The organism is Litchfieldia salsa, assembly GCF_900104555.1.
GTDB lineage: Bacteria > Bacillota > Bacilli > Bacillales > Bacillaceae_L > Litchfieldia > Litchfieldia salsa.
In genome coordinates this window covers 101,637-159,307 of record NZ_FNJU01000010.1, presented here as the reverse complement: position 1 = coordinate 159,307, position 57,671 = coordinate 101,637, and the positions used below count along the sequence as shown (strand labels likewise).

At 36.8% G+C, this 57,671-nt stretch carries 42 protein-coding genes and 1 riboswitch (2 of these 43 cut by a window edge); of the genes, 34 read left to right on the top strand and 8 right to left on the bottom strand.

Annotated elements, in window-relative coordinates:
• On the bottom strand, positions 1-7 hold the 5' portion of the coding sequence (locus BLQ56_RS17400) for an HD-GYP domain-containing protein (protein WP_175490370.1). It extends 1,031 nt beyond the left edge of the window; 7 of the gene's 1,038 nt are visible here — the first part of the coding sequence; the start codon lies at positions 5-7; its stop codon lies beyond the left edge, outside the window.
• Positions 8-508: 501 nt separating this feature from the next.
• Between BLQ56_RS17400 and hpf the strand changes: the two genes are divergently transcribed.
• The 6 genes from hpf to cccB all read left to right on the top strand — a co-directional run bounded on the left by hpf (position 509) and on the right by cccB (position 8,178).
• Positions 509-1,066, top strand: coding sequence for a ribosome hibernation-promoting factor, HPF/YfiA family (gene hpf, locus BLQ56_RS17395; RefSeq protein ID WP_090857285.1), 558 nt, complete (start codon positions 509-511; stop codon positions 1,064-1,066).
• A 253-nt stretch (positions 1,067-1,319) separates the two neighbouring features.
• Positions 1,320-3,830, top strand: a complete 2,511-nt coding sequence (secA, locus tag BLQ56_RS17390; protein WP_090857282.1) for a preprotein translocase subunit SecA — start codon at positions 1,320-1,322, stop codon at positions 3,828-3,830.
• An 86-nt stretch (positions 3,831-3,916) separates the two neighbouring features.
• A protein-coding gene (gene prfB / locus BLQ56_RS17385; protein ID WP_238457307.1) for a peptide chain release factor 2 occupies positions 3,917-5,015 on the top strand; the annotation gives its coding sequence in 2 pieces (ribosomal slippage) (positions 3,917-3,979 and positions 3,981-5,015; 1,098 coding nt in all).
• A gap of 147 nt (positions 5,016-5,162) precedes the next feature.
• Complete coding sequence (locus BLQ56_RS17380; RefSeq protein ID WP_090857279.1) at positions 5,163-6,653, top strand: methyl-accepting chemotaxis protein; 1,491 nt, start codon at positions 5,163-5,165, stop codon at positions 6,651-6,653.
• Positions 6,654-6,938: 285 nt separating this feature from the next.
• On the top strand, positions 6,939-7,805 hold the full coding sequence (locus tag BLQ56_RS17375) for a YitT family protein (RefSeq protein ID WP_090857276.1): 867 nt from the start codon (positions 6,939-6,941) through the stop codon (positions 7,803-7,805).
• Between the two features lie 55 nt (positions 7,806-7,860).
• Entirely contained in the window at positions 7,861-8,178 is a 318-nt protein-coding gene (cccB, locus tag BLQ56_RS17370; RefSeq protein ID WP_090857273.1) for a cytochrome c551, read from the top strand.
• 23 nt (positions 8,179-8,201) lie between these two features.
• Here cccB and BLQ56_RS17365 read toward each other — a convergent pair whose 3' ends face one another.
• Positions 8,202-8,588 (bottom strand): hypothetical protein, encoded by a 387-nt coding sequence (locus BLQ56_RS17365; RefSeq protein ID WP_090857270.1) that lies wholly within the window; start codon positions 8,586-8,588, stop codon positions 8,202-8,204.
• A 287-nt stretch (positions 8,589-8,875) separates the two neighbouring features.
• On the opposite strand from BLQ56_RS17365, the gene ftsE reads away from it, so the two are divergent.
• The 3 genes from ftsE to BLQ56_RS17350 all read left to right on the top strand — a co-directional run bounded on the left by ftsE (position 8,876) and on the right by BLQ56_RS17350 (position 12,139).
• The gene (ftsE, locus tag BLQ56_RS17360; RefSeq protein WP_090857268.1) at positions 8,876-9,562 is read left to right on the top strand and encodes a cell division ATP-binding protein FtsE; all 687 of its coding nucleotides are present in this window, start codon (positions 8,876-8,878) and stop codon (positions 9,560-9,562) included.
• Positions 9,552-10,445 (top strand): permease-like cell division protein FtsX, encoded by an 894-nt coding sequence (ftsX, locus tag BLQ56_RS17355; RefSeq protein ID WP_090857266.1) that lies wholly within the window; start codon positions 9,552-9,554, stop codon positions 10,443-10,445. The genes ftsE and ftsX overlap by 11 nt, the downstream gene beginning before the upstream one ends.
• 362 nt (positions 10,446-10,807) lie before the next feature.
• A complete protein-coding gene (locus BLQ56_RS17350) occupies positions 10,808-12,139 on the top strand; it encodes a murein hydrolase activator EnvC family protein (protein WP_204381090.1) in 1,332 nt (443 codons plus the stop codon).
• A 43-nt stretch (positions 12,140-12,182) separates the two neighbouring features.
• Here BLQ56_RS17350 and BLQ56_RS17345 read toward each other — a convergent pair whose 3' ends face one another.
• On the bottom strand, positions 12,183-16,913 hold the full coding sequence (locus BLQ56_RS17345) for a LysM peptidoglycan-binding domain-containing protein (protein ID WP_090857260.1): 4,731 nt from the start codon (positions 16,911-16,913) through the stop codon (positions 12,183-12,185).
• Between the two features lie 183 nt (positions 16,914-17,096).
• Between BLQ56_RS17345 and BLQ56_RS17340 the strand changes: the two genes are divergently transcribed.
• From BLQ56_RS17340 to BLQ56_RS17325, 4 genes are all read left to right on the top strand, one after another.
• On the top strand, positions 17,097-17,723 hold the full coding sequence (locus tag BLQ56_RS17340) for a CAP domain-containing protein (RefSeq protein WP_090857257.1): 627 nt from the start codon (positions 17,097-17,099) through the stop codon (positions 17,721-17,723).
• Between the two features lie 299 nt (positions 17,724-18,022).
• Positions 18,023-18,204, top strand: a riboswitch (cobalamin riboswitch).
• A gap of 140 nt (positions 18,205-18,344) precedes the next feature.
• Entirely contained in the window at positions 18,345-20,597 is a 2,253-nt protein-coding gene (locus tag BLQ56_RS17335) for a ribonucleoside-diphosphate reductase subunit alpha (protein ID WP_090857360.1), read from the top strand.
• A gap of 20 nt (positions 20,598-20,617) precedes the next feature.
• Positions 20,618-21,667, top strand: a complete 1,050-nt coding sequence (locus tag BLQ56_RS17330; protein WP_090857254.1) for a ribonucleotide-diphosphate reductase subunit beta — start codon at positions 20,618-20,620, stop codon at positions 21,665-21,667.
• Positions 21,668-21,960: 293 nt separating this feature from the next.
• Positions 21,961-23,139 (top strand): sn-glycerol-1-phosphate dehydrogenase, encoded by a 1,179-nt coding sequence (locus BLQ56_RS17325; RefSeq protein WP_090857252.1) that lies wholly within the window; start codon positions 21,961-21,963, stop codon positions 23,137-23,139.
• Between the two features lie 203 nt (positions 23,140-23,342).
• Here the strand turns inward: BLQ56_RS17325 and BLQ56_RS17320 are convergent, their stop codons facing one another.
• The 3 genes from BLQ56_RS17320 to BLQ56_RS23650 all read right to left on the bottom strand — a co-directional run bounded on the left by BLQ56_RS17320 (position 23,343) and on the right by BLQ56_RS23650 (position 27,275).
• Complete coding sequence (locus BLQ56_RS17320; RefSeq protein ID WP_090857249.1) at positions 23,343-25,316, bottom strand: methyl-accepting chemotaxis protein; 1,974 nt, start codon at positions 25,314-25,316, stop codon at positions 23,343-23,345.
• A 352-nt stretch (positions 25,317-25,668) separates the two neighbouring features.
• On the bottom strand, positions 25,669-26,952 hold the full coding sequence (locus BLQ56_RS17315) for an MFS transporter (protein WP_090857246.1): 1,284 nt from the start codon (positions 26,950-26,952) through the stop codon (positions 25,669-25,671).
• Between the two features lie 179 nt (positions 26,953-27,131).
• A complete protein-coding gene (locus tag BLQ56_RS23650) occupies positions 27,132-27,275 on the bottom strand; it encodes a hypothetical protein (RefSeq protein ID WP_175490367.1) in 144 nt (47 codons plus the stop codon).
• A 519-nt stretch (positions 27,276-27,794) separates the two neighbouring features.
• Here BLQ56_RS23650 and BLQ56_RS17310 point away from each other — a divergent pair.
• The 4 genes from BLQ56_RS17310 (at position 27,795) to BLQ56_RS17295 (ending at position 32,923) form a co-directional block, all read left to right on the top strand.
• Complete coding sequence (locus BLQ56_RS17310; RefSeq protein ID WP_090857243.1) at positions 27,795-29,249, top strand: S41 family peptidase; 1,455 nt, start codon at positions 27,795-27,797, stop codon at positions 29,247-29,249.
• 668 nt (positions 29,250-29,917) lie between these two features.
• Positions 29,918-31,111: a PDZ domain-containing protein gene (locus tag BLQ56_RS17305; RefSeq protein ID WP_090857240.1), complete on the top strand. Its 1,194-nt coding sequence runs from the start codon at positions 29,918-29,920 to the stop codon at positions 31,109-31,111.
• Between the two features lie 270 nt (positions 31,112-31,381).
• Positions 31,382-31,864, top strand: a complete 483-nt coding sequence (locus BLQ56_RS17300; RefSeq protein ID WP_175490366.1) for a chemotaxis protein CheW — start codon at positions 31,382-31,384, stop codon at positions 31,862-31,864.
• A 129-nt stretch (positions 31,865-31,993) separates the two neighbouring features.
• The gene (locus BLQ56_RS17295) at positions 31,994-32,923 is read left to right on the top strand and encodes a manganese-dependent inorganic pyrophosphatase (RefSeq protein WP_090857233.1); all 930 of its coding nucleotides are present in this window, start codon (positions 31,994-31,996) and stop codon (positions 32,921-32,923) included.
• A gap of 176 nt (positions 32,924-33,099) precedes the next feature.
• Here BLQ56_RS17295 and BLQ56_RS23645 read toward each other — a convergent pair whose 3' ends face one another.
• On the bottom strand, positions 33,100-33,273 hold the full coding sequence (locus BLQ56_RS23645) for a hypothetical protein (protein WP_175490365.1): 174 nt from the start codon (positions 33,271-33,273) through the stop codon (positions 33,100-33,102).
• Between the two features lie 104 nt (positions 33,274-33,377).
• Between BLQ56_RS23645 and BLQ56_RS17290 the strand changes: the two genes are divergently transcribed.
• From BLQ56_RS17290 to BLQ56_RS17265, 6 genes are all read left to right on the top strand, one after another.
• Positions 33,378-36,095 carry a response regulator gene (locus tag BLQ56_RS17290; protein ID WP_090857229.1) on the top strand — a complete coding sequence of 906 codons (2,718 nt, stop codon included), beginning with the start codon at positions 33,378-33,380 and terminating at the stop codon, positions 36,093-36,095.
• Positions 36,096-36,104: 9 nt separating this feature from the next.
• The gene (locus BLQ56_RS17285; protein WP_090857226.1) at positions 36,105-36,962 is read left to right on the top strand and encodes a CheR family methyltransferase; all 858 of its coding nucleotides are present in this window, start codon (positions 36,105-36,107) and stop codon (positions 36,960-36,962) included.
• Positions 36,963-36,985: 23 nt separating this feature from the next.
• On the top strand, positions 36,986-39,325 hold the full coding sequence (locus BLQ56_RS17280) for a PAS domain S-box protein (RefSeq protein ID WP_090857223.1): 2,340 nt from the start codon (positions 36,986-36,988) through the stop codon (positions 39,323-39,325).
• A gap of 101 nt (positions 39,326-39,426) precedes the next feature.
• Positions 39,427-39,765 (top strand): nuclear transport factor 2 family protein, encoded by a 339-nt coding sequence (locus BLQ56_RS17275; RefSeq protein ID WP_090857220.1) that lies wholly within the window; start codon positions 39,427-39,429, stop codon positions 39,763-39,765.
• Positions 39,766-40,449: 684 nt separating this feature from the next.
• Positions 40,450-42,033, top strand: a complete 1,584-nt coding sequence (locus tag BLQ56_RS17270; protein WP_090857217.1) for a peptide chain release factor 3 — start codon at positions 40,450-40,452, stop codon at positions 42,031-42,033.
• Between the two features lie 90 nt (positions 42,034-42,123).
• Positions 42,124-42,351, top strand: a complete 228-nt coding sequence (locus BLQ56_RS17265; protein ID WP_175490364.1) for a CsbA family protein — start codon at positions 42,124-42,126, stop codon at positions 42,349-42,351.
• Between the two features lie 77 nt (positions 42,352-42,428).
• Here BLQ56_RS17265 and BLQ56_RS17260 read toward each other — a convergent pair whose 3' ends face one another.
• Entirely contained in the window at positions 42,429-42,911 is a 483-nt protein-coding gene (locus BLQ56_RS17260) for an HXXEE domain-containing protein (protein ID WP_090857214.1), read from the bottom strand.
• 307 nt (positions 42,912-43,218) lie between these two features.
• On the opposite strand from BLQ56_RS17260, the gene BLQ56_RS17255 reads away from it, so the two are divergent.
• The 11 genes from BLQ56_RS17255 to BLQ56_RS17205 form a co-directional block, all read left to right on the top strand.
• On the top strand, positions 43,219-44,505 hold the full coding sequence (locus BLQ56_RS17255; RefSeq protein ID WP_090857210.1) for an MFS transporter: 1,287 nt from the start codon (positions 43,219-43,221) through the stop codon (positions 44,503-44,505).
• A 232-nt stretch (positions 44,506-44,737) separates the two neighbouring features.
• Positions 44,738-46,717 (top strand): excinuclease ABC subunit UvrB, encoded by a 1,980-nt coding sequence (uvrB, locus tag BLQ56_RS17250; RefSeq protein ID WP_090857207.1) that lies wholly within the window; start codon positions 44,738-44,740, stop codon positions 46,715-46,717.
• A 7-nt stretch (positions 46,718-46,724) separates the two neighbouring features.
• Positions 46,725-49,598, top strand: a complete 2,874-nt coding sequence (gene uvrA / locus BLQ56_RS17245; protein WP_090857204.1) for an excinuclease ABC subunit UvrA — start codon at positions 46,725-46,727, stop codon at positions 49,596-49,598.
• Positions 49,599-50,266: 668 nt separating this feature from the next.
• Positions 50,267-51,064: a serine/threonine protein kinase gene (locus BLQ56_RS17240; protein ID WP_090857201.1), complete on the top strand. Its 798-nt coding sequence runs from the start codon at positions 50,267-50,269 to the stop codon at positions 51,062-51,064.
• A gap of 649 nt (positions 51,065-51,713) precedes the next feature.
• Entirely contained in the window at positions 51,714-52,832 is a 1,119-nt protein-coding gene (locus tag BLQ56_RS17235) for a DUF4097 family beta strand repeat-containing protein (RefSeq protein WP_090857199.1), read from the top strand.
• 9 nt (positions 52,833-52,841) lie between these two features.
• A complete protein-coding gene (locus tag BLQ56_RS17230) occupies positions 52,842-53,039 on the top strand; it encodes a PspC domain-containing protein (RefSeq protein ID WP_090857196.1) in 198 nt (65 codons plus the stop codon).
• Complete coding sequence (locus tag BLQ56_RS17225; RefSeq protein ID WP_238457308.1) at positions 53,036-53,407, top strand: phage holin family protein; 372 nt, start codon at positions 53,036-53,038, stop codon at positions 53,405-53,407. The genes BLQ56_RS17230 and BLQ56_RS17225 overlap by 4 nt, the downstream gene beginning before the upstream one ends.
• 243 nt (positions 53,408-53,650) lie before the next feature.
• Complete coding sequence (locus BLQ56_RS17220) at positions 53,651-54,661, top strand: asparaginase (protein ID WP_175490363.1); 1,011 nt, start codon at positions 53,651-53,653, stop codon at positions 54,659-54,661.
• A gap of 295 nt (positions 54,662-54,956) precedes the next feature.
• Positions 54,957-55,892 (top strand): HPr(Ser) kinase/phosphatase, encoded by a 936-nt coding sequence (hprK, locus tag BLQ56_RS17215; RefSeq protein WP_090857190.1) that lies wholly within the window; start codon positions 54,957-54,959, stop codon positions 55,890-55,892.
• A gap of 61 nt (positions 55,893-55,953) precedes the next feature.
• Positions 55,954-56,766: a prolipoprotein diacylglyceryl transferase gene (gene lgt, locus BLQ56_RS17210; RefSeq protein ID WP_090857187.1), complete on the top strand. Its 813-nt coding sequence runs from the start codon at positions 55,954-55,956 to the stop codon at positions 56,764-56,766.
• Between the two features lie 16 nt (positions 56,767-56,782).
• Positions 56,783-57,671, top strand: the 5' portion of a protein-coding gene (locus BLQ56_RS17205) for a nucleoside recognition domain-containing protein (protein WP_090857184.1). Its footprint extends 56 nt past the window's final position; the window shows 889 of its 945 coding nt (coding positions 1-889); it begins with the start codon at positions 56,783-56,785; its stop codon lies off the right edge, out of view.

Sequence of the window (57,671 nt, the reverse complement as noted above, 5' to 3'; positions counted from 1 at the left end):
TATTCATAAGCATGCTCTCCAATAAACAGGAATGTAATTGGTGTGATTTCCGTTACATATTCATAGATGTTTGGGTGAACTACACTGTTCCTTCTATTTTACACTGAATTGCAGAAAAATGTAAAAAAATGTGGAAAATAATATTATTATTTAGAAAGATGAAAGAATCGGAGTTAAATAGACTTAGACCATTTTTGTAGAAAAAAAAACATAATTAATACCAATATTTTCAAAGTATTGGCGATATACTGTGAGTATAATAATATTTTCCTTTAGTACTTCAGTTAAAAAATAAGTTATAAAAGTTTTCACAATTTTGTAATAAAATTTTAGTGGTTTAAGAAGGAATGAAGGCGGGTATTGTAGAATTAGTATATATAATCAAAATAAAGTGCTTTCATGGGTGCTTTATAACTGATTATAACTCTTGGGTTCTCTTCATGACCTAGAGATATAGATGTTAAGACCATTCAGTTAGATTGGTCGACTTAAAAGGAGGAGTTCATGTATGAAATACAACGTCCGCGGTGAAAACATTGAGGTAACTCCAGCATTACGAGAGTATGTTGAGAAGAAACTAAGTAAGTTAGAACGCTATTTTGACGGTACTCCCGATGCAAATGTTCATGTGAATTTAAAAGTATACAATGACAAAGAACAAAAGATAGAAGTGACGATTCCGATGACTCAGCTGGTCTTAAGAGCTGAGGAATCGCATAATGATATGTATGCTGCGATCGACTTAGTTGTCGATAAGCTTGAGCGTCAAATTCGTAAACATAAGACAAAAGTAAATCGTAAATTCCGAGAGCAAGGTTCTATCCATTCATTTTTCTCAAATGGGGATAGTAAGGTCGCTGTTAAAGAACCTGAAGCTGATTCAGATGAGTTTGAGTTAGTTCGTATGAAGCGATTTAACTTAAAGCCAATGGATAGTGAGGAAGCAATCCTACAAATGAATATGCTTGGACATAGCTTCTTCGTCTATACAAATGCGGATACTAATACAACTAATGTCGTTTATCGTCGAAATGACGGCAGGTACGGCATCATTGAACCGAATTAATAAATAGACTTGAAGAGAGAGCACAGCCTCTAAAGGTTGTGCTCTTTCGTTGTTTACTTCAAAAATCTATTTAATCGGGACAGAATCAGTCCCACTTGTGGTGCCTGGCACCGGGAGTGGGACTAATTTTGTCCCGTGTACATAGTCTGATTTGATGAAAAGTTTACCCTGCAAAAAAATAGTGTTAAAATGGTTTATATTAGATTAATTTATTTATAATAGTTGAAATATATAAGATAGAGGAGCGTTTTTGATGCTTGGACTTTTAAATAAAGTATTTGATCCGAACAAACGCCAAATTAAAAAATTGGAAACATTGGCCGAAAAAATTGAGGCATTGCGTCCACAAACCGAAGGGCTAACAGACGAGCAATTACGAGAAAAAACGGAAGAATTCAAAGCAAGATATGCAAAAGGTGAAACACTTGATGCCCTTTTAGTTGAAGCATTTGCAGTTGTTCGTGAAGCGGCTAAGCGTGTATTAGGCTTACATCCATATGCTGTTCAATTAATGGGTGGTGCTGCACTACATGAAGGAAATATTTCAGAAATGAAAACAGGGGAAGGTAAAACATTAACGTCTACCATGCCTGTTTATTTAAATGCGATTACAGGGAAGGGTGTTCACGTTATTACTGTGAACGAATACCTTGCTAGTCGTGATGCACATGAAATGGGTCAGTTATACGAATTTTTAGGACTAACAGTAGGACTAAATTTAAACGGACTTTCTCGTGAAGAAAAAATTGAAGCATATCGTGCAGATATTACATATGGTACAAATAATGAATTTGGGTTTGATTATTTACGTGACAACATGGTGCTATACCGTGAACAAATGGTTCAACGTCCACTGCATTTTGCCGTTATTGATGAGGTTGACTCGATTTTAATTGATGAAGCGAGAACACCATTGATTATCTCTGGAACTGCTCAAAAATCAACTTCTTTGTATATCCAAGCAAATGGATTTGTTCGTACATTAAAGATTGAAGAAGATTATACCTATGATGAGAAGACAAAAAGTGTTCAATTAACAGAGGATGGAATTTCAAGAGCGGAGAAAGCCTTTGGAATTGAGAACCTTTTTGATATCAATCATGTTGCTTTAATTCACCATATTAATCAGGCCCTAAAAGCACATTCAAGCATGCACAAAGATGTTGATTATGTTGTTGATGAAGGCGAAGTAGTAATTGTTGATGGTTTTACTGGTCGTTTAATGAAAGGTCGCCGCTATAGTGATGGACTACACCAAGCAATCGAAGCGAAAGAAGGCTTGGAAATTCAAAACGAAAGCATGACGCTAGCGACGATTACATTCCAGAACTATTTCCGTATGTATGAAAAGCTCTCTGGTATGACTGGTACCGCTAAAACGGAAGAAGAAGAATTCCGTAACATTTATAATATGAATGTTGTCGTTATTCCGACGAATCGCCCGATTGCCCGTGATGATCGTCCAGATTTAATTTATAAGTCAATTGAAGGAAAGTTTCGTGCAGTAGCTGAGGATATTGCTGAGCGTCATTTTAAGGGACAGCCAGTACTAGTTGGAACTGTCGCGATTGAAACATCTGAATTGATTTCTAAGTTTCTTTCTAAAAAAGGCATTAAACATCATATTCTTAATGCAAAGAATCACGAACGCGAAGCTGAAATTATTGAAAATGCAGGTCAACGTGGTGCTGTTACAATCGCAACGAACATGGCTGGACGTGGAACAGACATCAAGTTAGGCGCGGGTGTTGTTGATGTTGGTGGACTTGCTGTTATTGGGACAGAGCGACATGAGTCACGTCGTATTGATAACCAGCTTCGAGGCCGTTCTGGTCGTCAAGGAGATCCTGGGGTAACACAGTTCTATCTTTCAATGGAAGATGAGCTTATGCGTCGTTTCGGTTCTGACAATATGAAGTCAATGATGGAACGTCTCGGAATGGATGATGATCAACCGATTCAAAGTAAAATGGTTTCTAGAGCCGTTGAATCTGCACAAAAACGTGTTGAAGGAAATAACTTTGATGCACGTAAGCAGCTCCTTCAATATGATGATGTTTTACGTCAGCAACGTGAAATCATTTATAGCCAGCGTTATGAGGTTATTGACTCAGAAAATCTACGTGAAGTTGTAGAGAAGATGATTTCATCATCAATTGCTCGAAATGTGGAGCTATATACACCAGGAACTGAATTACCAGAAGAATGGAATATTAAAGGGATCGTTGATTACGTGAACGGAAATCTTCTATCAGAAGGTGACATCGTAGAAAAAGACCTTAAAGGAAAAGAGCCTGAGGAAATGGTAGAGGCTATTCTGAATAAGGTAAAAGAGCGTTATAATGAAAAAGAAGCAGAGCTTTTACCAGAGCAAATGCGCGAATTTGAAAAGGTAATTGTACTTCGTGCAGTTGACAGCAAATGGATGGATCATATTGACCAAATGGATAATCTTCGTCAAGGAATTCATTTACGGGCATACGGACAAACGGATCCTTTACGAGAGTATCAAATGGAAGGCTTTGCGATGTTTGAAACAATGATTGCTTCGATTGAGGAAGAGGTTTCTAGATATATCATGAAAGCACAAATCCGTAACAATCTTGAGCGTCAAGAGGTTGCGAAGGGACAACAGGCTGTACATCCAAAAGAAGGCGATGAAAAGCCGAAGAAAAAACCAGTCACTAAAGCAATGGACATCGGACGTAATGACCCATGTATTTGCGGTAGCGGGAAAAAATATAAGCAGTGCTGTGGGAAATAATAGGTAGCTAAGAAGAAAAGGTGAGAGGCTACTCTCACCTTTTCAGGCGAAAATACCTTTTTAAAATCATAATGAGGTGAAGCAATTTGGAATTAGTAGAAATTAAACAAGAGCTTGATAAAATAGCAAAAAGATTAACTGCGTTTAGGGGGTCTCTTTGACTTAGAGGCAAAGCAAGCTCGTATCAATGAACTAGACGAAGTCATGTCAATGCCAGAATTTTGGAATGATCAAAATTCAGCACAAGAAGTGATCAATGAGGTCAATGCTTTAAAAGAATCAGTCAACCAATTCAATGAGCTTGATGAATCATATGAGAACATTGAACTTACTCATGAATTACTAAAGGAAGAGCCTGATGAGGAAATGCTATCAGACCTTGTTAAGGAAATGAAGGCACTTGTGAAGAGCATGAATGACTTTGAATTACAGCTTCTTTTAAGTGAGCCATATGATAAAAATAATGCCATCCTTGAACTTCACCCCGGTGCTGGCGGAACTGAATCACAGGATTGGGGCTCCATGCTTCTTCGTATGTATACACGTTGGGCAGAGAGAAAAGGGTTTAAGGTTGAAACTCTTGATTACTTACCAGGAGATGAAGCGGGGATTAAAAGTGTAACCCTGTTAATCAAAGGTCATAATGCTTATGGCTACTTAAAAGCGGAAAAAGGTGTACACAGACTTGTTCGTATTTCTCCTTTCGATTCATCAGGTCGTCGCCATACCTCATTTGTTTCGTGTGAGATTATGCCAGAATTTAATGATGAAATTGAAATTGACATCCGTACAGAGGATTTGAAAATCGATACGTACCGAGCAAGTGGTGCAGGTGGACAGCATATCAATACCACTGATTCAGCGGTTCGTATTACTCATCTACCGACCAATACGGTTGTTACATGTCAAACTGAGCGTTCACAGATTAAAAACCGTGAACGTGCGATGAAAATGCTTCAAGCAAAGCTGTATCAGCTGAAAATTGAAGAACAACAATCGCAACTAGATGAAATTCGTGGCGAGCAAAAAGAAATCGGTTGGGGAAGTCAAATCCGTTCATATGTATTCCACCCATACTCAATGGTAAAAGACCATCGTACAAATACCGAGGTTGGAAACACACAAAGCGTGATGGACGGTGACTTAGATCCATTTATTGATGCTTACTTGCGATCAAAACTTTAATACACGACGTAAAATCCCACAGACCATAGTCAGTGGGATTTTTTATTTTTAAAAAAAAGCTTAAACGTAATCGCTTTCCTTCCGATAATAAAATAAAGAAGCTTTTTTACTTCATGTGAAATCTTAGTTTTAAGGGGAGAGCGTAAAATGAATACACATCTATTAGATAATCTCAAAAAAACGGATATTCAACGAAAAAATAAACTACTTTTCACTGTTATTTTAATTTCAGTTGTTTTAGCAGTTTTAGTAGATATTGCAATCAAGCAACCACTAGCTCTAATTTTAACTATCGCAATTAGTGGCACGATGTTTTTAGGAATATTAGGAGTATTAATTAAAATTAATAAGTTCGTCACAAAAATTCCATATGTTTCGGTTGTCGGCTTATCGTTGGTCCTTTTTGTCATTATGGAAAGTTCTGAATCAATTCTTATGTTAATCATGCCTATTTTTCTTTTAACATCAGTCGCAATTTATAATATGCGTTCAGTGCTAACTATTGGTTCAGGTCTTGGATTAGTTCAAAGTATTACATATATTTATATGAAACATGAAGTATTAGAACTAGACTCAAGGATTATTGCAACTTATTTTCTCTTACTACTATTAATCATCCTAACACTGTTTTTCCAAAGTACGGTTGTTTTAAAAATGAATCAAGACATTCGCGACCTTCAGGAAGCTGCTGCTGTTAGTTATCAGCAGCAACAAAAACAAGTACAGGAAATTGAATCTAATTCAGTCACTATTAGTGAAAATATCAAAAGTATTCGTGGTCAGGGAGAAGAACAAATGCAGTCCTTCAACGAAATGGCTGTTGCTGTATCTGAAATTTCCTCGGGGATGCAAACTCAGAGTGAAGCAGCCTCAACAATTACTGAATCCGTTGAAACACTTAATCGTGTGGCTCAACAACTTATCCATTCAGCTACAAGTTTGAACGCACAAACAGATGAAACGTCATCAGCTTCTACTAGTGGATCACAAACAGTTGAGGGTTTACTAACAACCATCCTAGAATTTCAAACTTCCATTGGAGCTATGTCATTAACAATGAACCAGCTTGTTGGGAAAATTAATGAAACAAATAAATTTGCAGATTCTATCCAAGCGATTGCATCTCAAACGAACTTGCTTGCCTTAAATGCATCGATTGAAGCTGCAAGAGCAGGGGAAAGCGGAAAAGGCTTTGCAGTTGTAGCAACTGAAATTAGAAAACTAGCTGAACAAACTTCATTAACAGCGAATCAAATTTCACAAAACTTAGCTGCTGTAAACGAAAATACGCTTGAAACCCAAACACAAATGTCTGAAAATGCAACTAAGATGGATGATAGTGTGAAAATGACGAAGGACACGATCAGTGTGTTTACCCAGATAACCGAAGCAGTTTCTAAATTAAACGCAACTGTTAAAGAGTTTGAGGAAATGACGTCAGATTTAGGCAATTCATCCTCACGTATTGAAACAACAATTACAGAATTTGCTGCAGTAATAGAGGAAACATCAGCTTCCCTTGAAGAAATTGCTGCATCTATTGATACACAGAATAACCAAAACCAGCTTTTAGTTACATCCATACAAGAAACAGATCAAGCTTCAGAACGTCTAATGAATTTATATAAAGAAAGCTAATAATTATGATGAAAGAGATTGTCCACTAGTGCCGCTTGGTATAGATGGGCAATCTCTTTTTTTCTGTTATCGAACTTACTAGTCCAATCATTGAATAAAAAAATGAAGGTCAGTCAAACTAAATGAAGATGGGGTTTTTGGTTTAAGAAATAAAATGAAGAAACATTCGAGATGAATCATCATTTTGTTGCTTTAATACGTTATTACACTGGCGTTTACTTGTTCTGTAACCCGTGCTATACTCTCAAAGGTTATCAATGAATTACCGGAATTAGGAGGAACAACATGAACAAGAGAAGACGCCAAAAAGAACAACATCCACTTTTAAATTTAGTAAGTGAGTATATACATATTTTAGTTGGTTCAGCATTTATTGCTTTGGCTTTTAATGTGTTTTTATTACCCAATCAAGTAGCATCTGGTGGGGTAAGTGGTATTAGTATCATTTTATTTACTTTATTAGGCTGGGAACCCGCCTATGTTCAATGGGCATTCAATATACCGCTGTTTATTGCAGGAGTTATTTTACTAGGAAAACAATTTGGCACAAAGACATTAGTCGGGACTATTTTTCTTCCTCTTGTTGTGTATCTTTCAAGAGATGTCGAACCTGCAACATTGGATCCTTTACTAGGAGCCATCTTCGGTGGAATCGGAGTAGGTTTAGGTCTTGGAATTGTTTTTAGAGGAAAGGGCTCGACTGGCGGGACTGATTTAGCCGCTCAAATTATTAATAAATATACTGGTTTTACACTTGGACGATGTGTTCTGATTATAGATGGACTGATCGTATTATCCGCAGCGGTTGTATTCGATATTGAAAGAGGGCTTTATGCATTAATTGGATTATTTGTCACCAGTAAAACCATTGACCTTGTGCAAATAGGAATTGGCAATTCAAAAATGGCGATGATTATAACAAATCAACAAGAAAAGGTTAGGAATGGAATCATACATGAGATTGACCGTGGAGTGACGAAGCTGTCTGCGTTTGGTGGGTATACAGATGATGAACGTCCTATTTTGATGTGTGTGGTTGATCAAACAGAGTTCACAAAATTGAAACAATTAGTGAAAAGCATTGATTCGTCTGCATTTGTTATTGTTATGGATGCTGCTGAGGTGTTAGGTGAAGGTTTTAAACGAGCATAAATCGGTTATAATAAAATTTTAATAACTTTATTTTGCTCGGAAGGGGGAGTCATAATTGAAAGTGAAATTATTAGGTTTATTATTGGTCGTATTGGTTGTATTAGCTGCTTGTGGTGGAGGAGATGAAGCTTCAGAAGCAACAGGAGATACAGCGACAGTGAATGCAGAGCGAGTATTCCAACAAAACTGTGGATCATGTCATGGTCAAGATTTAAGCGGAGGGGTTGGGCCAGGATTAGCGAATATAGGTTCAGAGTATTCTCAAGAAGAAATTGAATCCATCATAGAAAATGGTCAAGGGATGATGCGTGGGAAAATCATCGTAGGTGACGAAGCAGTTGCAGTCGCTGAGTGGCTAGCGGAAAAGAAATAAGAGGAATCTATAATAAGCGAATTTTAAGCAGCAAAAGCATTGGGGAAATACCTGGTGCTTTTTTTATGAAAATAGCTATGAAAGACAAAATCGAGTAGATCAGCAGAAAAAAGTCTTTCATCCGGGCTATGAAAGACAAAACCGAGTACATCACCAGAAAAAAGTCTTTCATCCAGGCTATGAAAGACAAAATCGAGTAGATCAGCAGAAAAAAGTCTTTCATCCGAGCTATGAAAGACAAAATCGAGGAGATCCTCAGATAAAAGTCTTTCATCGGAGCTATGAAAGACAAAATCGAGGAGCTCACCAGAAAAAAGTCCTTCATCCGCGCTATGAAAGACAAAACCGAGTACATCACCAGAAAAAAGTCTTTCATCAAACCCGCATCGATCCCAAAACCGTAATCCCACTCAAAAATCACTCAGTTCTCCTATCAAACTACCAAAATACCAAATGACTAAACCAGTTACCAAAAATAAACAACCCGCCAAACCCTATGTTAAACAACACGTTTGACGGTGAAATGAAAATGTAATAATTTTGGGTCTGATTTTGACGAATTATGATGTTATAATGTAAAAAGTGGCGATATATGGCCTTCACTTAATAAAAATGTAAATTTCTCGACAAAAACTGCATGTATTCGTGATATAGTTAATGTAAAAGAACAAAAAAAAACTAATTCAGGTGATTATAGATGATAGAAATGAAGGATGTTACCAAAAAGTATCCCAATGGCGTACTTGCTGTAAATGGGATTTCAGTCAATATTAAGCAAGGTGAATTTGTTTATGTTGTTGGACCAAGTGGAGCAGGAAAATCGACCTTCATTAAAATGATGTATCGTGAAGAGAAACCTTCCTCAGGTTCAATTACAATTAATGGCATAGACTTAACAAAGTTGAAAGAGAAAAAAGTTCCTTATTTACGCCGTAACATCGGAGTAGTTTTTCAAGACTTTAAACTGTTACCAAGACTTTCTGTATTTGAAAATATAGCATATGCGCTTGAAGTTATTGAAGAAAACCCTCGTAATATAAAAAAACGGGTGTTGGAAGTACTAGATTTAGTCCGACTAAAGCATAAGGCTAGGTTTTTACCAGATGAATTATCAGGTGGAGAGCAACAGCGTGTATCAATCGCAAGGTCAATCGTTAATTCTCCAGGACTAATGATTGCCGATGAGCCAACAGGGAATTTAGATCCTGAAACCTCATGGGAAATTATGAATATCTTTGAGGAAATCAATAACCGTGGTACGACGATTATTATGGCTACACATAACAGAGAAATTGTTAACAAAATTAAAAAGCGAGTAATTGCCATTGAAAGTGGAAAAATTGCACGTGATGAAGTAAGGGGTGAGTATGGCTATGAAATCTAGTACACTCATCAGGCACTTTCGTGAAAGTGCAAAAAACCTTAGTCGTAATGGCTGGATGACATTTGCATCAATAAGTGCTGTAACTGTTACGCTATTACTTGTTGGTGTTTTTATCGTTATCATGTTGAACTTAAACAGCATGGCAACCTCTATTGAGGAAGATGTTCGGATTCGTGTTCATATTGATTTAGCTGCAACACCAGAAGATCAAAAAAAGCTGGAAGCCGAAATTGATAAAATTCCGGAAGTATCTACCATTGAATACTCTTCAAAAGAAGATGAACTTGCAAACATGATTAAGAGCTTTGGTGAAGAGGGTAAGATATTTGAACTCTTTGAACAAAATAATCCATTGCATAATGTGTTTATCATCAAAACAAATGAACCAACCGATATTATGAAGGTTGCGAAAGAAATAGAAACCTATGCATATGCAGCAAAGGTGAAGTATGGTCAAGGTGAGATTGAGAAAATCTTTGCAACTGTAAAGGTTTCTAGAAATGTAGGACTTGGTTTAATTATTGGACTCTTGTTTACCGCCATGTTCTTAATCTCAAATACGATAAAGATTACGATTGTAGCAAGAAGACGGGAAATTGAAATCATGAAACTTGTTGGTGCAACAAACGCGTTTATCCGTTGGCCGTTTTTCCTTGAAGGTCTATTTTTAGGGATATTAGGAGCAGTCGTTCCAATTGGTGTGATTCTAGGAACCTATAATTATGTTTACGGCTTAATTCAGCCAAGACTTGATGGCACATTTCTTACCCTTCTACCTTTTCAGCCGTTTGCGTTCCAGGTTACAGGATTGTTAATAGCGCTTGGAGCATTCATTGGTGTGTGGGGAAGCTTAATGTCTGTACGTAAATTCTTAAGAGTATAACATGTAATAAGCAGGTAGGCATCTCGATAAGCCAACAGCTTTCTTGATGTTACCTGTTCATTTTATTTATAAGTTAGTAGATAGCTAGATTCTTATATTTGGATAACATGATGGCTGAGCTAATGTTCTCTATTACTTTTAAAAGAAGGACAAGCTATATTTCCTTCTCAACGTTTGTCGCCGATAAACGGGCGCCTTGCGCTTTTCTTGGTGTCTAGCTCCAGGCGCCATCGTCTCGGGGTCATAAGCCAATCCGACTAGAAGGTTAAAAAGCAACCTTCAAGCCGGCTCGTCTTATGCCTGTCGCCGATAAACGGGCGCCTTGCGCTTTTCTTATTAAAAATGAAAAATTGAAGGGAGACATGAACGAGTTGAAACGGAGATTTCTCATTCTAGGGATTGGTATAGTTTTACTGGCTGGAAATGCAATAAGTCCAGGTTTAATAACGGTTTTTGCTGAAGATACAAATCGTTCACTTGAAAACCAGAAGGATCAGGTTGAAAGTAAACGTTCTGACATAGAAACAGATCTTGATAGTAAGAAAAGTGAAATGGACCAATTAAAGCAAGAACAGGTAGTCGTGAATCAGGAAATTAAACGATTAGATTTGGCGGTTGCTGAAACAAGTGGTCAAATACGTGAAAAAGATGTTCAGATAACTGATACAAAAGAAGAAATTGAAAAATTAAAGGCTGAAATTGAAGTCGTAAAAGAGCGTATTGAAAAAAGAGATGCTCTGTTAAAGGACCGAATGCGTTCGATCCAAGAAAATGGTGGGATGATCAGCTATGTAGATGTCGTACTAGGTGCACAAAGCTTTAGTGATTTTGTAAATCGTGTAAGTGCAGTTTCGTCTTTTGTGCAAGCTGATCGTGACATCATTAAGGTTCACCAAGAGGATAAACAATTACTAGAGGATACTGAAGAAAAAATGAACGAACAACTCGTTCAATTAGAAGAACAATTAGTTGAGCTCGAGGGTATGAAAAAAAAGCTTAACACTCAGATTAGTGAAAAGAATGAAATCATGTCTGAATTAAAGCAAGAAGAAGAAGAAATGCATGACCATATTGCAACCCTTGAAGATGAGGCAGCACTCTTGGCAGCACAGGAAAAAGCCATTCAACGTGCGATTGAAGAGTGGAATCGTCGTCAAAAAGAGATAGAGGAAGAACGGAAGCGCCAAGAAGAAGAGCGGAAACGCCAAGAAGAAGAACGTAAACGTCAAGAAGCTGCTGGTATTACTACCACTCCTCCACCAGTTGTTACAGCACCAGCGCCTGCAGTCACGAGTGGGAATTTTATGAGACCAGCGAATGGAAGAGTGTCTTCTAATTATGGGGCTCGTTGGGGCACCCTCCATGCGGGTATAGACATTGCAAATTCTGCTCCATCTGTTCCGGTTGTAGCTGCTGCTGATGGAATTGTATTCCGTTCGTATTATTCATCAAGCTATGGGAATGTTGTCTTTGTTACACATAATATAGATGGTAAAATATATACAACGGTTTATGCTCATCTTGAAAGTCGCTCAGTTGGTGAAGGGCAATATGTGAGTAAAGGTGCAATGTTAGGATATATGGGGAATACAGGTCATTCATATGGGAAGCATCTTCATTTTGAACTGCATGTTGGACCATGGAATGCATCAAAATCAAATTCGGTTGATCCACGAAGGTTTATAAGTTTTTAACTAGATAGTAAGAGGCAAATTCAAGTTGAATTTGCCTCTTTTCTTATGGAATAATTAACACTTGTCCCACATTAATGGTATCACTTGTTAAGTTATTCGCTTCTTTAATTGCTGTCACAGTGGTGTTAAAGCGACTTGCAATTAACCACAATGAATCACCAGATGTAACCGTGTAAGTCGTAACTGTCGTTGTAACAGCTTCTTCAGTCACTATAGGCTCAACCTGTGGAATCTTTAAGACTTGGCCAATATACAATGTGTCTGAAGTTAAGTTATTTACATCCTTAATTGCCGTAATTGTCGTTTTGTACCGAGTGGCAATTGCCCAGAGACTCTCACCAGAGACAACCGTATGGTCAATTGTGTAAATAGACTGTTCCTCAGTATATGATACTGATGTTAGTGGAGTCGTTGCCGGCATGGATGTCGTGAAACTAGTCCAGATGTTTGTGTTTTCCTGTCCTAAGCTCCAGTTTCCAACTCCACGGATCTCGTATTTTGCGACTAGTGCTAATTTCTGTGTAACAGACTCTGCATTTTCAAACCAAATCGTATAAGTTCCAGGTGTAAGATTTGAACCAGAAACAAATGTCACTGGATCTTCAGCTTTTATAATAACTGTCGCTTTTACAGACTGGCTGGTTTCATCAAAGACAAGAGTATGCTCATACTTTGTTAACAGTTCCTCAATCTTCGAATTTGAGATACCAAATCCTCCAAAATCAAGACCTTCAATCCAGTATCGTCCATAATGAGCCATCCCCATGACAATTTTATCACGAGCTACTCCTTGATTAATTGCATATTGGATGGAACGTTCAACCCATGGAAGGCTTGCTACAGGACCAGGATCTCCTCCATGGTAGCTTTCGTCATAGCTCATGATCATTAAATAATCAGCATACTTAGACAGGCTATTATAATCATAAGCCCCATGCCAACCAGTGTTCCATCCATTCGGATTTGCAGCAACTGCCACAGATACTTCTTTTTCTGTTGGTATTTTTAGTCTTAATAACCGAACGAACTCCGTAAAATTGGCGCGATCAGCATCAGTAATATTCTCCAAATCAACATTTACACCATCTAAATTGTATTTAGCAATCGCGTCAGCAATTTGTTGGGCAGCCTGCTCCTTATTTTGAAGCATTGCTCGTCCTATTTCTCGATTCCAGTGGTTGCTTAAAAAAGGTACCACACGAATTCCCTGTTGGTGCATGCTTTCAATAAAGGCAGGGTCAAGCTGATAAGTAAGCTTTAGGCTACCATCTGTATTAATATCAAAATAACTTGGTGATACAACGTTTATCGCTTGATTTGTTCCATTAACCGTATTGACATATTCCTTTGTATTTCCAAAATACAAATACCCGAGATTCAGAACCGTACTAGCTGTGACAGGTAATCTTAACGTTTGTCCAACCGAGACGGTAGTAGATGTTAAATGGTTCATTGAACGTAGAGCATCAACTGTTGTATTAAAACGCTTAGCGATCGTAAACAGTGTATCATCAGCTGACACAAGATAAGAGTGAGTAGGTAGTTGAATCTCTTCACTAACATTCTCAGCTTGGTCACTTTGCTGAACTCGTATGCTTAAATTATCTGTCGTACTAAGTTGGTATAACGGGATTGTGATAGTAAAAAAACCTCGTTCATTTGTGGTAGTACTTTTTGACAGTTGGTCAGTTTTATCCAGATCACTAAGGAAAACAGTCACAGCAGAATTAGCCTCAGCTGTACCAATGATCGTATATACCAAACCACCGTTCACGATACTGAATCCACTTTTTGAAATAACCGGTTGATCTACAACTGTGTCTTTTTCAACGGTTTGAGTTTGGACGATACTTGTATTTCCTGCCTTATCAGTTTGAACCACTTCAATACGTAGTGGGCCATCTTTAAGGGTTCCTAAATTCATGTCTATTTCAAATACTCCGCTCGCCGCCGTTGTAACTCCCTCTGTTGTATTCGTTCCATCTGTAATTAATACACGAATGGTAACGGCATCTTCTGCATTAATCCCTTTAACTAAAAATTTCTCCATATTGCTCTTATTCACATATTCAGGGGTAGCAAGGGTGACCTCACTAGGTGCTGTTGTATCCTTTAAAATAGTGATGGGCTGCTGTGGTTGTACATTCCCTGCTTGGTCGGTGACATAATACTGTACGATTAATTCACCATCATTTAACCCACTTGTGTCTAACGGTATCTCAAAAGCTCCTTCACTATTTGTCTCAGTCGTCCGACTTATTGTATTGGTGCCATCACTTATTGTTAGTCCAATAAGCCCATTCACTTCAGTTGTTCCTGAAAGTATATAGTCATGTTGATTACCACTAAAAATATTAACGATAGGTTGAGGTGTAAACAAACTAGGACCAACTGTATCCTTAACAAGAGTCGATTTACTCGTATAACTCACATTACCAGCAGAATCAGTTTGTGTGAAATTGATAAAAAGATCTCCATCTGTCATTTGAGAGACATCAACTGGAAGGGTATAGTCCCCAGATTCAGTTGCATGGGTTGTTATCGTAATATATTGATTTAAATGATTAGTTAGAACGATTGTCACCAGAGCTAATGGATCTGCCTGTCCTGTTAATGAATAGGAGGTTTGTGATTCCGCATTAATATATCCGGTATTATTCAAGCTAGGTGCATCAGGACTAACTGTATCTTTTTTAATCATCACTGTTTCTGAATCACTTGATATTCCAGCCTCTGAAGTTGCTTTCACTTCAATTTTTAAATCTGTATCGACTAACATGGACAGATCTAGTACAGATGCATATTCACCATTATCATCAGTAAGAACCGAGGCTAGTACTGGTGGATTCACTCCATCTGAAACAATGAGATCAATGACAGTTCGTGGCTGGGCATGTCCAGCTATCGTATAGTTGCTAACATTTGCCCCATTAACTACAGTGGAATTTTCAATTGTTGGTGTGTAGAGCATCGTTTCCTTCATCACAGTTGCTTCAGTAACTGAGCTTTGATTGCCAACAAGGTCAATTGAGTGCGCTTTTAAAATAATTGCCCCATCATTTAGTCCGGTGAGATTTATAAGTTCGTTAATATCTCCACTTTCATTAGCGGTTGTTGTGAAATGAATATCAGGATGAAATCCATCAGATATAGTAAATACCACGGTTGAACCAGGTTCTGCTTTTCCGATAAGTACGTATTGGTGTACATTTTCATAATTTATAGGCACGTTCGCATTCAAAATAGGTTCAACAGAAACCGTATCTTTTACAATGTGTTCAGATAGCGGTGTACTCTGGTTTCCGGCGTTATCAGTTGCTTGCACTAGAATCGTCAACTGCCCATCTTGCAGTGATGATAGGTTGATTGTTTGTGTATACTCTCCAGTCTCACTTGCTTGAATCACATGTCTGATAGGAGAGTGAACCCCATCTTGAATAAGTATCTCAATACTAGCATTTGCCTCAGCTGTCCCACTTACAATGTATTCAGTGACATTTTGAGTGGTGATGATGGGGAGAGCTCCTATTCTTGGTTGTTCAGGAGCAGTATGATCGACCTCGACAACTGGTTGCTCGGTGCTTGGAACCGTCAGTTTCTGACCAACAAAAATAAGATCTGATGTTAGATTATTTGTCGTTTTGACAAGGTCTACCGTTGTATTAAACTTCTTAGCTATTAAAGATAAGGTATCTCCAGGTACAACAGTATAAATTGTTCCTTCAATAGAACTCGTGTCTAACCCACTTTCAATAATTGGTTCTTCGGCGACTGGTTGAGTAACGCTTTTTGGAATCAATAATACTTGTCCGACAAAGATTCGATCAGAACTCAACCCATTATGATTTTTAAGATTTTCAACCGTAGTATTAAACTTATTTGCAATTAGTGATAAAGTATCACCTGAAATGACGGTGTAACTAATCGTATCTGGAGCTTGCTCAGGTTCAGAAGTGGTATCATTTGAAATTTGTTCGGTCGTAGGCTGTTCATCGGCCATTGGAATCGTTAGTTTCTGTCCAATGTAAATCAGATCTGTGGTCAGATTGTTATGCGATTTAATCGCCTCGACCGTTATGTTGAATTTTTTAGCAATAATCGATAAAGTATCCCCAGATATAACCGTATAAATGGTATCATTCGTTGTTGTCGGTTCAGTTGTTGTTGTCTCGGTTATGATCGTTGGTTGCGTGATCGGTTGGGGAACTCTGAGTTTTTGTCCAATATGAATAACATCAGATGATAATTGATTAAACGTCTTAATTTCTATGGCTGTGGTTTGGTGTTTTTTAGCAATTGTATATAAAGTATCTCCTGATGTAACTGTGTAAGTGAAATAAGGTAGCTTTAGAACCTGTCCTATTTTTAACGTGTCTGTGGATAATGTATTTAGTTCTTTTAGGGCAGAGACAGTTACGTTGAAACGTCTGCTTAGAGAGTACAGTGTATCTCCAGATTGGACAGTATAGGTGTCATATTGAAATAACTGTTGAGTTTGGGTTGTTGTATTTGCCAGTGCACTACTTAATGTTGAGTCAACAAAATAATAAGAGGTGACAAGCAGAGCGCCAACCATAACTTTTACACTGGATACTTTGATCCTTGGGAACGATTGTTTCACAAATTGCTTTAACTGTAGATGAAAATCGTCTTTTTTCCCAGGTGTATAGCCTAATTCTTGTGCAAATTCTGTTAAAGGCTGGTTTAAGTGAATGACTAACGTGTAGCTATTGTCAGGATTTAAATTCAGTTCATATTTTTGTAAGAAATCCATTGCGAAAAACTCCTCAGGTTATAGTATCTAATTTTAGTTTGCCAAAATCATGGTAATTGATTCTTGGATTTCCGAATCAGGATAATCATTGAAATTTTGATAATTGATTTAATTTGTATGAATGGATTTTGTTGTTCAAGTCAAACTATGCATGTAGTACTAATTAACGTTAGGAGGTAAATAATGAAGAAGATTATTGCTTTAACGATCGCGATTATGTTTGCGTTACCTGTAGTTTCACAACCTCATGCGCAAATAAAAACATTTAAAGAACCACCGTTTGAGTTTTATAAGGTATCACGAGGGGATTCGTTTTGGTACATAGCTCAACGTTACGGGTTGGATTACAAACGATTAATGGAATTGAATCCAGACGTGGTTCCAACAAACATGCATGTGGGTGAAGTGATCAGATTAAAGCCTTCTGCAAGTCATTCTAGCTCATTTGAGGAACAGGTTGTTCAGCTTGTGAATCAAGAAAGAGCGAAGGCTGGGTTAAAGCCATTAACTCATCGTGCAGATTTGAAAAATGTCGCTCATAAAAAAGCGCAAGATATGATCAATTCTAATTACTTCTCACACACTAGTCCGAATTATGGTTCACCATTTCAAATGTTAAAAACGTTTGGGATTAGTTATCAAAGTGCAGGGGAAAACATTGCAAAAGGTCAGAAAACCCCAAAAGAAGTAATGAATGCATGGATGAATTCACCAGGCCATCGTGCAAATATTCTAAAGCCAGAATATGATTCAATTGGTGTTGGATTCTATCATAGTGCATGGGTACAAATGTTTATTAAAGCGAGATAATGTAACGAGGCTGTCCAGATATGGGCGGCTTTTGTTTTGTTTCTATGTCCTTAAGAAAAGAACATATCGACGAATCGTGGGATTGTCTTATAGAACCTGTCTATAGAACAAACAGAAAGATGTATCAAAGTGTCTAATAAAAGCCGCTCAATCCAGCACCATGAAAGAAACTTTATTTTTATGTTCAATGATAAAAATTTTATAGATAAATAGATTGCATAATTTGTCATGTCAATTTATACTTAAGAAAGCCAAAAACGATATATAGTGTAGTTGCATTAATAAAATACAATATTTTGTGTTATTCCGGTAAAAAAGGTGTCGAATTAGACGTAATAGGGAATCTGGTGAGAATCCAGAACTGTTCCCGCAACTGTAAAATGCTGATGAAATAAGGTGATCACTGTGATTCACTCATGGGAAGGGCCTTAAAGTAAAGTGAAGCATAAGCCAGGAGACCTGCCTTTTTACTTAGTACTATCTTCTTCGGGAGTTGAGAGGGTAGAACGAGGACCTTTAAGATGATGATTTCATCTGCCATAGTCTTCGTTCTGACCTGCTCAGCTCACCTTCTAAGGTGAGCATTTTTTATTTTTGAGAGGGGTAATTGCGATGACCATAATGGAGAAAATCTCATTTAACGAATTATACGCATCAAATGTGGAGGATGTTTTAGGATATATTGAACAACTTACAGCCACTTTTCCGACCTTGCAAGTGGGTGAGTACAACGAAAAAATTACGAGAACTTTACAACATAAACAAGATTATACAAGAGATCAATTAGCTAACTTACTTATTTTATCAGCACTTGAACGTATTTCTATGACTGAACCAGATTGGACTTATGTGGCTGCTGCTATTTATTTAGATCGTCTTTATGGACAAGCTGCATTAAATCGTTCTTATGACTCAAAGCAAAAGTACGCTAACTTTAATGGGCTACTTGTACAGCTTACTGATATAGGAATTTATCATCCTATGCTACTTAACCAATATTCTGAACAAGAGATTCTTGAGCTAGGGAACTTAATTGATTCATCTAAAGATCGATTGTTTACCTACATTGGTTTAGTGACGTTAGCTGAGCGTTATCTTGCCAAATCACATAATGGAGGAGTTTTTGAGCTTCCACAAGAAAGATTACTTATTATTGCGATGACCTTGATGATAAATGAGCCAAAGGCAATGAGACTTCAATTGATCAAAGAAGCTTATTGGGCTTTATCAAACCTCTATATGACTGTTGCAACCCCAACCCTTTCTAATGCAGGAAAGAGTTATGGTCAGTTGTCTAGTTGTTTTATAGACACGGTTGATGATAGTTTAAGAGGAATATACGACTCTAACACAGATATTGCTAACTTATCAAAAAACGGTGGCGGAATCGGTGTGTACTTAGGTAAAATCCGCTCACGTGGAAGTGATATCAAAGGATTTAAGGGTGTTTCATCTGGTACGATTCCATGGATGAAGCAGTTAAACAATACAGCGGTTAGTGTTGATCAATTAGGCCAACGCCAAGGTGCAATTGCTGTGTATTTAGATGTGTGGCACAAGGATATATTCTCGTTCCTTGAAGCGAGATTAAATAATGGAGATGAGCGATTACGTACACATGACCTGTTCACAGGTGTTTGTATTCCAGATGTATTTATGGAGCTTGTCGAAGAACGAGATGATTGGTACTTATTTGATCCCCATGAAGTGCGCAAAGTTATGGGTTATTCATTAGAGGACTTTTTTGATGAAGAAAAAGGGAAAGGTGAATTCAGACGAAGATACTTCGAATGTGTAAACCACCCAACTCTTTCTAGAGTGAAAGTTCCTGCAATCGATGTGTTTAAGTCGATCATGAGATCCCAACTTGAAACTGGAACACCTTATATGTTCTATCGTGATGCTGTAAACCGTGAAAATGCAAATAAACATGTAGGAATCATTTATTGTAGTAATCTTTGTACAGAAATCACACAAAACCAGAGTATTACTTCTGTTGTTGAAGAAAGAACTGAGGATGGTAAAATCATCACAGTGAAAACACCTGGGGATTTTGTGGTATGTAACCTTTCATCAGTTTCTCTAGCAAGAGCTGTACAAGAGAATGTACTAGAACGATTGATTTCAATTCAAGTGAGAATGTTAGACAATGTGATTGATTTAAACGATATCCCTGTTTTACAAGCAAATATGACCAATAAGAAATACCGTGGGATTGGTCTTGGCACATATGGTTGGCATCATCTATTAGCACTAAAAGGAATCGCGTGGGAGTCGGATGAGGCGGTAGCTTATTGTGATGAGATTTATGAAGAAATTTCGTATTTAACCATTAAAGCGAGTATGGAACTAGCTAAGGAAAAAGGAGCTTACCCTGTTTATGAAGGCTCTGATTGGCAAACAGGTACTTATTTTGACCGACATGACTATCGTTCAGACGAATGGTTAGAGTTGAAAAATAATGTACAGAATCACGGAATTCGTAATGGCTATCTTTTAGCAGTGGCACCTAACTCATCGACTGCAATTATTGCTGGTTCAACTTCTGGTATTGACCCGATTTTCAGAAAAGAATATTCCGAAGAAAAGAAGGATTACAAGATTCCAGTTACAGCACCAGATTTAAATGCACAAACGAATTGGTACTATAAATCGGTTTATCATATTGATCAGGCATGGAGCATTAAGCAAAATGCAAAGCGTCAAAGACATATCGATCAATCCATTTCATTTAATTTATATGTAAGAAATGATATTAAAGCCAAAGAGTTATTAGACTTACACATGCTGGCATGGGAAAGTGGACTGAAAACAACCTATTATGTTCGCTCAACATCAAGTGCTGTTATTGATGATTGTGATAGCTGTCAATAAGAAGAAATGGAGTGACGAGGGTGACGAACAACATTTTAGAAAAAAGAAAGATTATCGATACAGAAGCACCAAATAAATCAACAGGCATTATTAATGGACAAAGCTCCAATATTTTAAATTGGGATGATGTTCGCTATTCATGGGCATATCCAAAATATAAAACCATGCTTTCAAATTTCTGGACACCTTTTGAAATTAATATGAGCAAAGATATTAAGCAATTTCCACAGCTTTCAGAGGTGGAGCAAGAGGCATTCTTAAAAATTATCGGGTTATTAGCATTACTAGATAGTATCCAGTCTGATTATGCGATTAAAGCGGCAGATTATTTAACAGACTCATCTTTAAATGCATTGATGATTATGCTTGCTCAGCAAGAGGTTATTCATAACCACTCATATTCTTATGTGCTATCAAGTATTGTACCGAAGAGCCAACAAGATGAAGTGTTTGAATTCTGGAGAACAGAAGAAACACTCCGTAAACGTAACGACTTTGTAACGGATGGATACCATGCTTTCGCAGAAAATCCAACTCCTGAAAATTTCTTAAGATCAATCATTTATGATGTGATTTTAGAAGGATTATTCTTTTATTCAGGGTTTGCGTTCTTCTATAATCTTGCTAGAAACCAAAAGATGGTGGCTACATCAACGATGATTAACTACATCAATCGAGATGAGCAAATTCATGTAGGGTTGTTCGAAAAAATATTCAAAGAAGTATTAAATGAACACCCAGAACTCAACACAAAAGAGTTGGAAGAGTTTGCAATTGAGACCTTTAGAGAAGCTGCAAACCTTGAAATTGAATGGGGCCGTGAAGTCATCGGTCAAAAAATCGATGGAATTACGCTGCAAGAACTTGAGCAATATATTCAATACATGGCAAATAAACGCTGTAATCAAATTGGCTTCGGTCGCCAAGTATTCCCTGAGGCACCAATTAAAAACCCAATGCGTTGGATCGTTGCATACCAGGAAGTTGATCTAGGAAAAACAGACTTCTTTGAACAAAAATCAAGACAATATACAAAGACAACTGATGCTAATGGGTTTGATGATTTGTAAAAAGTAAATATGTAAAGTAAAGACGCTCTGAATTTATATTTAGAGCGTTTTTTGATATGAACTTGGCTTGTATATATATATATCAATTAAATATGGTATGGAACTCGCTAAGAACCAATCAACTACTGTGGGATTGGTTCTCAGCGAATGGAATTCTAGGACCAAATTAATTAAAAAATACATAAATCATTGAAGGGTTTCCATGCTTCCATTAGAATAGTTAATAGATAGATTAATAGTTAATTGGCACCTTAATCAGTTTATAAATAACCTAATATGATGGAGGGATAAAGATGGGTTACAGCATTTCAGACCTTACGAAAATGGCAGAAGAGTGTACATGTGGGCTAAACCACTTTGAGATCAATATTGAAGAAATTACAATAAAAAAACATGCACTCCAGGATGCCGTAAATTATCTTCAAAAAAAATCATATCAAAACGTGATGATTGTGGTAGATGATACTACTTATGAAGCAGCAGGAAAACAACTATGTGAGCAATTAACTGTCACAAACATATACCATCAACTTTGCTATATCACACCTGATAAAAATAATGATGTCGTTGCAGACGAAGTTTCTCTTGTTCAAGTATTACTTGAAACCCCAAATGATGTGGACGTGATACTTGCAGTTGGCTCAGGAACGATTCATGATATAGTGAGATTCGTAAGTTATAAAATGGGTAAGCCTTTCATCTCAATTGCCACAGCACCATCTGTAGATGGCTTTAATTCAATGGGAGCACCACTCGTGATTAAAGGGATGAAGCAGACCTTTCAATTACATTCACCAATCGCAGTATTTGGAGATCTTTCAATTTTACAAGATGCTCCCAAAAAGATGATCGCAGCGGGCTTTGGAGATATGATTGGGAAGTATACGTCGTTAACAGATTGGAAATTCGGGCATCTTACTGCAAATGAGCCTTATTGTCCTTTAGTGGCAAAAGTGACGGAAGAAGCATTAATATCTTGTGCAGAAAACGTTGACAGGATAGCAGATGGAGATGAAGAAGGGATTCGCATTTTATTTGATGCTCTTGTCCAATCAGGTCTTGCCATGCTATTAATGGGTCAATCACACCCAGCCTCAGGTGGAGAACACCATTTATCCCATTATTGGGAAATGGAATTCTTAAAAGCTGAAGTCCCGCAGATTCTTCACGGTGCAAAGGTAGGGGTAACATGTCAATTGATTTCAGAAACGTATAAAGGAAGATTCAAAGAGGGATTACAAAATGGAGCGTATAGCGATTTGGATCCTTTTAAAGAAGAATTAATAGAGTTAATAAATTCAATACCTGAACCTGCTCACATCAAAAAGATGATTGAAGATATCGGCGGAGATGCTACACCTGAATCATTAGGTGTTAGTCAACAATTGATAGATCGCAGTGTGGCAGAAGCACACAATTTGCGAAATCGCTATACAATTTTAAGATATTTGAATGAGCATACCATTAAATAATATAGAACAAGGAAGAGCATCGAATGCTCTTCCTTGTTTGGATTTAACTTTGTAGGAAAGTATAAATCTGTATTCTGTTTTGTTGTCTAGCTCCAGCGCCTAGCCCCTCGGGGTCATAAGTCAAATCACTTCAGAAACCAAGGTTTCCTGCGTGATTCGCCTTATGCCTGTCAGGGCTGAACGAGGCGCCTCCGCTTTACTTGTTAGACTTTAAATTTTAGGATTAACTCCTGTAGATCATCTGAAAGGCTATTTAAAGAATCAGCATTATACGCGATTTGTTCAATTGAACTGCTTGTTTGTTGTGCTGATGCAGCGGTTTCTTCGATACCAGCTGCTGATTGTTGTGAAATGGATGCAATATTATCGACGAATTCTTCCATATTTCTCGTATCATTTTTTACATCTTCAAGCTCTGTTGAAATGTGATTAATTTTGCTGATGACAACAGTGACTGCTTCTGTAATGTCCTCGAACGTTTTTCCAGTAGACTGTATATGCTTTGTGCCACTCTCAACTTGGCTGAAACCAGTTTTTAAGCTTTGAGTGACATGTTGAGACTCGGATTTGATACCTTCAGCAATTTCATAGATTCCAATGATAGAATGTGAGACTTGCTCTGCTAGTTTTCTAACTTCATCTGCAACAACGGCAAATCCTCTACCATGTTCACCAGCTCTTGCAGCTTCAATTGCAGCGTTTAGGGCCAATAGGTTCGTTTGATCTGCAATCTCTTTTATCACTTTGACTAAGTTGTTTATTTCACTTGATTTTTTATCCAAGCTAATGACTTGAGTGACAGCTTGATTCACCATATTATGGATTGACTCCATTTGGTTAATAGAAGCGTTCATCAATTCTTTACCTGTTAATGTTAATGTTAGAGCTTCATTAGCGGAAGTAGAGACAGCGTGACCATTTTGATTCACTTGTGTAATTTTTTGTGAAAAGCGTCCCATTGTATCAGCTAAATCTGAAGTGCTAACAGCTTGAGACTCTGCTCCACCAGATAGTTCTTGCATAGTTACAGCAACTTGTTGACTGCCTTGCTTTATTTCGTCTGCAGATTGCTTTAATAAGGAGGCTTGATTTTGGACAATCTTAGAAAGTTCAGTCATTTTCTGAATCATACTTTTTAACGTATTCTGAGTTTCAATAACTGATTGTCCTAAAACACCAATTTCATCCTTCCGTGCCGAACCACTATAAACTGTATTAAGATTTCCTGTTGACAGTTCTTTCATTACAGACGTCATTTGTTTAATCGGTTTGGAAAAGCTATTGCTAAATATCCAGGCTACTATAATAATCATAATCAGTGTGCTAAGACCTACGACAATTTCAAGAAACCCCATGTCTTGTTGCACTTGATTTATTTTAGAGATATTTTGTTGGATATTAATGATACCTATAACCACTGTGTTTGTAGGGTCATATAGAGGCACATAGTTCTCTATAAAGTCATTTTGGGTAAGTGATATTTTTTCACCTGATAAAACCTTATCAATGATCTTTTGTTCTTCGAACGTTTTACCAACTGATGTTTCTTCTGAGGAAACAAGAATCGCACCTTCCGAGTCAAGGATGTTTAATTGCACACCTTGAAGAGAGTCTGTAATAGTGTTGATAAATTCACTATTCAATCCGGTTTGCAAAGTAGCTATCAGTTTACCATCATCTTTTATAGGGACAAATGCTCTAACTGATAACCCACTACTTCCAAATTCAAATCCAGATAAGTCGTTACCCTTCAAAGCCATTGCTATTGCGGGTGTGTCACTTTTATCATCCCCAAACTTCTCAGGGTTATGACCTCTGTAAATAACTTTGCCGTCAATCCCACCTAATTCAAACACACTTACTTTATGTTCCATATTGAGACGTTCAAAAATAGGAGCTACAAAAGTGTCCAATTGTTCTTGATTTCCGCTTTTTAAGAGGTTTTTCAACTCTTCATTTTCTGCATAAATTTTTGTAAGAAGTAAAAGATTCTGAGAAGCATTGTTTAATTGAGTGGTTATCGATGTAATTCGATCAGCACTATTTTCATTTAAAACAGATGTAAATGCCTGATCTGTTTTTGTCAAAAGTAAAACACTAATGCTGACAAACGGAATAATCGATACTAATAATAAAGTGATAAATAACTTTGACCTAATGGATCTTTGAAATGCCAAGATTGTTCCCCCTCTAAGTGATTAAATCGTGATACCTATATATCGGAAAGACTAGCTTATCATTCTAGTAAAAATTACAAAAAAAGAACCAACTTAGGAAAAATTTCCTAAGTTGGTTCTTTTTTTAAGGCTGTTACATATAGATTGTTACTTTTAAAGCCGCAGGCTAAATACACTCCGCGTCCGGCGGGTGACCAGTGAGCCTCCTCGTCGCACATGCTCCTGTGGGGTCTCACTTTGGCCACTGGTCCCGCAGGAGTCTACGTGTATTCAGCCTGCTTGTAACTACTATTACAATTGTTTATGTCTAAAACAATAAACTTTGAGAAAACAGCCTTTTTAATTAGTGTAGTTAGTCTACCAGTCTTACATTCTCTTTTTTAGGCACGATTGCAAATAATGCGGCAATTACTCCAAGCGTCGGAAGAATCATCATTATTAATAAAATCTCGTTATAACCACCAAATAAATCAAAGGCTATACCGAATGGAAGAGGTCCAAAAGCTGATCCAATAACGGTAATAGTCATAGCGGTTCCTTTAATGCTACCAAGATGTTTCCTACCAAAGTAATTTGGCCATATAATGCCGAGTGTTATTCTTTCAAATCCACCGATTATTCCCCAGAATACACCGAAAAGAATGGCGATCGTCGGGGAGAATGCTTTCAATAAGATCAAGATAAAAAGGATTTCGCCAACAAAGATGGTGGCTAACACATAATGGACTTTTACTTTCTCAAGGACAAATCCAGCGACTAAAGTAACAGGGAAGCCAACCAGTGCCATTAAGCTTAAGATAATCGCGGCAAATGTTGGGCTAATATTGTTTTCTCCTAATATTGAAACAAGATGGAATGTTAAACCTGTATTAACGAGTGAAGGAATTGAAATGCAAAAAAGCAATAACCAAAATGTTCGCGTTTTCATTGCTTCTTGCAAAGTCCAGTTTTCTTCCTCAATAACGGGACTGTTTGTTGAAGCTTCTGTTTGTAGCTCTTTTCGGCCATCTGGTAAAAGGCCAATATCTTCTGGCTTATTTCTTATTAATAAGTAGGCGAGTGGGACGAATATGAATAATAAGAGAATGCCCCATACTCTCCAAGTGATCTCCCAGCCCCAAATACTAATCATCCAGGCATTAAGTGGAGGGAGGGCAGCGGAACTTAAGAATCCTCCGATTGCCATAAAACTCAACGCTCTACCACGCTTACTAATAAACCACTGTGGGACTAATGTGGTTGGAATTAATGTCATGGATCCTTGACCAAATAAACGAATAAAGAAAAAACCTATAAATAGCATGACTGCATTTGCGACAAAACTATTCCAAATACAGGCAACAGCCAAAGCGAAGCCAACGATAACCGTCATTTTTCTTTGACCATGTTTATCAATAAAGCGACCAACAAAAAACATTAAAATACCTGCAAGTAACGTTGCTGCAGAATAAATACTGGATACTAATGATCTGCTCCAAGCAAAGTCTTTAATATAATGATCAATAAACACTGATATCGAATAAGTTTGCCCTGGTCCTGAAAAGAAAACGCCTAAACCGGCGATGGCGACAATCACCCAACCATAATAAAATGATGTGACCAGGGGCTGTTTCTTTGCTGCTGATACTTGCTCCAAATTATCTAAACCTCCTCAAGTCAAAAACTAACCCAATCATAACAGAAATTGTCAGTTTATTGAATGATTAGAGGCAATAAGTTACTGATTTATACTTTTTTTGAGATCGTAGATTGAGAGACTGTAGAAGAAGAATTTTATGGTGAGTTAGATTGATTAAAATGTATACACTGCTAATTTTACAACACTGTAATTTCATTTTCGTGTACTAATATTATGTTTAAATGTTTTGTTGCTTCTTTTAGCTCGCAATACCCACTCTCATATACATGGAATATATGAAACTCTTTATCATTATAGACAACCTTTGTTCCTAATTTCATCTTTTTGCCTCCTGATTCTCACTTTCGAATTTTTAGAGATTGACGATGAATAGTGGCGTTCTTTAGAATAAACTTTGAGAAGTGGACCATCATTCTTTCAGACAATTCTAATGTAATTGTATTAAAATTGATGGCGAAATATGTAAAAGGATTATTAATTTTATATTATCAGTGAAATTTAGCAAAATCAAAATATAATCTTTTTATTCTCCATAAAATACGAATTTGAGTCTAAATTGTGACGTACGTTATTCTACGGGTAGAACATTAACTTTTTTAAAGTACATATCACTAATTGTCGTAGATTGTGGTAAGCTATAACAAATGTTTATTGTTTTACTTCCACAAGATTTATTCTATAATGTAAGAATCTAGACTTTTTTACATAAACTGTACAAGCAATTCATATAGTTATATCAGAGGCATCGCACTATGCTGTGTGGTGCCTTTTCCTGCAAAGTGTCCCTTTAAAACTTTAGAATGACATGGCAGGATAATAGGCAGAGGAGGCTGAATAGTTTGAGTCGAAAGTTAGTAGCACTATACATGGCATTATCATTATTACTAGGGGCATCTGGAACATATTTAGGGCTACAGTTCCTGGATAATGACCAATCGAGTAGTAATCAAGGTTTTATTTCTGATGGTGGGGATACAGCGACATCAGATGAAAGTACTGCAAAAGATTTTGAAAAGATCCAAAATGCATATGAACTTATAGCAGGACGGTATGTTGAAGAAATTGATCAGGATCAACTTATAGAGGGTGCCATCAAAGGGATGGTAGATACGCTTGAGGATCCTTATTCTGTATATATGGACAAGGACACAGCCACTCAATTTACTCAGTCATTAGATTCAAGCTTTGAAGGAATTGGTGCAGAAGTAAGCATGGTTGAAGGAAAAGTGACGATTGTTGCTCCATTTAAAGACTCTCCAGCAGAAAAGTCCGGATTGAAGCCAAATGATCAAATCATTAAGATTGATGGTGAATCGATAGAAGGACTTGATTTATATGAAGCTGTTCTTAAAATTCGTGGAGAAAAAGGGACAACTGTTACACTTGATGTAATGCGACCAGGTGTTAATAATGTCATGAATATTGAAGTGGTAAGAGATGAAATTCCAATCGAAACCGTGTACTCATCAGTTAAAGAATATAACGGCAAAAAGGTTGGTTATATAGAGATTACATCATTTGCAGAAAAAACAGCTGCAGATTTTGAAGCGAAGTTGGCAGAACTTGAAAAAGAAGATATTGAGGGATTAATTTTAGATGTTAGAGGAAATCCAGGTGGATTATTAGATAGTGTTGAGCAAATCTTAAAGCAACTTGTGACAAAAGAAAAGCCATATGTTCAAATTGAACAAAGAGATGGTAATAAACAGCGCTTCTTCTCAACACTAGAACAGAAGAAGGACTATCCTATTACTGTGTTAATAAATGAAGGTAGTGCTTCAGCTTCTGAAATTCTAGCTGGTGCTTTAAAAGAAGCTGGAGGATATGAAGTTGTTGGTGATACATCATTTGGAAAAGGAACCGTTCAACAAGCTGTACCAATGGAAGATGGTAGTAATATCAAATTAACAATGTTCAAATGGTTAACTCCTGATGGCAATTGGATTCATGAAACAGGCGTAGAACCAACGATTCCGGTTAAGCAACCTGATTATTTCTATAGTAATCCAATTCAACTTGAGGATGAGCTTGTATTAGATATGAATAATGAAAAGATAAAGAACGCACAATTAATGCTAAAAGGCTTAGGATTTGAACCAGGTCGTGAGGATGGCTATTTCAGCAAAGAAACCGAAACAGCGGTCAAAGCTTTCCAACAAGCAAATGATTTGAATGTTAACGGAAAAATCAATGCCGAAACAGCAAATAAAATTGAAAGTGAAATTTTAGAGCATGTTCGTGATGAGAACAATGACTTACAGTTAAAGACAGCCATTAAGATTTTGTTCCAGTAAGATCGTCATATAAAAAGCCTTCTTCTCCATATCAAGCAAAAGATATGGGAAGGAGGCTTTTTTACTGTGGCTCGTTTCTAAATGCTATCTTCGTATAAATTGGTGCTATTAAAGCCGCAGGCTGAATACACTCCGCGTCCGGTGGGTGACCAGTGAGCCTCCTCGTCGCTAGCGCTCCTGTGGGGTCTCACTTTGGCCACTGGTCCCACAGGAGTCTACGTGTATTCATCCTGCTTGTATCTACCATTTCATACTTTGTGTCTAAAACAATAAACTTTGAGAAAACAGCCCTTTCAAAAAGATTGTTGTTATTTCAGATAACAATATATATTACCTTAGTTGATTGGAACGGAAGATGCGAGACTCCTGCGGGATGTGCAGGTCAGATGAGACCCCACAGGAGCTTTGCGACGAGGAGGCTCATCGCCTGCCCCGCGGAAAGATCGCATCTGGAGTGGAAATCAACGACTTGGTTAAATAGCAGAAATCTATACGAAAACAACCTTTATTTTAAAGACCGTCATTCAGGAAGAGAAATCTGCTTAACAATATGAATTACCAAAAAAAACTAATTAGTATATTTGAATTAGTTTTGGTAAAATAAAGATTAAAATACGAGAGTCGTTTTTTAATAGATTTCTTTCTATGAAGATAGGGTGGTGAACAGCTTGATCATTGAATGGCTAATAGAGTTAATAAAAGGAGTTGGACGCTTCTTCCTTCATCCAATGTTGTATTCCTTCATTTTCTTATCCTTGTATATGGCTTATGTAAGGATAAAAAGGGAGCGAAAAGATTTTCATATAAGGATCTACGATATTTTTCATGAGGTAAAAACCTTTTTAACAAGTGGATTATTACTAAGTCTTATTTTTTCAGTTATCATGCTTGGAGTAGGAATGGTTATTCCTTTTAGTGGCCTTGTCTTGTTCGCTGTTATCTCTATCTTATTAGGAGCAATCGGTAGAAGTCGGTTGTTATCTCCAACGATAGTGATTGGATTAGCTTTTTTCTGTATGATGATAAGTTCGCAATTTGATGGGCAGTCAGGTTTGATTGGAAGATTTCTAACAGATCTGAAAGTAACGAACTTAACAATGATGTCACTACTATTAAGTTTATTGTTAGTGATAGAAGGTATTCTTATCTATCAAAAAGGACATATCGGTACCTCACCACGGTTAATTAATAGTAAGCGTGGACAAAAGGTAGGTGCCCATTTTTCCGAAAAGTTGTGGATGGTTCCTCTTTTTTTACTTGTTCCAGGAGAAGGAATTGCCGCACCTTTTGAGTGGTATCCTGTGTTTTCAATTGGTGATGGAGGCTATTCTATCCTGCTAGTTCCGTTTGTTATAGGATTTTCACAAGGCTATAAAGGAGTTTTGCCAAAGGAAGGTGCTCACTTTATCGGGAAACGGACCATTCTTCTTGGGGTCATTTTAACAGCTTGTTCTGTGGGAAGTCTGTGGTACACTCCGATCGCCATTAAGGTTGTTGCATTTGCATTCATTGCTAAAGAACTTATTTCTTTTCAATATAAAATAAGTGATGATTCAAAACCATTTCTGTATACAAAACGAAATCAAGGTCTTTTAGTCGTTGCAATTATTCCAAACTCTCCTGCTTATAAAATGAATTTGCAAGTAGGCGAGGTAGTTACAAAGGTAAATGGACTAACCGTACAAAATGAGAAAGAACTCTATCAGAACGTTCAAAAAAATAGTGCGTTTAGTAAACTTGAAGTTAGAGGTTTAAATGGAGAAATAAGATTTACGCAGACCGCTCTATACGAAGGCGAACATCATGAGCTTGGCATTATCGTCATTCCTGATGAGAAGGAATGGAGTACTGAAGCAGTGTAAGGTTAACTTAGGGAATGGAATTAAAGTTCCAGGGAATAAAAGGTTAGTAAGGGAAGGGAAACCTTCTCTTTTTTTTGATTTTCCAAGATCTAGCAGATTGCCTAGCTCCTCGAAATCTTTTTGAAAAAATGTCTAAAAGAATCTTTTTTTTTGTCGATATAAGAAGTGATATAATTATATTAATAAGGATTTTAACTATATTTTACGAAGAGTAACAAAGAAACACTTTTGCCTAATGGTTTTTAAAGATAAAAATGGATGGTGATTAAGATGAGTACGAACTCTAGAATGATTATTTTTAAGATCGCCAATGAAGAATATGCGATTGATATTAATCAGGTACAATCAATAGAACGTATGCAACCAGTAACAGCAATGCCAAATACAAGTGCTGCATTAATTGGAGTAACGAATATCCGCGGAAAGGTTATGCCTTTATTTGACTTAAGAATTATTCTTTCAGCTCTACCTAAGGAAAATAATGATGACACAAGAATCATTTTAGTTGAGTTTCAAGGGAAATCAATGGGAATCGTGGTAGATGAAGCAAATGAAGTATTAGAAATCTCACATGATAATATCCAAAAACCTTCATTTACAGTAGAAAGTGATACATTCATCAAAGGTGTTGCTACACTAGAAAAGCGATTATTAATTTTGATTGATATTGAAAAGCTTATTACAAATGAAAATGTTAAAGGTGACATGGAACATCTACAAAGCTTTATTAATGAAGAACTACCATCAAACTAATATATTAGTAATTAGTTAAGCCAATAAGGATTAATCCTCCTTTTTGGCTTTTTTGCTATGGGGTGTTTATGGTAGAATATTGTTGGTATGGAAAGTCTTACATTATTTTGATAACCAAGGAGCGGAATTATGGAAAAAATACTTATTTTTGGACATAAAAACCCTGATACAGATACAATCTGTTCAGCTATTGCGTATGCTGAGTTAAAAAAAGAGCTTGGACTTAATGTTGAACCGGTTCGTTTAGGTGAAGTAAATGGAGAAACACAGTTTGCATTAACACAGTTTGGTGCTGAAGTACCACGATTAGTTGAGACTGTTGCGACTGAAGCAAATAGTGTGATCTTAGTAGACCATAATGAACGTCAACAAAGTGCTACTGACATTGACCAAGTTCGTGTGTTAGAAGTAATTGACCATCATCGTATTGCTAACTTTGAAACAAGTGATCCTTTGTACTACCGTTGTGAACCTGTAGGATGTACGGCAACAATCTTAAACAAATTGTATAAAGAAAAGGGAATTGTGATTAAAAAAGAGATTGCTGGACTTATGTTATCAGCAATAATCTCTGATTCTTTATTGTTTAAGTCTCCAACATGTACAGAAGAGGATATAGAGGCTGCACGTGAGCTTGCAGATATTGCTGGAGTTGACGCTGAAAGCTATGGGTTAGAAATGCTGAAGGCAGGTGCTGATTTAAGCGATAAAACGGTAGAGCAGCTGATTACCATTGACGCAAAAGAATTCCAGATGGGAACTCACAAAGTTGAAATCGCACAAGTGAATGCAGTGGATGTTAATGATGTGCTTTCACGCCAAGCTGAAGTAGAAGAAGCATTGACAAATGTGATCTCAACTAAATCATTAGATTTATTCCTACTTGTTGTAACTGATATTTTAAATAATGATTCTGTTGCAATCGCACTTGGAAGTCAAACAGGCGCAGTTGAAAAAGCTTATGATGTTAAATTGGTTGATAATCGTGCAATTTTAAAGGGCGTTGTATCTCGTAAAAAACAGATTGTCCCTGTGTTAACAGACGTATTAAGTAATTAATCGCTATTTAAAATACATCAGAAAAACCCAAATTGATTAATAATTTGGGTTTTTTAGGTTATTATTTTACAAACATTAACCTGAAAATGCTAAACTATACAAGGGACTGTTTCCTGCGTGATTCGCCTTATGCCTGCCTGGGGCTGAGCAAGGCGCTTACTCTTTTTATCTTTAGACTAGTAGTCTATTAATGTAACTTGTAGCCAACCAGGAGAACTTTTTCTTACCTTAATTGTTAATTCGTTAATCTCATTACATAAATAAATGAAATCTGTATCTTGTATTTGCAATTCTTTTTGTGTTTTTAATTTATCTATAACGTATTTCGCGTATTTTTGATAGATATTCATTTTTTCCATCTCCTTAAAGATAGTAGTAACTCTACTAATCTATTCCCCAATGATATTTTTTTAAACATTAAATATAAAAAAAAGTGAAAGCAGAGGTGAGGGTGATGAAATTTAGGACAAGACTTTATCTGGGATTCGGGATTGTAATGGTCGTGATGATGATCGTACTTGCGATTGTACTAAATTTATTATCTCTTCAAAATAAACAGATGGACGAGATTGTCCAAGATCGATATGAGAAAATCAGGTTGCTGAACAATATTAGTACCCAGGTTGGAATCATTGGTAGAGAATTGGATGATATTACGTTAAATCAACAGTTTACACCTGACAGAGAAAGTATTATAAAAATTGAAGCTGCTAATGGAGAAATTGATCAGAGGATTAATACGTTAGAACAGTTACTTAAGGTTGAAAGAGCTGTTTTAGTGTTTGTAGATTTAAAAGAGGAGCTGTCCAATTATCAAGAGATAGTCGATCACTTTTTACTTAATGAAAATATCGATATTACAAGTGATCTTCAACTTAGAGTCGTAGAAGCTCAATCCAAGCGTACTGAGTTGTTAACGATCTTAGATGACCTTATCGTCATCCAAGAAGAAATAATGGATGAAACGTTACAGCAATCAACTATTGTATATAATAGCGGAGTAAGATATGTTCTTATCTCAACAATAATAGGTATCCTTGTTGGATTAATCAGCATTGTATTTATTGTTCGTGGTATTACAGCAAGGTTAAATCGTGTCAAAAATGTAATGGATAGTATTGATTATCAAGCTGAAGTGTTTCCAAGAGTCAATGTCATTACTAACGATGAAATAGGAGAAATTGCTACAGCTTATAACGAGATGGCAAGTGCTCTCGAAATGCATGAGCGAGCAGAACGAGAATATCTTGAAGACATTGAAGAGCAGCATTGGCTCAAAACGAAAACGACCGAGCTATCAACAATGACCCAAGGAATAACTGAATTAGGTGTTCTAGGAAAACAATATATTCAGTCTTTAGCTCAAATCGTAGGTGCTACTCATGGTGTAATCTTTACAAGAAATAGTTCAGAACAAGGTGAGTTTTTTACTAGATTAGCAACCTATGCTTACAGTGACTCATTAAATCAGAGGACAGAAGAAATTAAACTAGGTGAAGGACTTATAGGTCAAGCTGCAGTAAGTCAGGAAACGATTATATTGGAGAATGTTCCTGAAGACTATGTGAAAATATCTTCTGGTTTAGGAGAAACAAAACCTTCTACCATAATGATTGTTCCAAGCTCATTGGAAGATGAGGTACTTGCAGTTATTGAACTTGCTTCTATTAAACAATTTACAGAGGTTGAACAAGAGTTAATTAAAGAGGCATCACATCAGTTAGGTGTGATTATTAATCGAATTGAGAAATTACTTCAAGTAAAGAGATTACTTGAAGAATCTCAAACATTAAATGAGGAGCTTCAAACACAATCAGAGGAATTGCAAATGCAGCAGGAAGAGCTCAGAACAATGAACGATGAGCTAGAAGCACATTATCGCAATTCAGAATTGAAAACTAAAGAACTAGAACGATATAAGCTGGATTTGGAAGAGAAAAACAAAGAGGTTGTATTAGGATCAAAATATAAGTCTGAGTTTCTTGCGAATATGTCCCATGAACTCCGTACACCGTTAAATAGCTTGATTATTCTAGCCCAGATGTTATATGAAAACAAAGATGGCAATCTAACTGAGAAACAAGTTGAATATGCCACAACCATTTTTTCATCAGGAAATGATTTACTAAGACTAATTAACGATATATTAGATTTGTCAAAAATCGAATCAGGTATGGCTGACATGGTACAGGGTGAAGTCGTTCTTGAGGACGTCCTATCTCTTGCGGAAAGACAATTTGCGCCAATTGCAAAGAAAAAAGGAATTGAATTAGAGTTGATCAAACAGGAAATGATTCCTTCTATCATTTACTCAGATGAGCAACGAATTAGTCAAATCGTGAAAAACCTATTATCCAACGCCTTCAAATTTACTGAAAAAGGAAAGGTCATGTTAGAACTAGGAAAAAGAATGATGAATGAGGGAAGTATTCAGAAAGAATTCCTTACCTTTGCAGTCACAGATTCAGGACTAGGTATTCCAAAAGATAAGCAAGGGCTCATTTTTGAAGCATTTCGTCAAGCTGATGGAACAACTAGTCGAAAATATGGCGGAACTGGGCTAGGTCTATCTATCTCCAAGGAATTAGCAGATTTACTCGGAGGCTATATTACACTAGAAAGTACCGAAGGAATAGGCAGTACATTTACATTCTACCTACCAATAAATGAGGAGCAAACGTCAGACACTCAATCTCCTTCTGAAGATGAATCACAAACAGAAGTCGCTACTGCAACTGAGTTGATAGAAAGTCAAAAAGATGACAACATGACAACAATGCCTATTATTGAGGATTCACTAATGGGGAAAAAGGTATTGGTAGTCGATGATGATATGCGTAATGTTTTTGCGTTAACGAGTGCTCTTGAATTAAACGGAATGAATGTCATTTTTTCTGAGAATGGAAAAGAAGCGCTATCCATGTTACCTGAACATCAAGATGTTGATATTATACTTATGGATATTATGATGCCTGAGATGGATGGATATGAGGCGATGCAAAACATTAGACATATGGAAATGTTTAAAACCATTCCGATCATTGCATTGACAGCTAAAGCAATGAAATATGATCGACAAAAATGTATCGATGCAGGGGCATCGGATTATATAAGCAAGCCAGTTAATCTTGAACAGTTAATGTCATTGTTGAAGGTTTGGCTTCATAAATAGGTGAGTATAATGGATTATGTAACTGATTATGAGAATAGTGATCAAGAGATTTGTAGTGATCTAGAAAAAGTAGAAATAGAGTTATTGTTAGTTGGAATCTATCGTTATTATGGATTTGATTATCGGAATTATAATTTAGCATCAATCCGTAGGAGAATTTGGCATCGAATCAAGCTTGAAAAACTAACAACTGTGACAGAGTTATTAGATAAAGTACTGCATGACAAGACCCTTATGGAGAAGCTATTAGCTGATTTTTCAATAAATGTAACAGAAATGTTCCGAGACCCGAGCTTTTTTAAAGCATTTCGGTCAGATGTTGTTCCTTTGTTAAAGGAACTCCCAACGATTCGGATTTGGCATGCAGGTTGCTCTAGTGGAGAAGAAGCATATTCAATGGCGATTCTTTTAAAAGAAGAGGGACTTCTTGATCGGACAAGAATTTATGCAACAGATATGAATGATCGTATACTATTACAGGCAAAGAGTGGTCGCATCCCTATCCATAGAATGAAAGTGTATACGAGTAATTATATGGAGGCTGGTGGAAAAAAAGAGTTTTCAGAGTATTATACAGCTGATTCACAGGAAGTATACTTTAATAAAGAGCTTACAGATATGATTACTTTTGCACAGCATAATTTAGTAACAGATAGCTCGTTTAACGAATTCCATGTCATTATTTGTAGAAATGTGATGATTTACTTTGATCGGGGTTTACAAGAGAGAGTACATCAGCTTATATATGGTAGTTTAGCTTCATCCGGATTTTTAGGCTTAGGTAATCGTGAATCACTTTCTTATACCCAGTTTGATGAATTATACATAGAAATTAACAAGTCCGAGAAGCTATACCGAAAAAAATAATACATACTAAGGGCGAGGTAGATATGCAAAATCAAACGGTAAATATATTAATGGTTGATGACCGAAAAGAAAATCTATTAGCATTGCAGGCTGTATTAGAGGATCGTCACTATAACCTTATTTCGGCTACTTCAGGAGAAGAAGCACTTAAATGGGTTTTGAAGGAGGATTTTGCTGTAATCCTCCTGGATGTGCAAATGCCGGGTATAGACGGCTTTGAAACGGCAAAGTTAATCCGTGCACGTGAAAAGTCAAAGGATATACCGATTATTTTTATCACTGCTTTAAGTCAAACACAACAGCATGTAATGAATGGTTACTCAGTTGGGGCTATCGATTATTTATTTAAGCCTTTTCCCCCGCTTGTCTTGAAAAGTAAGGTAGAGGGTTTTGTTAAAATATATTTAAGCCAAATGCAAATTAAAGAACAAAACCGTGTAATTACTGAGCATTCAGTTTTGCTTGAAAAGGCACATCATGAACTACAACGAAGTGAAGCATTAGCAAGAGTAATAACGGAATCCTCAATTGATACTTTAATTACCCTAACTACTAAAGGTGAAATTTTATCAGTGAACCCAGCAGGGAAAGAAATGTTTGGTTATTGTGAAGGAGAACTAGTGCAAGAGCACATATCAAAAATACTTCCATATTTTAACTATAAAGACATAGTGAATGTTGAGGAAGCTAGATTAATTGAATCTAAAGGTGCAAGAGTAGATTCTATTCTTTTTCCAGTTGATTTTCAAATTAGGTCATCATCTGTTGAAGATGAATTAATTTATGTTTGTTCAATCAGAGATATTTCGGAAAAGAAAATTCAGTTTGATATGTTGGAGAATTTAGTTGAGCTACGAACAAGTGAACTGAGACAGAGCCACAAGGAGTTAGAGGTAAAGATAGAAGAGAAGCGGAAGATGGTTCAACTCATTAAAGAGAGTGAACAAAAATATAAGTCATTATTTGAAAATCATCCTGATGCGGTTTATTCAGTAGATAAAGAGGGGAAATTTGTATCGGTTAATGAAGCTTGTGTGACACTTTCAGGTAGACAACAAGATGAGTTGTTAGACATGACTATCATGGACATTATTGCAGAAAACCATCGTAAGCTTTGTATTCATTTGTTTGAGGCTGCACTAAAAGGAGAGCCTAATCATAGAGAATTGAAAATCCTCCATAAAGATGGAACAGAAATCAGTATTCATTCTACGATTATTCCAATCATTATCGATGGAGAAGTAATCGGAGTCTATGGAATTGCAAAAGATATATCCTTACAACAGGATTTATGGGAGCAGTTGTATGAAAGTGAAGAGAAGTACCGTCATTTAGTTGAAGGTTCACCAGATGCCATTATTATTCAACAACTTCATAGTACTGAATGGACATTTATTAACGAAACTGGAATTAAACTGTTAGGGATTGGTGAGGTGACATCTACTAAAAATTCCTTAGAGCATTGGATTCATTTTGAAGATTATGAATTAGTGCGTCAATCGTTGGAATTAGGTATTACTGATCAGCAGGTCCGTTTTTTTGAAGCAAGGTTTATGAGAGCTGACGGGGAAACGATATATGGACAAATCAATTGCATCCCATTCATGTACATGGGAATTCCATCCTTACATATCGTAGTTAGGGATATTACCGAACTAAAGCAAAGTCGGGAATTTATAAAGGAATCTGAGAAATTAACGGTTGTAGGAGAACTAGCAGCGGGAATTGCTCACGAGATTCGAAACCCTCTTACAAGTCTGCGTGGCTTTACTCAGCTTATGCAAATTACCTCTGGAACTGATAATGAGTATGTTCCTATTATGATAGAGGAGATTGATCGAATTAATACAATTGTGGGTGAACTACTTCTATTATCAAAACCTAATGATCTAGAATTTAGAGAAGTAAATATTAATCACCTTTTAGATACGATAGTGATTCTTATGAAGGCTGAAGCTAACTTACATGGAGTTAACATATCCATTGAACATCAAGAAGATCTAACTCAATTCATCTTAGGTGTTGAAAATAAAATAAAGCAAGTTTTTGTGAATGTTGTCAAAAATGCAATCGAGGCAATGCAGACTGGTGGACAATTAACCATTCAAATTATACGAGAAGGTAAACTAATTTCTATTTTATTCCATGATCAAGGTGATGGTATTCCAGCTGACGTTTTAGAGAAAATCGGACAACCATTTTTCACGACAAAAGAAAAAGGTACCGGACTTGGTATGATGGTATGTCAAAGTATTATTGAAAGCCATCAGGGTACAATGAAGATAGAAAGTGCAGTAGGAGTAGGTACCACAGTAGAAATTAGCTTACCTTTATATAAAACTGCTAATATTGTACATACATAATGATTAGACCCATCTGTGAAACAACAAACGAAGAATGGAGAGGATGTCCTCTCTATCTTTGTTTATAGACTGAATATGTTTAATTTGGAGGTAGATGAACAGTGAGTCGAGCGGAAGAGTTGGCAGCTAAGCAGCTTGAAGCATATAATGCACAAAATATTGATGAATTTGTAGCACAATATAGTGATGATATTATTGTCATGGATTTTCCGTCAAACGAAATAACACTTGAGGGTAAGGATGCTTTTAGGCAAAGGTACCATACATTATTTATGAATAACCCAAATCAGCATGCGGAGTTAAAGGCTCGAATTGTAAAGGGGAATGTAGTCATTGATCATGAGTTAGTTACAGGACGGAGTAGTGGTAATGACGTAGAGGCAATTGCTATTTATGAAACAAATGATCAGCATATTACAAAGGTTTGGTTTGTAAAATAGTCTACATTGGCCTGGAGAGGTTTCAATCCTCTCCGTATCTACTAACGATTAAGAAGATTGTTTGCTGAAAACACGTCCAGTTTGCCTGACCCACCGCACTGGGTGCAGTTTCTTTGAAACCATAAAAGTGGAACTTTACCAAACCCATTACACCTTGAACAAACCACCTTAAGCGCCAAAAGCAATTCCTCCTTAGAAAATTAGTATTTGACCCAATTGCAACGAAAAGCATTTTTAATAGTATATGCATATTTTTTTAAAAACATCATATGTACAACCTAAATTGTCGATTTTGGTTTACTTTTATAATTTTTTGGTGAAATTCTAGTTACCTGCTAAACAAAGGTCTGCTAAGCTTCACATTGTAGAATTTGCTTGAATATGATATATTTCTTTCGGTATGTAACATTTAAAAAGGCTACTCTTTAAGTTTGATGTTTTAGACATAAAACATTTAAACGGTAGTGACAAGCAGTCTGAATACACGTAGACTCCTGCGGGACCTGTGGCCAAAGTGAGACCCCAAAGGAGCCAGAGCGACGAGGAGGCTCACTGGTCACCCGCCGGACGCGGAGTGTATTCAGACTGCGGTTTTAAGAAACCAGCCTAAAAACTGAATTTATTCATCAAATAGAAGAGTGTTCTTTCATTTTATGGACAGAGAGTGAGGAAGGATTAATTAATATGAGTTATATAGATGAAGCCCATAAAAGACGTACGTTTGCTATTATTTCCCATCCTGATGCAGGTAAAACAACAATGACAGAAAAGTTATTGTTATTTGGAAATATTATAAGAGAGGCTGGAACTGTAAAAGGGAAGAAGTCTGGTAAATATGCTGCTTCTGACTGGATGGAAATTGAAAAGCAACGTGGAATATCCGTTACCTCCAGTGTTATGAGTTTTCCATATCATGAATTTTATGTAAATATTCTTGATACACCAGGACATGAAGATTTTAGTGAGGATACTTACCGTACATTAACAGCTGTTGATAGTGTAGTAATGATTATCGATTCTACGAAAGGTGTAGAACCGCAAACCATCAAGCTATTCAAAGTCTGTCGAATGAGAGGCATACCAATCTTTACTTTCATTAATAAATTGGATCGAGAAGGAAAAGACTCTTTAGAGTTATTATCTGAAATTGAAGAAGTGTTAGGAATTGAATCATACCCAATGAACTGGCCAGTTGGCATGGGCAAAAGATTCCTAGGAATCATTGATCGTTATCAAAATCAATTTGTGCACTTTAAAGGTGATGAGACAGAAGACATCATCCCTCTTGATGAATTGGAGAATGGGAATTACGCAGAAATTACGAATCACGCAAGTTATGAGAGCACTCAAGATGAGTTAATGCTGTTGGATGAGGCAGGAAATCAATTTGACCCAGAAAGAGTACTTAAGGGAGAATTAACACCTGTATTTTTCGGAAGTGCACTTGCGAATTTTGGAATTCGTACATTTTTCGATACGTTTTTACAATTTGCATCACAGCCAAAGCCACGTAAAACAAATGTAGGCTTAGTTCCTCCAGAACATGAAGATTTCTCGGGGTATATCTTCAAGATTCAAGCAAACATGAATCCTGCTCACCGTGACCGTATTGCTTTCCTACGTGTGTGTTCTGGGAAGTTTGAACGAGGCATGAGTGTTAATGTTAGTCGTACAAACAAAGCAATCAAATTAAATCAAACTCAGCAATTCATGGCAGCTAGTCGTGAAACGGTTGATGAAGCATACCCAGGGGACATTATTGGAATATATGATCCTAACGTTTACCAAATTGGTGACACGTTGACAGCTGGAAAAGATTCAATTTCTTATCAGGAGCTTCCTGTGTTCCCACCTGAAATGTTCCGTAAAGTCCGAGTAAAGAATGTCATGAAATCTAAATCCTTCCGTAAAGGAATCGAGCAATTGGTTCAAGAAGGGGCCATTCAATTATTTAGACAAGAATCTAATGAAGAAGTAATACTTGGAGCAGTAGGACAACTTCAATTTGAGGTGTTTGAATATCGATTACAAGCAGAGTACAATGTATCAGTTGAGTTTACTTCAATTGGAAGTCGTATTCCAAGATGGATTGGAAACAAGGATGTAGACAGCCGTCTATTTGACTCACGTAGCCTACTTGTTCGTGATCGATATGACAGATATGCTGTACTTTTTGAGAATGACTTCACCTTACGCTACTTCACAGATAAAAATAAAGACATCGAACTAATTGATTTACTTGAAACAAACGATTATAAAAGTGTATAAAACTTCCATGGACGGTGCCGCATTGCGGTGCCAGGCACCGTCAGTGGGACATAAGATGTCCCGCGAATGGAAGGTGAGAGGAGATATTAGATGCTGATCAAAATTATCCTAGCACTAATACTGCCGTGTTTATTAGTTATTTTATTTACGAGAGTGACCTACAATCACTATGTAGGGACTGCACTTACAATTGCCTTATTAATCGCATCGATTTATAAAGGTTACACACATACTTCATTAATCAATATTTTAGATGTATTATCATTAACAGCAGGATTCTTATATTCTCGAAAAATGGTAAAGAAATTTAAAGAATAGAAATTGAATATCACAGTAAAAACGTCTAACTGAAAAGTTGGCGTTTTTTTTGGCTATGTAAAATAACTTCTAAGATCTCATAGAATGGGAGACACCTTGCCACCAATTTTAAATAATAGCGGAATAAGTGCTAATAAAATAATCCCTACAATTAAGGTAGATAGGATTAACTCTTTCCATACAATCAAATTCTCTGCAAACATTTGATAAATAATGAATGAATTTATTGGAAGGTTAAGCAATAATCCAGTTACAAGGCCAGGTGCATACTTTTTCATCAGAACGGTTGCAAGTAGATGTGGAAAAAAAGCATTAAAAATCATTGAACCTAAAAAACCAATGAACCCCCATCTAGTAAAATTTGATTCTGGTATATATAAATAACTACATGCAGATAAATAAGCCAAAAGAGTAATAATGATGACAGCAAAGCGAAATTCACCAGAAGTTACTGTTTTTTGAAACCTTGAAGATTGTTGAGACCACTTAGGTAACAGAATCGCTTCCTCAATATTGTGCAATGTAATAGCAATACAAAAAAATGCTATGAGATAATCCACATCCAATTCCTCCTTCTTAAAGTAGCGAACATTGTTTCTTCAATTTAGTAGCCCTTCTTAAAATTATAGGAAAATTAAGGAAATGTATCAATATCAACATTATTAAATAACCGATTCTACTATTAGAAAATTATAATAAAAAAAAGAGTGAAATTACTGAAAAAAGTGATATTATCATTATTATACTGGAAAAAAATACAAACTCAGTCTTAAGACGGAGTAAAACCTAAGCTAGGGTCTGTTACATAAGGTTAAGTGAATGGATATGATTGTGTTAACAGATTAATAAAGAGGTAGGAGATTAGAGATGAAAGATATTATAACCATTTTTAAAAACCGTAACTATTCCTTATTGTTCTTTGCAGCTTTCACATCACAACTAGGGAGTATCATTGGTATATCAGCTTTTATGCTCTATTTATTAAATCGATTTTCAGAACAACCATTCTACGCCACAATGGCCGAGCTCATGTATTCGCTGCCGACATTGTTTGTTTTCTTTCTCGTCGGAGTGTTCGCAGATAAAATGGATCGACAGAAGGTTGCAGCCTATGCTGATTTTATATGTGTTCTTTTATCAGTTGCATTAATCATAACCATTTATATCGATTGGATGCCACTTACCTTTTTTCTATTATTTCTTAGAAGTGCTGTTTCAAAGTTCTTCCATCCGGCTGAAAGTGCAATGATTCAGGGAATTTTAACAAAAAATGAGTATACAATGGCAGCAGGGCTTAACCAAATGACAGGCAGCTTATTTATGTTATTTGGTAATGCATTAGGAATTTTCATTTATTGGAATTTTGGAATTCAAGGAGCCATCCTTTTTGATGCTATCACCTATTTAATAAGTGCGATTTTGATATTAACATGTAAGATTAACGAAGATATAAGATTGCCAAACGGTAAAATGCATTGGAGAGAATTAAGTGCGCGGTCTATCTTTGGTGATTTTAAAGAAGGTTTAGCTTATATATTGGATAAGAGATTACTAGTTTACTTAATCATCGGTTTCTTTGTCTTCGGAATTGTCAATGGTGGTCTTTCCGTAATGCCGACCTACATTTTAAAATATAAACTAGCACCTGATACGTATGAACAGGTATTAATCTATATGGGAATTGTTTTCGGGAGCTCGGTCTTGGTAGGAAGTGTCCTTGCATCTGTCATAGCGAAAAAATTGAAATTATATCAAATGATTATAATCGGTCTTCTTACCTCTGGTGTATTTATAACTGTTACAGGCTTTAGTACCAGTGTATTCATGTTTTTACTGCTAAACGTGACAATTGGGTTAAGCTTACCACTATTAAACATTGCAATAGGTGGCTGGTTACCTCGAATTGTTGATCCGAAAATGATGGGACGTGTTCAAGGCTGGATTACTCCAACTATGATGTTGTCCCAATCGATCACACTAGGTATAATCATGGTCACCTTTCAGAAATCATTGACGATTGAGGGATTATTCTTCCTAGTAGGGGGCTGTATTTTTGCAGTCGGTGTTTTCTACGCAATTGTATTACCTCCTTATGGTGAGGAAGGATATAAAGATGAGAAAGTAATTGTAGAACTGGAAAGTAAACATATTTAACACAAACAAGAAAAAGGCTCATATCAATTGAGTCTTTTTTTTCTTAATAAGTAATCTGTGAGGTTCCACAAAAAAAACAAAACATCAGTTCGTATTTTTGGTGATTTTAGGTATATTTGTGGTACAATGTTTTTACTAATGATGTTATTGATAAAATAGATGTATTCTGCAATAAAAATTTACAACTTCTAGTTGATACATAAATCACCAATTCTTGAATGGAGGCTTATATGTGAACGAACAGTTTGAGTTAGTCTCAAAATATTCACCACAGGGAGATCAGCCAAGAGCGATAGCGCAAATAATAGAAGGCATTAAAGAAGGAAAAAAGCATCAAACACTTTTAGGTGCAACTGGGACAGGTAAAACATTCACAATCTCAAATGTGATTAAGGAACTGAACCGACCAACCCTAATCATTGCACATAACAAAACTTTAGCAGGACAATTATATAGTGAATTTAAAGAATTTTTCCCAAATAATGCGGTTGAGTATTTTGTCAGCTATTATGACTACTACCAACCAGAGGCCTATGTTCCTTCATCAGATACTTTCATTGAAAAAGATTCAAGTGTTAATGATGAAATTGATAAATTACGTCACTCTGCAACCTCTTCCCTATTTGAACGAAGAGACGTGATTATCATAGCGAGTGTGTCTTGTATTTATGGTCTTGGGTCACCTGAAGAGTACAAGGAATTAGTTGTTTCATTAAGAGTCGGGATGGAGCTTGAACGTAATCAACTTCTACATAGACTAGTGGATGTTCAGTATGAACGAAATGATATAGATTTTCGTCGTGGTACCTTTAGAGTTAGAGGAGATGTTGTTGAGATTTTTCCTGCATCTCGTGATGAACAATGTATTCGAGTTGAGTTTTTTGGGGATGAAATTGATCGCATTCGTGAAATAGATGCCCTAACAGGTGAAATCATGGGAGAACGAGAGCATGTTGCGATTTATCCAGCATCCCACTTCGTTACACGTGAGGAGAAGGTTCAACTTGCTCTTAAAAATATTGAGGCAGAACTTGAGGAGAGACTTGAAGAATATAGAGAAAATGGCAAGCTGCTTGAAGCACAAAGGCTAGAGCAAAGGACGAATTACGACCTTGAAATGATGAGGGAGATGGGATTCTGTTCAGGAATTGAAAACTACTCTCGCCATTTAACACTTCGTGAAGCAGGGGCTACACCTTATACGTTAATGGATTTCTTTCCAAAGGATTTATTAATCGTCATTGATGAGTCACATGTTACATTGCCTCAAATTAGGGGTATGTTTAATGGTGACCAAGCGCGTAAACAGGTTCTTGTTGATCATGGTTTTAGATTACCTTCAGCAAAGGATAACAGACCACTTCGGTTTGAGGAATTCGAGGAGCATATCAATCAAATCGTTTATGTATCAGCAACTCCTGGACCTTATGAACTGGAACGTACGCCTGAAGTAGTGGAGCAAATTATTCGTCCAACAGGATTGCTCGATCCACCAATTGATATAAGACCAATTCAAGGGCAAATCGATGATTTGATTGGAGAGATTCGTGCAAGAGCAGAGGTAAATGAACGTGTGTTAATTACGACATTAACGAAAAAGATGTCAGAGGATTTAACCAATTACTTAAAAGATATTGGAATCAAGGTGAATTACCTCCATTCTGAAATTAAAACATTAGAGCGAATTGAAATTATCCGGGACCTTCGAATAGGTAAATATGACGTTCTTATTGGTATTAACCTCCTTAGAGAGGGACTTGATATTCCAGAGGTATCGCTTGTGGCTATTTTAGATGCAGATAAAGAAGGATTCCTTCGCTCTGAAAGATCACTTATTCAAACGATCGGCCGGGCAGCTCGGAATGCGAATGGTCAAGTAATCATGTACGCTGATAAAATAACAAAATCGATGCAAATCGCACTAGATGAAACAAAACGCCGTCGTGAGACACAAGCGGAATACAATAGGGTGCATGGGATTACACCTCAAACCATTCGCAAGGACATACGTGACATCATACGTGCAACACAAGCTGCCGAAGAAGTTGAAGATTATGAAACATTACCAAAGCTTACAGGCTTGACGAAGAAAGAGCGTGAAAAAGTGATTGCTGAAATGGAGCTTGAAATGAAAGCTTCAGCTAAAGCGCTTGATTTTGAACGTGCTGCAGAATTACGGGATTTAATTTTAGAGTTAAAAGCGGAAGGATGACAAAAGAATGGCAATGGAACGGATTATCGTCAAAGGTGCACGTGCACATAATTTAAAAAATATCGATGTTACAATCCCTAGAGACAAATTAGTTGTTCTTACTGGATTATCAGGTTCAGGCAAGTCATCCTTAGCTTTCGATACCATTTATGCAGAAGGACAACGCAGATATGTCGAATCATTATCTGCATATGCCCGACAATTTCTAGGTCAAATGGATAAGCCAGATGTAGATGCAATTGAAGGATTATCACCAGCCATTTCGATTGATCAAAAAACAACTAGCCGTAATCCACGATCAACAGTCGGGACCGTTACAGAGGTTTATGACTATTTAAGACTCTTATTTGCGAGGGTTGGTCGACCTATTTGTCCGATTCATAAAATAGAAATAACCTCGCAAACCATTGAACAAATGGTTGACCGCATTCTAGAATATCCTGAACGAACAAAGCTACAAGTGTTATCACCTGTGGTTTCAGGGAGAAAAGGGACTCATGTAAAGGTACTTGAAGATATAAAAAAGCAGGGATATGTTCGAATACGTGTAAATGGGGAAATGCGTGAAATATCAGAGGAAATCGAATTAGAAAAAAACAAAAAGCACAACATTGAAGTTGTCATTGACCGAATTGTTGTGAAAGATGGAGTTGCTGCTCGGTTAGCCGATTCTTTGGAAGCGGCGCTGAAGTTAGGTGAAGGCAAAGTTGTCATTGATGTCATGGGTGAGGAAGAGCTTCTTTTCAGTGAGCTACACGCATGCCCACATTGTGGATTTTCAATCGGAGAGCTTGAACCAAGAATGTTTTCTTTTAACAGCCCATTTGGAGCTTGTCCAGATTGCGATGGATTGGGAGCGAAGCTTGAAGTGGATGAAGAGCTTGTTGTACCCAATTGGGATCTATCACTAAAGCAACATGCTTTAGCACCATGGGAACCGACCAGTTCACAGTATTACCCGCAACTGCTCGAATCTGTGTGTAACCATTATGGTATAGATATGGAAATACCAGTCAAAGATATCCCAAAGCACTTAATGGATAAAATCTTATACGGTAGTGATGGGGAACAGATTTATTTCCGATATGAAAATGATTTTGGACAAGTACGTGAAAACTATATCGCATTCGAAGGTGTGATATCGAATGTGGAAAGACGATATAAAGAGACAAGCTCTGATTACATCCGTGAACAAATGGAAAAATACATGGCTGAACAGGATTGCCCTACTTGTAAAGGAAATCGTCTAAAGAAGGAAAGCTTGGCAGTTTTAATTTCTGGAAAGCATATCGGCCATCTAACAGCTCTATCGATTAATGAAGCACTTGATTTCTTTACAGCAATTGAATTATCTGAAAAGGAAATGAAAATTGCTAATATGATTTTCCGAGAAATTAAAGAGCGTCTTGGGTTTTTAGTGAATGTTGGACTTGATTACTTAACCTTGAGTCGAGCAGCTGGTACTTTATCTGGTGGTGAAGCACAACGAATCCGTTTAGCGACCCAAATCGGCTCACGCTTAACAGGGGTGCTTTATATTCTTGATGAGCCATCAATCGGTCTTCATCAACGAGATAATGATCGGCTCATTTCTACCCTTCAAAAGATGAGAGATATCGGAAATACGTTAATTGTGGTTGAGCATGATGAAGATACAATGATCGCAGCAGATTATTTAATTGATATCGGCCCAGGAGCAGGGGTACATGGTGGGATGGTTGTTTCAGCCGGAACACCAGCAGAAGTAATGGCAGATGAGAATTCATTAACAGGACAATATCTATCAGGAAAGAAGTTTATTCCGTTACCGCTTGAACGCCGCCAATCAGACGGAAGGTTACTTGAGATTAAAGGTGCAAATGAAAACAATCTTAAAAATGTTTCCGTCAAGATTCCTTTAGGTGTATTCAGTGCAGTGACAGGGGTTTCAGGTTCAGGGAAAAGTACATTGATTAATGAAATTCTACATAAATCCTTAGCTCAAAAGCTTCATCATGCGAAGAGCAAGCCAGGTTCACATAAGGAAGTGTTGGGAACCGAGCATTTAGAAAAGGTCATTGATATTGATCAATCTCCAATTGGGAGAACTCCGCGTTCTAACCCGGCTACATATACTGGGGTATTTGATGACATTCGAGATGTATTTGCATCAACAAATGAAGCAAAGGTACGCGGATATAAAAAGGGAAGATTTAGCTTCAATGTCAAAGGTGGACGCTGTGAGGCATGTCGTGGAGATGGTATTATCAAAATTGAAATGCACTTTCTCCCTGATGTTTATGTTCCTTGTGAGGTCTGCCATGGGAAGCGATATAATCGTGAAACCCTAGAAGTAAAATATAAGGATAAAAATATCTCAGACATTTTAGAAATGACGGTTGAACATGCGGTTTCCTTTTTCGAAAACATACCTAAGATTCGTAGAAAGCTCCAAACAATCTTTGATGTAGGTCTTGGCTATATTACACTGGGGCAACCTGCTACCACTCTTTCAGGTGGAGAAGCACAGCGGGTAAAGCTCGCCTCGGAACTTCATCGCAGATCTACAGGGAAGTCATTGTATATTCTTGATGAACCAACAACAGGACTTCATGTGGACGACATTTCAAGATTACTAAAAGTGTTACAACGTCTAGTAGATAATGGAGATACAGTGTTAGTAATTGAACACAACTTAGATGTGATAAAGGCAGCAGACTATTTGATAGACCTTGGTCCTGAAGGTGGAGACAAAGGTGGACAAATCGTTGCAACCGGTACACCAGAAGAAGTCGTGAAAGTGAAAGCTTCCCATACTGGAACCTATTTAAAACCAATCCTAGAACGAGATCGAAAACGAATGAAAGAACGGATCGAGGAAAAAGAGGCAATCGTTAAATAATGATTAGTTCCTCACTAATTTAATTGTCAAACAGAACAGTTATTGGTAAAATAAAAGTAGTATAAATTAAATAATCACTCCAAAGGGGAGTAGCTATAAAATAAAGTCGTCATTACGGGTACATCCCCGGCTTTATTGGCAACATAACGTTGTTAGCGAGACCTTTGCCATCACATGGTGAAGCTCTCGCGTCTAAAAAACGCTTTACCATTGTGGTAGAAGCGTTTTTTTTATACGGATTTGAAATCTTCATAATAAAAGGCTGGTTTCTAAAAGTCTGTTGTTTACATGAAACATTAAAACGGTGATACAAGCAGGTTGAATACACGTAGACTCCTGCGGGACCAGTGGCCAAAGTGAGACCCCACAGGAGCATAAGCGACGAGGAGACTCACTGGTCACCCGCCGGACGCGGAGTGTATTCAGCCTGCGGCTTTAAAAGCAATAATCTATATGAAGATAGACTAATAAAACGAAATGGGGAAAAGAAGATGTTAAAAAAGATTCTTAAAAGCCTTCTAAATAGTAAAACGCAGCACCGCCGTTATTCAAGTAGCCGTGGAAGAAAACATAGTCATTACGGACATCCTTCAAAATATGGTCATAAGCACTATAAGAAAAAGTATAAATCAAGTGGCTTTTTTAGTAGATCATATAGCAGCAGCTAAATGTTAATACCGAGAAAAATAGTAGAACTATGGGAAAGACCTCTTAAAAATGGTTCAATCATCAACAATCAATTCAAAATCACTCGTTTTATTGGAAAAGGAAGCTATGGATTAGTTTATCAGGCAATTGATGAAACAACCTCACAAATGGTCGTGGTAAAACAACTTCGGAACCGAAAGAGGAATAGTAATGAAAAATTACTAATAAGAGAGGCAAGAATGCTTGAAAGTCTCAATCTAATCAATACTCCGAGATTGGTAGATTATTTTTATGAAGATCATAAGTACTTCCTAATCATGGAACACAAACCAGGCAATAATTTTGAAGACCTTGTCATATATGAAGGGAAAAAGTATAACGAAACCGAATGTATTAAAATTCTATTAAAGGTATTGCAAGTAATTAGGCATCTACATGCGAAAAGAATTATACACAGAGATTTACGATTACCTAATATTCTGCTAAATGAAGAAACAATCTATGTAATTGACTTTGGTCTGGCACTCTTTGTAGATGAGAAGGATAGTGGGGAAGGTATTTCTTCCTCACTTGAGAAAAGGCTATTTCGGGAAGTATCTGTAAAAAGTGATTTCTACGCATTAGGACACTTCTTCCTCTTTCTTTTATACTCGACCTATGAAACAACAACGAGAAAAGAAAGAAGCTGGGAAGAAGAATTAACAATTGATCCTAGACTTAAAAAGATTATAAGAAAAATGCTTCAACTGGAAGCCTCTTATGAAACTGTTGATGAAATCATTAAGGATTTAGAAGTCATAACAGAAGACAACAATTAAATATAAACACACGGGGACTGTTCAAGGATTAGCTCAAGATCATATTGGTCATGCTAGCGCTTCTTAACAGTCTTTTTTCACTTTATAAAAGGCTGTTTTCCCAAAGTTTGTTGTTATAGCCACATACTTTTGAACATGGTAGTAACAAGCAGGAAGAATACACGGAGACTCCTGCGGGACCAGTGGCCAAAGTGAAACCCCACAGGAGCGTCAGCTTTCGAAAGCAACAATCTATACAAAAACAGCCTATGAAAATAAGACTTAAGGCGTATAACAAAATCATTCTGTTGGTCGATTAAAGGAAGATCGTCTACGGCTATAATTACAAATAAGATAACCATTAAAAACTTAATTAGCACATAGAATAGATTAGTGATCATACCCTTAAAAAATTTAATCAAACGTTTGTTTAGAAAATGAGACCAGTCATATCAAGGGTTCGAAAAAATTAAACAAACGTTTGTTTAAAAAATCTTCACTCAATATCTGCTCAGCAAATTTCCAATAGGATGAAACTAATCAATTCATTCCTCGTATAGTAAAGGGCGAGGAGTTAAATGAATAGATATAAAAAGTCTTATTATGTGTCATGTTAGTTATCACAATAAATGATAAATCAAAGTCAGTATCCATGGGAGGAGAATCGTTCATGAATGAAGAACGTAAACGGATTTTAAAGTTAGTTGAAGCAGGTAAACTTTCAGCAAACGAGGCGATTACCTTATTAGAAGCGTTAGAAGATAAGGGGAATGAGAAGACTACAAAAGCGGAACAAACTAAGCATATTGTGAATGAGGTATCAACAAACGTTCAACCTGAAAATAAACACACAAAAGATGACCAAAAGACCCATCATTATAAACAATCATCTGTGAAATCTAAACTAACTGAGTTTATTGATTCTGCAGTTAAGAAGATAAAGGACCTGGACTTAGATTTTAACTTCGGAAATGCCGTTGAAGTTAATCATATCTTTCAGCATTCAGATGCATTAGTCCAAAATCTTGACGTTGATGTTTCAAATGGTAGTGTTGAAATTATCCCTTGGAATGAGAATGACGTACGTGTTGAATGCAAAGTGAAGGTTTACAACCTAGAATCCATTGAAAAAGCTCGTGAATCATTTCTAGATGAAGTAGTGTTTTCAATTGATAATCATAAACTCATATTTGCTGTCCAGAAAAAGCAGATGAAAGTATTGGCAAAGATTTATGTTCCACGTGTTCAATATGAGCATGTAAAAGTGAGAATGTTTAATGGACCAATAAGTGGGGAAGATTTAGAAGTATCAACCTTTAGGGCCAAAACAGCAAATGGAACGATTAAAGTAGCAAAAATCAATTCAATTTATATGGAATTAGAAACAGCAAATGGACAAATCGATCTAAAAGATAGCTCAAGTAAAGAGTGTGAGATTGAAACAATCAATGGAGCCATTAAAGTAGATGGTCGTTATGAAAAGTTAGATGCCCAGAGCTTTAGTGGGAACATTGTTTGTTATCTCCCTGGAGAAGATTGCCACACAATCGGCGTAAAAACAACAGCAGGAAATATTGATATTGACACGTCAATCACTAGAAACATTGACGGTGAACTAAAATCTACATTAGGCGGATTTAACTGTGAAATTCCACATATGAATATTGTGAAGGAAAAGAATGAGGTAGTACAAAAGTATCTAAGATTCAAAACAACAACAGACCATGAAAACAAATTATATATGTTTGCAGAAACAAAGACCGGTTCTATTAACATAAAACCAATATAGGAGGTAATAATGAAAAAACTATATCGCTCTCGTACAAATCGAAAATTTGCAGGAGTTGTTGGAGGATTAGCAGAATATTTAGGAATGGATAGTACCTTGTTACGGATTCTTTTCGTCTTAGGATTATTCATTAGTTTTGGAACATTCTTTCTCGTCTACTTAGTTTGGATCTTCGTTGTTCCTAATGAAAGGGATGCAATAAGATAATGAAATGGTTATTAAGTTTGTTTATAAACAGTGTTGTTCTAATTGTTGTGGCAGGATACATTGACACTTTTCATCTAGAAAGTTTAACTGCAGCAATCTTTGCAAGTATCATATTATCAATATTGAATGTTATTGTTAGGCCAATTTTAATCATCTTAACTTTACCTGTGACTGTATTAAGTCTGGGATTGTTCCTATTTGTTATTAATGCAATTACATTAATGATTACCCAGAGCATCATGGGAGACTCATTTGTCATTGATGGTTTTGGAACAGCAATGATCGCAGCAATCATTATCTCAATTCTACATTTATTAATTCAAAAAGTAATCTTAGATCCTTTAACAGAAAAAAGAAACAGAAAATAAAAAGGCTGTCCCCAAAAAGTGTGCAAGGCACATGTGGGGCAGCTTTTTTGTATTAGTCTAAAGTCCTGTGGGGTCTCACCTTGGCCACTGATCTAAGCAGGAGTCTACGTGTATTTCAGCCTGCTTGTACTTCCATCTCAATGTTTATGTTTAAAACAACCTTATAATAAAGATTGTAATTAGATGTAATGTGTTGTAATTTAATTCTAAATACTCAGACAAAAATATGGAGTTGAGTCAATCATGGAATCTATTAATCTTGTAAAAGTAAGGCGTGGGAATCATATAGAAAGCGTACATCGTGGTCATGTTGCTGTTGTAGATTCAAATGGAAATCTCATGAATTTTGCAGGTAATCCATATGGCAAAGTTTATGCAAGATCTTCGATGAAGCCGGTTCAAACAATTCCACTTATCGAAACCGGAGCGGCGGATACCTATGAGTTTTCGGATGCGGATTTGTCATTATGTTGTGCTTCGCATAATGGCGAAAGTATGCATACAGATCGAGTGCTAGAGATTTTAAAGAGGATAGGTTTGAAGGATAACTCATTACAATGTGGCACACATCCACCTAGATGGGAGGAAACATATAAAAAATTAATTCGCGAAGGAAAAGAGATTACACCTCTGTATAATAATTGTTCTGGAAAGCACACAGGAATGCTAGCAACAGCAAAGTATATGAATGAACCAATTGAGACCTATTATAGAGTAGATCATCCTGTTCAACAGAGGATCTTAACAGCTGTTAGTGAAATATGTGATTATCCAAAAGAGGATATTGAAATTGGAATTGATGGTTGTGGTGTTCCGGTTCATGGCCTGCCATTAATTAATCTGGCATTTGGTTATGCAGTGATGGCCAATCCTGAAAAGCTAAATAAGAAACGAGCTGAAACGGTTAAACGAATTACGAATGCGATGATTGCTGCACCAGAAATGGTAGGGGGAACAAACCGCTTTTGTACAGACTTCATGAAAACAGGGAAGGGGCGATTTTTCGGCAAAGCGGGAGCAGAAGCTGTTTATTGTATCGGTGATAAAGAAACCGGGCTCGGAATTGCGATTAAAGTAGAGGATGGAAATGGTAGAGCAATGTATCCTGTTGCCGTTGAAGTCTTGAATCAGCTAGGGTTATTAACAGAACATCAAATAGAAGACCTCATGAACCATTATAAACCAAAACTGCGCAATGCGAGAAAAGAAGAAATTGGTCAATTAATCCCAGATTTCACTTTGCAAAAAGCCTAAAAAGGTAACCCCAAAGCAACGATTTAAGCTGTTGATCTGGGGTTAACTAATTTTAATCCTTGATAGTTTAAACCTCGGTTTTATCTTCCGAAAAATCATTATGCTCCGTCCTTAGTTCATTCTACCTGTGGGTGTGTTAACAATTACCTGCCTATAATAAATAACAACAATATTTGCTAAACTAACTCAAAATAAAAAGTTGTCTTTTTTCAGATTTTTTTATAGTAAAAAATAGTGTTAAAATAGATAATGGAATATAGTACAACATGTACTGAACAAAAAGGAGGAAGCCACATTGCCAAAAGTACGTACTAAAGATCTACTTGAGAAATTCGGTTTGAAGTTAATAAGTGGTGAAGAGGGAATTAATCGACCAATCAATACTAGTGATATTTCTCGACCAGGAATTGAGATGGCTGGCTATTTTACATATTACCCTGCAGAGCGCATTCAGCTTCTAGGGAAAACCGAGCTTACTTTCATCGAAAAGCTTAAGCCTGATGAAATCAAAACTCGAATGGAAAAACTATGTACTGATGTAACACCTTGTATTATAGTGTCACGTGACATGGAGATTCCACAGGACCTGGTTGATGCATGTGAGCGAGAATCTGTTCCATTATTGAGATCTAATGAAAAGACAACTAGATTATCAAGTCGAATTACTAACTTCCTCGAAAGTAAACTAGCTCCTTCTACAGCGATCCATGGGGTATTGGTTGATATTTACGGAGTGGGAGTATTAATTACAGGTAAAAGTGGAGTCGGTAAAAGTGAAACAGCACTAGAGCTTGTAAAAAGAGGACATCGACTTGTTGCTGATGACTGTGTCGAAATCAGACAAGAAGATAAAGATACACTGATTGGTAATTCTCCAGAGCTTATTGAGCATTTATTAGAAATTAGAGGGCTAGGAATTATTAATGTTATGACACTTTTTGGAGCGGGTGCGGTTCGAAGCTTCAAGCGAATTACGCTTGTAATGAATCTGGAGCTTTGGGATCAAACGAAACAATATGATCGTCTTGGACTTGAAGAAGAAAAAATGAGAATCATTGATACAGATATTACAAAATTAACGGTTCCTGTTCGACCTGGTCGAAATTTGGCTGTCATTATTGAGGTTGCTGCGATGAACTTCCGTCTAAAAAGAATGGGAGTTAATGCTGCTGAAGAATTTTCAGCTAGACTTACTGGTGTCATAGAGGACCATGAGCAAGAAGATATTTAATTAAATGAATGCACGTTATAAAAGGGAATGAGAAAAAAGGAGTAAATAAGGAAGGTGACATATGGAGAATGAGATTCAACCGTTAAATCCAGTATTTTTAGAGTTAGGACCATTAGCGATTCATTGGTATGGTTTAATTATTGGTTTAGGAGCCATGCTTGGGCTTTTTATTGCTGTGAGGGAATCAGAACGACGTGGTCTGCATAAAGATACTTTTGTGGATTTAGTTTTATTTGCAATTCCGATTGCGATTTTATCGGCCAGAGCGTATTATGTTATTTTTAAATGGGACTATTATTCACAAAACCCGGGCCAAATTTTCCAGATTTGGGAAGGTGGCTTAGCGATCCATGGTGGCTTAATTGGAGCCGTTATAACAGCCATTGTTTTTGCAAAGAAGAAAGGCGTAAGCTTTTGGAAGCTAGCTGATATTGGTGCACCAAGTATCATCCTTGGTCAAGCGATAGGGCGTTGGGGGAACTTTATGAATCAGGAAGCCCATGGTGGACCTGTAACAAGAGAGTTTCTTGAAAACCTTCAACTACCTGAGTGGATTATCAATCAAATGTATATTGGTGGTCAGTATTATCACCCAACATTCCTTTATGAGTCTTTGTGGAATCTAGCTGGATTTGCACTATTACTATTTTTGCGCAGGGTTAATTTAAGGCGTGGAGAGTTATTCTTAAGCTATGTTATTTGGTATTCGGTAGGACGTTACTATGTTGAAAGTTTACGTACTGATAGTCTCATGCTTACTGATATGCTACGTGTTGCTCAAGTGATATCTATTGTGCTAATCATGGTTGCAGTTGGTCTCATTATTTATAGACGAGTAAAAGGTCAGGCCAAAGAGAGATATTTAGAAAGTTAGTAGAGGAGAGAATTAAGTGTTTGAAATCAGCAAGAGAGGTTTAATCAGTGGATTAAAGACAACATGGACATTGGGGAAAGTCATTTTTCCAATCACATTAATCGTGACTATATTAAAGTATACACCGATATTGGATTGGGTAATTGGCATGATTTCACCAATTATGGGCTTATTTGGACTTTCAGGTGATGCTGCTATTCCATTGGTGATTGGAAACTTTTTGAACCTATATGCTGCGATTGGAGCTATTTTAACGCTAGACTTAACTGTGAAGGAAGTATTTATTTTGGCAGTGATGCTTTCATTCTCACATAATTTACTAATTGAATCCACAGTTGCAATCAAGGTAGGCATTAAATTATGGGTAATTCTGCTGGTTAGAATTGGATTAGCAGTATTCTCAGCGATTTTAATTAACTTATTTTGGAATGGTGGCGGAGAATTAGCTCAGTATGGTTTCGTTCAAATGTCTGATGAAAAAGCGGTTGGCTGGTTTGCTATACTAATAGAAGGAATACAAAAGGCATCATTTGGAATTCTACAATTAGCAATGATTATTATTCCATTAATGATTATGATTCAATTTATGAAAGAGTTAGGTTGGTTAACGGCATTTTCAAAATGGATGTCTCCCTTTACAAAAGTTCTTGGAATGAAGGAGAACACTTCGACAACTTTAGCAGCAGGTTTATTGATTGGTTTAGCTTATGGTGCTGGAGTCATGATACAAGCCGCACAGGAGGATGATGTATCGAAAAAGGATTTAACACTCGCCTTTATTTTTCTTGTATCCTGTCATGCTGTAATAGAAGACACTCTAATTTTCATTCCACTAGGAATCCCAATCTTACCTTTATTATTAATAAGAGTAGTGACTGCAGTGGTACTAACAATGCTTGTAGCTT

Bases quoted from the DNA above. Each gene is read 5' to 3' on its own strand.
- hpf (WP_090857285.1), top strand. From the start codon at position 509: ATGAAATACAACGTCCGCGGTGAAAACATTGAGGTAACTCCAGCATTA.
- secA (WP_090857282.1), top strand. From the start codon at position 1,320: ATGCTTGGACTTTTAAATAAAGTATTTGATCCGAACAAACGCCAAATT.
- BLQ56_RS17380 (WP_090857279.1), top strand. From the start codon at position 5,163: ATGAATACACATCTATTAGATAATCTCAAAAAAACGGATATTCAACGA.
- BLQ56_RS17375 (WP_090857276.1), top strand. From the start codon at position 6,939: ATGAACAAGAGAAGACGCCAAAAAGAACAACATCCACTTTTAAATTTA.
- ftsE (WP_090857268.1), top strand. From the start codon at position 8,876: ATGATAGAAATGAAGGATGTTACCAAAAAGTATCCCAATGGCGTACTT.
- ftsX (WP_090857266.1), top strand. From the start codon at position 9,552: ATGAAATCTAGTACACTCATCAGGCACTTTCGTGAAAGTGCAAAAAAC.
- BLQ56_RS17350 (WP_204381090.1), top strand. From the start codon at position 10,808: ATGAACGAGTTGAAACGGAGATTTCTCATTCTAGGGATTGGTATAGTT.
- BLQ56_RS17345 (WP_090857260.1), bottom strand. From the start codon at position 16,913: ATGGATTTCTTACAAAAATATGAACTGAATTTAAATCCTGACAATAGC.
- BLQ56_RS17340 (WP_090857257.1), top strand. From the start codon at position 17,097: ATGAAGAAGATTATTGCTTTAACGATCGCGATTATGTTTGCGTTACCT.
- BLQ56_RS17335 (WP_090857360.1), top strand. From the start codon at position 18,345: ATGGAGAAAATCTCATTTAACGAATTATACGCATCAAATGTGGAGGAT.
- BLQ56_RS17325 (WP_090857252.1), top strand. From the start codon at position 21,961: ATGGGTTACAGCATTTCAGACCTTACGAAAATGGCAGAAGAGTGTACA.
- BLQ56_RS23650 (WP_175490367.1), bottom strand. From the start codon at position 27,275: ATGAAATTAGGAACAAAGGTTGTCTATAATGATAAAGAGTTTCATATA.
- BLQ56_RS17300 (WP_175490366.1), top strand. From the start codon at position 31,382: ATGAGTACGAACTCTAGAATGATTATTTTTAAGATCGCCAATGAAGAA.
- BLQ56_RS17295 (WP_090857233.1), top strand. From the start codon at position 31,994: ATGGAAAAAATACTTATTTTTGGACATAAAAACCCTGATACAGATACA.
- BLQ56_RS23645 (WP_175490365.1), bottom strand. From the start codon at position 33,273: ATGAATATCTATCAAAAATACGCGAAATACGTTATAGATAAATTAAAA.
- BLQ56_RS17290 (WP_090857229.1), top strand. From the start codon at position 33,378: ATGAAATTTAGGACAAGACTTTATCTGGGATTCGGGATTGTAATGGTC.
- BLQ56_RS17285 (WP_090857226.1), top strand. From the start codon at position 36,105: ATGGATTATGTAACTGATTATGAGAATAGTGATCAAGAGATTTGTAGT.
- BLQ56_RS17280 (WP_090857223.1), top strand. From the start codon at position 36,986: ATGCAAAATCAAACGGTAAATATATTAATGGTTGATGACCGAAAAGAA.
- BLQ56_RS17270 (WP_090857217.1), top strand. From the start codon at position 40,450: ATGAGTTATATAGATGAAGCCCATAAAAGACGTACGTTTGCTATTATT.
- BLQ56_RS17265 (WP_175490364.1), top strand. From the start codon at position 42,124: ATGCTGATCAAAATTATCCTAGCACTAATACTGCCGTGTTTATTAGTT.
- BLQ56_RS17255 (WP_090857210.1), top strand. From the start codon at position 43,219: ATGAAAGATATTATAACCATTTTTAAAAACCGTAACTATTCCTTATTG.
- uvrA (WP_090857204.1), top strand. From the start codon at position 46,725: ATGGCAATGGAACGGATTATCGTCAAAGGTGCACGTGCACATAATTTA.
- BLQ56_RS17240 (WP_090857201.1), top strand. From the start codon at position 50,267: ATGTTAATACCGAGAAAAATAGTAGAACTATGGGAAAGACCTCTTAAA.
- BLQ56_RS17235 (WP_090857199.1), top strand. From the start codon at position 51,714: ATGAATGAAGAACGTAAACGGATTTTAAAGTTAGTTGAAGCAGGTAAA.
- BLQ56_RS17230 (WP_090857196.1), top strand. From the start codon at position 52,842: ATGAAAAAACTATATCGCTCTCGTACAAATCGAAAATTTGCAGGAGTT.
- BLQ56_RS17220 (WP_175490363.1), top strand. From the start codon at position 53,651: ATGGAATCTATTAATCTTGTAAAAGTAAGGCGTGGGAATCATATAGAA.
- lgt (WP_090857187.1), top strand. From the start codon at position 55,954: ATGGAGAATGAGATTCAACCGTTAAATCCAGTATTTTTAGAGTTAGGA.